This is a genomic window from Nitrosomonas mobilis, from assembly GCF_900103035.1.
Classification (GTDB): domain Bacteria; phylum Pseudomonadota; class Gammaproteobacteria; order Burkholderiales; family Nitrosomonadaceae; genus Nitrosomonas; species Nitrosomonas mobilis.
The window spans coordinates 57672-115144 of sequence record NZ_FMWO01000032.1 but is presented as its reverse complement, the minus strand read 5'-3'; the positions used below and the strand labels follow the sequence as shown (position 1 = coordinate 115144).

56 protein-coding genes, 2 tRNA genes, 1 pseudogene and 1 CRISPR repeat array (2 of these 60 cut by a window edge) are annotated in these 57473 nt (G+C 48.5%); of the genes and pseudogenes, 30 read left to right on the top strand and 29 right to left on the bottom strand.

The window, feature by feature from the left end; translation table 11 throughout:
• Positions 1–1426 carry the end of an efflux RND transporter permease subunit gene (locus NSMM_RS03350; protein ID WP_090284602.1) on the top strand. It extends 1778 nt beyond the left edge of the window, so only the last 1426 of its 3204 coding nucleotides appear in the window; its start codon lies beyond the left edge, outside the window; the stop codon is at positions 1424–1426.
• Between the two features lie 717 nt (positions 1427–2143).
• Here the strand turns inward: NSMM_RS03350 and NSMM_RS03340 are convergent.
• Complete coding sequence (locus NSMM_RS03340; protein WP_090284637.1) at positions 2144–2503, bottom strand: hypothetical protein; 360 nt, start codon at positions 2501–2503, stop codon at positions 2144–2146.
• A gap of 827 nt (positions 2504–3330) precedes the next feature.
• Positions 3331–3510 (bottom strand): annotated as a pseudogene (locus tag NSMM_RS15055) (transposase); the annotation flags it as partial.
• Between the two features lie 143 nt (positions 3511–3653).
• Here NSMM_RS15055 and pyk point away from each other — a divergent pair.
• Positions 3654–5093: a pyruvate kinase gene (gene pyk / locus NSMM_RS03335; RefSeq protein WP_090284599.1), complete on the top strand. Its 1440-nt coding sequence runs from the start codon at positions 3654–3656 to the stop codon at positions 5091–5093.
• A 143-nt stretch (positions 5094–5236) separates the two neighbouring features.
• A CRISPR array of direct repeats spans positions 5237–6983; the repeat unit is 37 nt; unit sequence GTTTCAATCCTCGCCCGGCTGGTTGGCCGGGCGCTGC.
• Between the two features lie 179 nt (positions 6984–7162).
• Here pyk and cas2 read toward each other — a convergent pair.
• From cas2 to cas4, 3 genes are read right to left on the bottom strand one after another with little or no spacing between them, the layout of a single operon-like run.
• A complete protein-coding gene (cas2, locus tag NSMM_RS03330; RefSeq protein WP_090284597.1) occupies positions 7163–7453 on the bottom strand; it encodes a CRISPR-associated endonuclease Cas2 in 291 nt (96 codons plus the stop codon).
• Positions 7454–7455: 2 nt separating this feature from the next.
• A complete protein-coding gene (gene cas1c / locus NSMM_RS03325) occupies positions 7456–8490 on the bottom strand; it encodes a type I-C CRISPR-associated endonuclease Cas1c (protein WP_090284595.1) in 1035 nt (344 codons plus the stop codon).
• A 1-nt stretch (position 8491) separates the two neighbouring features.
• Positions 8492–9157, bottom strand: coding sequence for a CRISPR-associated protein Cas4 (gene cas4 / locus NSMM_RS03320; protein WP_245654660.1), 666 nt, complete (start codon positions 9155–9157; stop codon positions 8492–8494).
• A 20-nt stretch (positions 9158–9177) separates the two neighbouring features.
• Here cas4 and NSMM_RS03315 point away from each other — a divergent pair, with 20 nt between their 5' ends.
• On the top strand, positions 9178–9369 hold the full coding sequence (locus NSMM_RS03315; RefSeq protein WP_090284593.1) for an addiction module protein: 192 nt from the start codon (positions 9178–9180) through the stop codon (positions 9367–9369).
• 49 nt (positions 9370–9418) lie between these two features.
• Here NSMM_RS03315 and NSMM_RS03310 read toward each other — a convergent pair whose 3' ends face one another.
• The 7 genes from NSMM_RS03310 to NSMM_RS03280 all read right to left on the bottom strand — a co-directional run bounded on the left by NSMM_RS03310 (position 9419) and on the right by NSMM_RS03280 (position 16423).
• The gene (locus NSMM_RS03310) at positions 9419–9616 is read right to left on the bottom strand and encodes a hypothetical protein (RefSeq protein ID WP_090284591.1); all 198 of its coding nucleotides are present in this window, start codon (positions 9614–9616) and stop codon (positions 9419–9421) included.
• Positions 9617–9775: 159 nt separating this feature from the next.
• The gene (gene cas7c / locus NSMM_RS03305; protein WP_090284589.1) at positions 9776–10657 is read right to left on the bottom strand and encodes a type I-C CRISPR-associated protein Cas7/Csd2; all 882 of its coding nucleotides are present in this window, start codon (positions 10655–10657) and stop codon (positions 9776–9778) included.
• A gap of 5 nt (positions 10658–10662) precedes the next feature.
• Positions 10663–12420 carry a type I-C CRISPR-associated protein Cas8c/Csd1 gene (cas8c, locus tag NSMM_RS03300; protein ID WP_090284587.1) on the bottom strand — a complete coding sequence of 586 codons (1758 nt, stop codon included), beginning with the start codon at positions 12418–12420 and terminating at the stop codon, positions 10663–10665.
• On the bottom strand, positions 12417–13142 hold the full coding sequence (gene cas5c / locus NSMM_RS03295; RefSeq protein ID WP_090284585.1) for a type I-C CRISPR-associated protein Cas5c: 726 nt from the start codon (positions 13140–13142) through the stop codon (positions 12417–12419). The genes cas8c and cas5c overlap by 4 nt, the downstream gene beginning before the upstream one ends.
• 148 nt (positions 13143–13290) lie before the next feature.
• Positions 13291–15525: a CRISPR-associated helicase/endonuclease Cas3 gene (locus NSMM_RS03290; protein ID WP_090284583.1), complete on the bottom strand. Its 2235-nt coding sequence runs from the start codon at positions 15523–15525 to the stop codon at positions 13291–13293.
• Positions 15526–15780: 255 nt separating this feature from the next.
• On the bottom strand, positions 15781–16170 hold the full coding sequence (gloA, locus tag NSMM_RS03285) for a lactoylglutathione lyase (protein ID WP_090284581.1): 390 nt from the start codon (positions 16168–16170) through the stop codon (positions 15781–15783).
• A 64-nt stretch (positions 16171–16234) separates the two neighbouring features.
• The gene (locus NSMM_RS03280) at positions 16235–16423 is read right to left on the bottom strand and encodes a rubredoxin (RefSeq protein ID WP_090284579.1); all 189 of its coding nucleotides are present in this window, start codon (positions 16421–16423) and stop codon (positions 16235–16237) included.
• Positions 16424–16480: 57 nt separating this feature from the next.
• On the opposite strand from NSMM_RS03280, the gene thiD reads away from it, so the two are divergent.
• The 4 genes from thiD (at position 16481) to NSMM_RS03260 (ending at position 20175) form a co-directional block, all read left to right on the top strand.
• On the top strand, positions 16481–17332 hold the full coding sequence (gene thiD / locus NSMM_RS03275; RefSeq protein ID WP_090284576.1) for a bifunctional hydroxymethylpyrimidine kinase/phosphomethylpyrimidine kinase: 852 nt from the start codon (positions 16481–16483) through the stop codon (positions 17330–17332).
• 9 nt (positions 17333–17341) lie between these two features.
• On the top strand, positions 17342–17971 hold the full coding sequence (thiE, locus tag NSMM_RS03270) for a thiamine phosphate synthase (RefSeq protein ID WP_176753840.1): 630 nt from the start codon (positions 17342–17344) through the stop codon (positions 17969–17971).
• A 14-nt stretch (positions 17972–17985) separates the two neighbouring features.
• Entirely contained in the window at positions 17986–19269 is a 1284-nt protein-coding gene (gene hemL / locus NSMM_RS03265) for a glutamate-1-semialdehyde 2,1-aminomutase (protein ID WP_090284562.1), read from the top strand.
• A 132-nt stretch (positions 19270–19401) separates the two neighbouring features.
• Positions 19402–20175, top strand: a complete 774-nt coding sequence (locus NSMM_RS03260; protein WP_090284560.1) for an MlaA family lipoprotein — start codon at positions 19402–19404, stop codon at positions 20173–20175.
• 85 nt (positions 20176–20260) lie between these two features.
• Here NSMM_RS03260 and htpX read toward each other — a convergent pair whose 3' ends face one another.
• Positions 20261–21142 (bottom strand): protease HtpX, encoded by an 882-nt coding sequence (htpX, locus tag NSMM_RS03255; protein WP_090284558.1) that lies wholly within the window; start codon positions 21140–21142, stop codon positions 20261–20263.
• 231 nt (positions 21143–21373) lie between these two features.
• Here htpX and NSMM_RS03250 point away from each other — a divergent pair, with 231 nt between their 5' ends.
• From NSMM_RS03250 to NSMM_RS03240, 3 genes are all read left to right on the top strand, one after another.
• Entirely contained in the window at positions 21374–22528 is a 1155-nt protein-coding gene (locus NSMM_RS03250; RefSeq protein ID WP_090284556.1) for an NAD(P)/FAD-dependent oxidoreductase, read from the top strand.
• A 52-nt stretch (positions 22529–22580) separates the two neighbouring features.
• Positions 22581–22883: a YciI family protein gene (locus NSMM_RS03245; protein WP_090284554.1), complete on the top strand. Its 303-nt coding sequence runs from the start codon at positions 22581–22583 to the stop codon at positions 22881–22883.
• A 266-nt stretch (positions 22884–23149) separates the two neighbouring features.
• The gene (locus tag NSMM_RS03240; RefSeq protein WP_090284552.1) at positions 23150–23941 is read left to right on the top strand and encodes a peptidylprolyl isomerase; all 792 of its coding nucleotides are present in this window, start codon (positions 23150–23152) and stop codon (positions 23939–23941) included.
• Between the two features lie 43 nt (positions 23942–23984).
• Here the strand turns inward: NSMM_RS03240 and alr are convergent, their stop codons facing one another.
• A complete protein-coding gene (gene alr / locus NSMM_RS03235; protein ID WP_090284549.1) occupies positions 23985–25070 on the bottom strand; it encodes an alanine racemase in 1086 nt (361 codons plus the stop codon).
• A gap of 97 nt (positions 25071–25167) precedes the next feature.
• A complete protein-coding gene (locus NSMM_RS03230) occupies positions 25168–26502 on the bottom strand; it encodes a M16 family metallopeptidase (RefSeq protein WP_090284635.1) in 1335 nt (444 codons plus the stop codon).
• 311 nt (positions 26503–26813) lie between these two features.
• Here NSMM_RS03230 and NSMM_RS03225 point away from each other — a divergent pair.
• The 9 genes from NSMM_RS03225 (at position 26814) to NSMM_RS03190 (ending at position 33700) form a co-directional block, all read left to right on the top strand.
• Positions 26814–26904, top strand: a tRNA-Ser gene (locus NSMM_RS03225).
• A 163-nt stretch (positions 26905–27067) separates the two neighbouring features.
• Entirely contained in the window at positions 27068–28255 is a 1188-nt protein-coding gene (locus NSMM_RS03220; protein ID WP_090284547.1) for a tyrosine-type recombinase/integrase, read from the top strand.
• Entirely contained in the window at positions 28245–28742 is a 498-nt protein-coding gene (locus NSMM_RS03215; RefSeq protein ID WP_090284545.1) for a hypothetical protein, read from the top strand. The genes NSMM_RS03220 and NSMM_RS03215 overlap by 11 nt, the downstream gene beginning before the upstream one ends.
• Before the next feature lie 119 nt (positions 28743–28861).
• The gene (locus tag NSMM_RS03210; protein ID WP_090284543.1) at positions 28862–29077 is read left to right on the top strand and encodes a helix-turn-helix transcriptional regulator; all 216 of its coding nucleotides are present in this window, start codon (positions 28862–28864) and stop codon (positions 29075–29077) included.
• Between the two features lie 5 nt (positions 29078–29082).
• Positions 29083–30027, top strand: a complete 945-nt coding sequence (locus NSMM_RS03205) for a toprim domain-containing protein (protein ID WP_090284541.1) — start codon at positions 29083–29085, stop codon at positions 30025–30027.
• Between the two features lie 8 nt (positions 30028–30035).
• Positions 30036–31397, top strand: coding sequence for an AAA family ATPase (locus NSMM_RS03200; RefSeq protein WP_176753839.1), 1362 nt, complete (start codon positions 30036–30038; stop codon positions 31395–31397).
• A 240-nt stretch (positions 31398–31637) separates the two neighbouring features.
• Positions 31638–31778 (top strand): hypothetical protein, encoded by a 141-nt coding sequence (locus NSMM_RS15515; protein ID WP_176753838.1) that lies wholly within the window; start codon positions 31638–31640, stop codon positions 31776–31778.
• 508 nt (positions 31779–32286) lie between these two features.
• A complete protein-coding gene (locus tag NSMM_RS03195) occupies positions 32287–33027 on the top strand; it encodes a hypothetical protein (protein WP_090284537.1) in 741 nt (246 codons plus the stop codon).
• Between the two features lie 100 nt (positions 33028–33127).
• A complete protein-coding gene (locus NSMM_RS03190; RefSeq protein WP_090284535.1) occupies positions 33128–33700 on the top strand; it encodes a hypothetical protein in 573 nt (190 codons plus the stop codon).
• Positions 33701–34565: 865 nt separating this feature from the next.
• Here NSMM_RS03190 and NSMM_RS03185 read toward each other — a convergent pair.
• The 4 genes from NSMM_RS03185 to NSMM_RS03175 all read right to left on the bottom strand — a co-directional run bounded on the left by NSMM_RS03185 (position 34566) and on the right by NSMM_RS03175 (position 36019).
• The gene (locus tag NSMM_RS03185; RefSeq protein ID WP_090284533.1) at positions 34566–34919 is read right to left on the bottom strand and encodes a hypothetical protein; all 354 of its coding nucleotides are present in this window, start codon (positions 34917–34919) and stop codon (positions 34566–34568) included.
• A gap of 2 nt (positions 34920–34921) precedes the next feature.
• Positions 34922–35311 carry a hypothetical protein gene (locus NSMM_RS15960; protein WP_090284531.1) on the bottom strand — a complete coding sequence of 130 codons (390 nt, stop codon included), beginning with the start codon at positions 35309–35311 and terminating at the stop codon, positions 34922–34924.
• 395 nt (positions 35312–35706) lie between these two features.
• Entirely contained in the window at positions 35707–35835 is a 129-nt protein-coding gene (locus NSMM_RS16730; protein ID WP_143001840.1) for a PIN domain-containing protein, read from the bottom strand.
• Between the two features lie 4 nt (positions 35836–35839).
• On the bottom strand, positions 35840–36019 hold the full coding sequence (locus tag NSMM_RS03175) for a PIN domain-containing protein (protein WP_090284529.1): 180 nt from the start codon (positions 36017–36019) through the stop codon (positions 35840–35842).
• 425 nt (positions 36020–36444) lie between these two features.
• Here NSMM_RS03175 and NSMM_RS03170 point away from each other — a divergent pair, with 425 nt between their 5' ends.
• A complete protein-coding gene (locus NSMM_RS03170) occupies positions 36445–38661 on the top strand; it encodes a hypothetical protein (RefSeq protein WP_090284528.1) in 2217 nt (738 codons plus the stop codon).
• Between the two features lie 233 nt (positions 38662–38894).
• On the opposite strand, the gene NSMM_RS03165 is transcribed toward NSMM_RS03170, so the two are convergent.
• Both NSMM_RS03165 and NSMM_RS03160 read right to left on the bottom strand, forming a co-directional pair.
• The gene (locus NSMM_RS03165) at positions 38895–39134 is read right to left on the bottom strand and encodes a hypothetical protein (RefSeq protein ID WP_090284526.1); all 240 of its coding nucleotides are present in this window, start codon (positions 39132–39134) and stop codon (positions 38895–38897) included.
• 121 nt (positions 39135–39255) lie between these two features.
• Positions 39256–39348, bottom strand: a tRNA-Ser gene (locus NSMM_RS03160).
• A gap of 96 nt (positions 39349–39444) precedes the next feature.
• Between NSMM_RS03160 and rfbC the strand changes: the two genes are divergently transcribed.
• The 6 genes from rfbC to NSMM_RS03130 all read left to right on the top strand — a co-directional run bounded on the left by rfbC (position 39445) and on the right by NSMM_RS03130 (position 44501).
• The gene (gene rfbC / locus NSMM_RS03155) at positions 39445–39999 is read left to right on the top strand and encodes a dTDP-4-dehydrorhamnose 3,5-epimerase (protein WP_090284523.1); all 555 of its coding nucleotides are present in this window, start codon (positions 39445–39447) and stop codon (positions 39997–39999) included.
• Between the two features lie 21 nt (positions 40000–40020).
• Positions 40021–41379, top strand: coding sequence for a DNA repair protein RadA (radA, locus tag NSMM_RS03150; protein WP_090284521.1), 1359 nt, complete (start codon positions 40021–40023; stop codon positions 41377–41379).
• A 237-nt stretch (positions 41380–41616) separates the two neighbouring features.
• Complete coding sequence (locus tag NSMM_RS03145; RefSeq protein ID WP_090284518.1) at positions 41617–42435, top strand: hypothetical protein; 819 nt, start codon at positions 41617–41619, stop codon at positions 42433–42435.
• A gap of 48 nt (positions 42436–42483) precedes the next feature.
• Positions 42484–43062, top strand: a complete 579-nt coding sequence (locus NSMM_RS03140; RefSeq protein WP_245654659.1) for a YceI family protein — start codon at positions 42484–42486, stop codon at positions 43060–43062.
• 60 nt (positions 43063–43122) lie between these two features.
• A complete protein-coding gene (locus NSMM_RS03135; protein WP_245654658.1) occupies positions 43123–44040 on the top strand; it encodes an alpha/beta fold hydrolase in 918 nt (305 codons plus the stop codon).
• A 170-nt stretch (positions 44041–44210) separates the two neighbouring features.
• On the top strand, positions 44211–44501 hold the full coding sequence (locus NSMM_RS03130; protein ID WP_090284516.1) for a helix-turn-helix domain-containing protein: 291 nt from the start codon (positions 44211–44213) through the stop codon (positions 44499–44501).
• Positions 44502–44516: 15 nt separating this feature from the next.
• Here the strand turns inward: NSMM_RS03130 and NSMM_RS03125 are convergent, their stop codons facing one another.
• Positions 44517–45377 carry a radical SAM protein gene (locus NSMM_RS03125; protein WP_090284514.1) on the bottom strand — a complete coding sequence of 287 codons (861 nt, stop codon included), beginning with the start codon at positions 45375–45377 and terminating at the stop codon, positions 44517–44519.
• A gap of 136 nt (positions 45378–45513) precedes the next feature.
• On the opposite strand from NSMM_RS03125, the gene queD reads away from it, so the two are divergent.
• From queD to NSMM_RS03110, 3 genes are read left to right on the top strand one after another with little or no spacing between them, the layout of a single operon-like run.
• Positions 45514–45969: a 6-carboxytetrahydropterin synthase QueD gene (gene queD, locus NSMM_RS03120; RefSeq protein ID WP_090284512.1), complete on the top strand. Its 456-nt coding sequence runs from the start codon at positions 45514–45516 to the stop codon at positions 45967–45969.
• 12 nt (positions 45970–45981) lie between these two features.
• Positions 45982–46779, top strand: coding sequence for a TatD family hydrolase (locus NSMM_RS03115; RefSeq protein ID WP_090284510.1), 798 nt, complete (start codon positions 45982–45984; stop codon positions 46777–46779).
• Positions 46757–47410, top strand: a complete 654-nt coding sequence (locus NSMM_RS03110) for an ankyrin repeat domain-containing protein (RefSeq protein ID WP_090284508.1) — start codon at positions 46757–46759, stop codon at positions 47408–47410. Before NSMM_RS03115 ends, NSMM_RS03110 begins: the two co-directional genes overlap by 23 nt.
• Before the next feature lie 39 nt (positions 47411–47449).
• Here NSMM_RS03110 and ygfZ read toward each other — a convergent pair whose 3' ends face one another.
• The 5 genes from ygfZ to NSMM_RS03085 form a co-directional block, all read right to left on the bottom strand.
• Positions 47450–48493, bottom strand: a complete 1044-nt coding sequence (gene ygfZ, locus NSMM_RS03105) for a CAF17-like 4Fe-4S cluster assembly/insertion protein YgfZ (protein ID WP_090284506.1) — start codon at positions 48491–48493, stop codon at positions 47450–47452.
• A 77-nt stretch (positions 48494–48570) separates the two neighbouring features.
• Positions 48571–49239 (bottom strand): tetratricopeptide repeat protein, encoded by a 669-nt coding sequence (locus NSMM_RS03100; RefSeq protein WP_090284504.1) that lies wholly within the window; start codon positions 49237–49239, stop codon positions 48571–48573.
• 98 nt (positions 49240–49337) lie between these two features.
• Positions 49338–50057, bottom strand: coding sequence for an ankyrin repeat domain-containing protein (locus NSMM_RS03095; RefSeq protein ID WP_218120989.1), 720 nt, complete (start codon positions 50055–50057; stop codon positions 49338–49340).
• Positions 50058–50133: 76 nt separating this feature from the next.
• On the bottom strand, positions 50134–51261 hold the full coding sequence (locus NSMM_RS03090) for a deoxyguanosinetriphosphate triphosphohydrolase (protein ID WP_090284498.1): 1128 nt from the start codon (positions 51259–51261) through the stop codon (positions 50134–50136).
• A 245-nt stretch (positions 51262–51506) separates the two neighbouring features.
• Complete coding sequence (locus NSMM_RS03085; protein ID WP_090284628.1) at positions 51507–53069, bottom strand: FAD synthase family protein; 1563 nt, start codon at positions 53067–53069, stop codon at positions 51507–51509.
• 177 nt (positions 53070–53246) lie between these two features.
• Here NSMM_RS03085 and NSMM_RS03080 point away from each other — a divergent pair, with 177 nt between their 5' ends.
• Positions 53247–53849 carry a calcium-binding protein gene (locus NSMM_RS03080; protein ID WP_090284496.1) on the top strand — a complete coding sequence of 201 codons (603 nt, stop codon included), beginning with the start codon at positions 53247–53249 and terminating at the stop codon, positions 53847–53849.
• A gap of 60 nt (positions 53850–53909) precedes the next feature.
• Here NSMM_RS03080 and NSMM_RS03075 read toward each other — a convergent pair whose 3' ends face one another.
• Positions 53910–54995 carry a multicopper oxidase domain-containing protein gene (locus NSMM_RS03075; protein WP_090284494.1) on the bottom strand — a complete coding sequence of 362 codons (1086 nt, stop codon included), beginning with the start codon at positions 54993–54995 and terminating at the stop codon, positions 53910–53912.
• Between the two features lie 366 nt (positions 54996–55361).
• On the bottom strand, positions 55362–57473 hold the 3' portion of the coding sequence (locus tag NSMM_RS03070; protein ID WP_090284492.1) for a hypothetical protein. The gene runs 147 nt beyond the window's last position; 2112 of the gene's 2259 nt are visible here — the last part of the coding sequence; its start codon lies beyond the right edge, outside the window; its stop codon occupies positions 55362–55364.

Here is a 57473-nt window from a genome sequence, read left to right as displayed (position 1 = left end):
AATTCTGATGACCTTTCCTGAAGTACATCATGTGTTCGGTAAAATTGGTCGCGCCGAGACCGCGACGGACCCTGCACCCCTGTCGATGATGGAAACGACCATACGCCTTAAACCCAAATCAGAATGGCCCGACCCAAACAAGACTGCGCAAGAATTAGTGGCCGAAATGGATCAAGCGATTAATTTTCCAGGTGTGGCCAACGCCTGGACCATGCCGATTAAAACCCGTATTGATATGTTATCGACCGGGATTAAAACACCGGTTGGCATCAAAATTTCCGGACCGGATCTGGACGAATTGCAGCGTTTATCCAAACAGATCGAAGAAACAATGAAAACCATGCCGGAAACACTATCCGCTTTTGGTGATCGGACCGCTGGGGGATATTATCTGGACTTTGATATCAAGCGTGATGAAGCGGCCCGTTATGGTTTAACAGTCGGTGACGTACAAGATGTCATTCAAAGTGCCATCGGCGGCATGAATATTACCGAAACCGTGGAAGGTCTGGAGCGCTACCCGGTCAACCTGCGTTATCCGCGAGAATTACGCGATAATCCGGAGAGCCTGAAGCGTACATTAATTCCTACCCCTACCGGCGCACAGATCCCGCTGTCATTAGTGGCTGATCTTATACTGAGACGTGGCCCTCCTGCTATTAAAAGTGAAAATGCGCGCCCGAATGCCTGGATTTATGTGGATCTTAAAACGTCTGACATTGGTGGTTTTGTAACCAAAGCAAAAACGTTAGTAGAAAACCAGGTAAAACTCCCTGCTGGCTATACCATTAGCTGGTCGGGTCAGTTTGAATATATGGAGCGCGCCGCAGAAAAATTGCGTGTTGTGGTGCCACTGACACTCATGCTGATCTTTTTCCTGCTGTATCTTACTTTTCGAAATGCGATGGAACCTGTCATTGTCATGCTAACGGTTCCTTTCGGTCTTATTGGTGGCATCTGGCTGGTTTATCTACTTGGATTTAACCTCTCTGTCGCGGTATATGTCGGTTTTATTGCGTTGGCCGGTACAGCAGCGGAAACTGGCGTCATGGTGTTAAATTTTATTGATATTGAAATCGCCAAATTACGCCGGCAAAAACAAGCTCTGCTATCTTCTACAGAAATTCGTGAAGCGGTCGAAGCAGCCACTGCCATGCGTGTGCGACCTGTTGCGATCACTGCGTTTTCTACCATGATAGGTTTAGTGCCCATTATGATGGCTACTGGCAGCGGTGCAGATGTTACCCATCGAATTGCGGCGCCGGTATTAGGTGGTATGTTTACAGTATTGCTGCTGACTCTGCTGGTTTTTCCAGTTATCTACAGTTTGGTTCTGCAATTTCAAGAAAAAAGAAAACAACAAAGTATTGATGCAAATCAATTACAACCAAATCAGATTGAACATAATGCAAAAGGAGATGAGTGATATGAAACTACGCTATAAAGGAAAAAGGAGGACATAAGACCTCTCTTTTTTAGTCTTGCTCCCGATTGCCGATTGTGCTCAGGATACGGGAACAGGTCAACAGAGTCATCAAGCCACAATCAAAAATATTGAGGGTAAGTATATTTATGAACGCAACTGCAGCCCCTACCATGGTAGTGATGGAATCGGTGCATTTGCCGGGGTGCCAGATTTAATCCGGATCAAAGGTTTCAGTTCTGAAGCAGATTCGAATGCTGCATTATTCGAGCATGTTTAACATGTCAAACAAGGGATAAAATCTCCCAGTAACTCCCTTTTAATGCCACCCAAAAGCGGCAATTCGAATTTAACTGTTATAGGCGGATAATTGTTCCAGTTTGCCATAATTATCGAGCAATTGATTCTTGCAGTGACGCCGAATGGGATATCGCAATGATGCATATGACATGGCGTTTTATTGGTTTTTAGCCACAATGAGGGAAACAGGCGGTTCTGTGATGGGTTTCAAGTCTCTTTCCGTCGCCAGCACTATGTTGGCAGGGATAGAATAGTACACATGATCAGCAAAGGTCAGATAATCATTTCAAAAAGAGATGAGATATCTTTCCTTTCGCCGAACAATTTTATGCGTTACAGTTCAGTTGCGTCTATACCGACCGTAGGTTTGATAAAGCTTACCAAAAATCCGTTCTTACTCAGTTAATGCAGCAAAACCAATTACTTAGCCTCTGCAGCCATTTTTCGATGCGAGTCAGCCATGATTTTATTTTCTTCTGCAGCTTGTTCGTAAATTTTAATCAACTTCTTGCAATGCGCTTGCAAATGTTGAGCCGACTTACCAAAGATATGGCTTTTTCTTTTATATGGTCCGAGCCTTTTCTTATATTCTTGTGCCATTAACTGCATATCCTTGGCGGCATCTTCATAATGATTGGCCAATTCTTCATGATCGGCGCTGGTTTTAGCATTCTGAATTGCTTCGGCCATGTCCATCGGATGAGGATTAACTATTTGAGCGAAGGAAGTGAAGGAAGCGAATAAACCGATAATTGCTAAAATTGCGATTCTTCTTTTCATGGTATATTCTTTATTTTTCAATAAATACAAGTGTTTGTGGCACATAGAAACCAGAATTTTATGAGCAAACAGTATGTATCTCCGTTGGATGATTGAAAGAGAAACTTAGTAAACTGTCCAGTTTTTGAATAATCTTAGCTAACTGATGCACTTTTTCTCGGCCCTAAAAGCCTTATACGGGCAAGTTATTCTATCACTACAATGAAAAAGGGTGGTGACATTTCAGCGTAAAATTCTAAATGAATTGTGGGCATATTGACTGATTCCGCTCATGTCAGCCGTATTGATCTGTGCGCTGGTTTCGTCTCGAATGAGAACATGGAGTCATGGGATCGCCGAGCATGGGTTTAAAGCAATAACCGGGGTCAGATACACATTAAATAACATCATTTTTTCTTACGCTATCCGACAGGTTGCCCCGCTTTTTTTTTTTTGGCGCCAGTCTTCTGCCAGTCAATACTTCAACCTCTTCCTTGAAACGATCATTACCGATAGCTACTATTTTCTAAACTAATGTAAAGATTTGCCCCTTACTCAGGAAAAGCGCAAACCACAAGGTATTGACGCAAATCAATTGCAGCCAAATTAATCTGAATGTAATACAAAAAAATAAGTAACGTGAAAACGCGTGACAAACCATGCTATTTCTGGATTTAACGAAGCTAGCACGCGCGACGTGAAGCTGACGCCCCGGCGGGGTTAATGAATGCTGTTTTCCCATATTTTCTGAATTCATTTAATTTGTATTACCGACTCCGGTTAACCTTTTTGCTGGTCTCGTCATTAGAGAATAAAACCTCAATTAAGTATGATGTCCTCAGAACGCTTAACTTTAAACGCCGAGTTTCCTCCTGTTCCGGTGTTAACTCTCCTTTACCTCGAAATGCCTGTCCATCACCATCCGCCCGGCATTCCTTGATCCAGCGCCTGAGCATCTGAGCATGTTGGTGTTGATCTCCAAGGCTACGTGCAGCCTCCGTAACTTGATAGCATTGATCCAGAGCCAGGCTTACTGCATCTAATTAAAATTTTTTTGTATATTGCTTTTTTATTACCATTTCTTCCTCCAGTTAAGTATATTTCCTCTTAACTGGGGTGTCCGAGTTTATCAGCCCATGTCAATATCAATAAACGGCGAGGAGCAGCGACCATGAGATTACCGACCCACAAAACCAAGATCGTGTGTACGATAGGTCCGGCCTCCCGTTCGGAGGCCGTCCTGGAGCAGCTGATGCAGCTGGACATGAATGTGGCGCGACTCAATTTCGCTCACGGTACCCAGCAGGGGCATCGGGAAGATATTCGGCGCATCCGAACTGTTGCAGCAAAGCTTCAGCGGCATTGCCTGATCATGGCGGATCTTCCCGGTCCTAAGATGCGCATCGGTCAACTCCTGGAAGAGCCGCTTCTGTTGAAAAAGGGGGATGAGGTCGTTTTGACGACCAAAAACTTTGCAGATGCCCCCAATCAAATACCGGTCGCCTTCAAACTACTACCGGAAAGCGTGACTGCGGGAGACCTGATTTTCCTCAATGACGGCTTCATACAACTCCGGGTGGAGAAGGTGTCGGGTGAGAATGTCTTCTGTCGGACGGTTATCGACGGCCCGCTCCTTTCCCACAAAGGGCTGAGCATCCCCGGAGTGAAAATTATGGCTGAAGCGGTGTCGCAAACCGACCTCGCGTTCGTCGACTTTGCCCTGCAGGATGGGGTGGATGCCTTCGGAGTTTCCTTCGTACAGGCCGCCACCGATATATTGAAGGTCAAGGAATTTGCGCAAAAAAAGGGGCACTCCGCGTATGTGGTTGCCAAGATAGAGCGCGCCGAAGCCGTTGAAAATATAGACGATATTCTCTCTGTGGCGGATGCGATTATGATTGCCCGCGGCGACCTGGGAGTACAGATCCCTTTGCAGGATGTGCCTACCGTGCAGAAAAGGCTGATTCACAAGGCGAATCTCCTGGGTAGACCAGTAATAACGGCGACCCAGATGTTGATGTCCATGACCGAGAACATTCGCCCGACCCGTGCCGAGGTTTCCGATGTGGCTAACGCCATTCTGGACGGTACAGACGCAGTGATGCTGTCCGAAGAGACAGCTATTGGACGTTACCCCGCCGAAACGGTTGAAATGATTGGCAAGATTGCTATATCCACCGAGCGAGAGGAGAAAGCCGCCCGAGCGCTGGCTGATTTACCTACCTACTTTCGCGTGGCGGCGAATTCCGGCAACACCACCGTGGAAGATATCGTCACACTGAACGCAGTTGAATCCGCCGATGCTTTGAATGTGCGTTACATTCTGACCCGTTCGCAGGGAAGAGCCGCGCCCTGTCTGATTTCCAGATTCAGACCTGAGAGCTGGATACTGTCGCATGGCGGCGATGAAAGAACGAACAACCTCCTATCCCTGTCTTACGGCGTCCATCCGATAAATCTCGATAATGTCGAAAACGGCGTTGTCGGCAAAGCCACCGGATGGCTGGTTGCAACCGGTATGGTTGCAAAAAATGAAAAACTGATATGGGTTGAGGATGAAGCGTCTGACAACAAGCTGGAGGCCTTGTCTATAAAAATTATCAAAACCTGAAGCTCTCAATGCAGAGCATTGGGAACAAAGCGCCTGTCCAATTGCTGGCACCTTAGTCGCAACACCTTTCATCTGTTAACAACATTAATTGGATGGCCGGGTGCTGCGGTTTTGATGTTGATTTGATTTCGGGGTTTTGATATGTTTCAATCCTCGCCCGGCTGGTTGGCCGGGCGCTGCAAGCTCTACACCATCAACATCAAACCCAATACGAGTTTCAATCCTCGCCCGGCTGGTTGGCCGGGCGCTGCGGGCTGAGTAGTGCCAGGGCTGCATAGTTTCGCGGGTTTCAATCCTCGCCCGGCTGGTTGGCCGGGCGCTGCTTATAAATTCCTTAAATTCACCCCTGGCTGTTATGTTTCAATCCTCGCCCGGCTGGTTGGCCGGGCGCTGCGGTCAACGTCGGAACATGCGTTGTTGCTGCGTTGTTTCAATCCTCGCCCGGCTGGTTGGCCGGGCGCTGCTATGTCGGAATGCAACAAATGCGTTTGCTGTGTCGTTTCAATCCTCGCCCGGCTGGTTGGCCGGGCGCTGCCCCGCAGCAGATAAAGCAGCGTCAAAAGTATTAAAGTTTCAATCCTCGCCCGGCTGGTTGGCCGGGCGCTGCAAACCTATTAAATCGTCAGAACCGAAAAGATTATGTTTCAATCCTCGCCCGGCTGGTTGGCCGGGCGCTGCTTGATGCTAATAATCAGCCTATTGGTTCGAAAGAGTTTCAATCCTCGCCCGGCTGGTTGGCCGGGCGCTGCTGGTGTTGATTTGTATCCTAATCTGCGCATGGTTGTTTCAATCCTCGCCCGGCTGGTTGGCCGGGCGCTGCTTTCTTTCACTTGTCAAAGTTAGCCCACTTCAGTGTTTCAATCCTCGCCCGGCTGGTTGGCCGGGCGCTGCCTACAACTACAACTGTAACAATTACAGATAATTCGTTTCAATCCTCGCCCGGCTGGTTGGCCGGGCGCTGCTCCAGAACGGACGCATCATGCAAAGCAGACAAATGTTTCAATCCTCGCCCGGCTGGTTGGCCGGGCGCTGCAGTTTTGGGCCGCATCCATGGCGGTTTGCATCATGGTTTCAATCCTCGCCCGGCTGGTTGGCCGGGCGCTGCTTAAAAAGTTTGTCCGTTATAACGGCAAAATACAGGTTTCAATCCTCGCCCGGCTGGTTGGCCGGGCGCTGCATTGACATAATTACCGGCCGTCATGCGATAGGTGTTTCAATCCTCGCCCGGCTGGTTGGCCGGGCGCTGCTACATGATGCGCAAAATAAATGTCGAAAAGGAGAGTTTCAATCCTCGCCCGGCTGGTTGGCCGGGCGCTGCACACCGCGCCCACCGCCAACTCATCAGATAACGGGTTTCAATCCTCGCCCGGCTGGTTGGCCGGGCGCTGCCGGCGTACACGAAGGAATTCTTTAACACAGCGTATGTTTCAATCCTCGCCCGGCTGGTTGGCCGGGCGCTGCTAATCTATTTTGCTCGGCGTTAACGCCACCTTGTGTTTCAATCCTCGCCCGGCTGGTTGGCCGGGCGCTGCAAATGGAAGACTGGGTACAAAGTGCACAGGAAAGGAGTTTCAATCCTCGCCCGGCTGGTTGGCCGGGCGCTGCACAGCAGTTATCAAAGTAATACTCATTATGCAGGTTTCAATCCTCGCCCGGCTGGTTGGCCGGGCGCTGCGTTTCAGAAGTGAGACTAACTTTACGTGTTACTGAGTTTCAATCCTCGCCCGGCTGGTTGGCCGGGCGCTGCTAACAATGCAGGAATTAAGATATACATTGTCTTTTGTTTCAATCCTCGCCCGGCTGGTTGGCCGGGCGCTGCCATGTTCGCAGAACCGACAGCGGCATTAGCGGGGGTTTCAATCCTCGCCCGGCTGGTTGGCCGGGCGCTGCAGTACCGCTACAACACTTGGATATAGCAGTACAAAAAGGTTGGTTTGCGCGAACCAGTAGTTTTCACAAACTCATTTTGCATAATAAGTCTATTTTTCAAAAAAATAGGATTTATTCTCATACTGTTAGGGCTTGCGCGGAACCATTGGGTTTTTCTCGCTGCTTTGGGTTCGCGTATTTTAGATAATAAGTGGTTCTTCGAAGTTGATTGCCTTGAATTTGCCGTATTCCCTGACATGGAGATCAACGGGTTCGGTCAAACGGTACAGGCGCAGATTATCCTCTTCTTCATCGATTTCGGCTAGCAGGCGGCGTTCAAGCTGTTCGAGCTGCATCAGATCGACACGGCATTCAAACACGGATTTTTGCACACGTTGTCCCATGCTTTCACACACTTTGGCCACGCGACGCAGCCGCCTGCGACCTGCACGGGTTTCAGTCGAGACATCATAGGTGACGATGATCAGCATGGTTACCTTACGAGGAATGGCAGATAGTGCGCCATTTCGCCACGGATGGTTCTGGCCAGAAACTTGGCCTGAAGCTGCGGCAGTAAACCAATGGGTACTTTGGTTTCCAGCAGTGAGTGAGTGATTTCTTCCTGTTTGCGCTCCTGGTAAGCAATGACGACGGTTTTTCGCGCCTTGTCATTCAATTCGACTGCACCGCCTTCACGCAACGTCAAATCATGCTCCGCGATCTGGCCACGATTGATCAGGGTCAATGCAAGACGGTCTGCAATGATTGACCGGAACTCTTCCATCAGATCCAGCGCCAGCGCGGCGCGCCCTGGGCGGATCGCGTGCAGCAGGCCGATTTGTGGATCAAGACCCACGCTTTCCACCGCAGAGCGGCAATCATTCATCAACATGGAATACAGGAAAGATAGCAGGGCGTTGAAGCGGTCGCGCGGTGGGCGGCGGGTGCGGCCATCCATCGTGAAATGTTCTCTGATGTCTGGTTTGACCAAATGGGGCAGTGCGGCAAAATAGAGTTTGGCTGCATCTCCCTCGATCCCGCGCACCTGATCGAGATCGCGGGTGTGCGGCAGGTTGCGCAGCGAGTTGGCGAGCATGTCGGCTGCATGGCTCAGACATTTTTGATCCGTTTCATCCTTGCTCTCCCGCGCGCCGCGTAGTAATACCTGACGGCAATTGCGCAGCTTACCAGCGATAAACGCCTGCGCCGTGGTCAGAACGAAAGTGGCATCTGCTATATTGCGGTGCTGCGCTTGCCGCAATAACACGTTACCGCTGACGGAGCCTTCCAGCCGCGCCTTGAAGCGGCCATTTGCATCTGTTAGCACCAGGCTGATGCCATCATCGGCGCAGCGGTGCATCAGTGCCGGAGAAAGCATGACATTACCAAGACATACTACTGATCCGAGATGATGCAGCGGCACCCGCAATTTTTTCTCGCGCTCCACGTCGATACGCACGGTATCGTTTTCCAGATGGACATAGGCATTGGGGGTCATGATATAGAGCGTATTCAGAATCTGCCGCATGTTATGTAACCTCCTGATCATTTGGCTGGAACAAAGTGTCGTAAATGATCTGTTGACGGTTTTTCCGGGATAAAGCAGCCGGCTGACAAATCTCCAACAGAGAGCATTCCTTGCAACGCTGGTCGTTAATCGGTGGCGGAATATTGCCTGACGTCTGCAACACGCGAATGGCATCAACCGCTGCTACCACTTGTGCACGCAGGATGTCGGTAATCGCCACTTCACGCCGCCTGCGCGAGGAATGATGATAAATTGCACCTTGCGTGACTGGTTTTCCAGTCATTTCTTCGAGACAGATCGCCTGTGCGGCGAGTTGCAGGTTGTCATGCAGTTTTGCCCGCTTTCTTCCGTGCTTGTATTCCACCGGATAAATCTGTCCGTCGGGATGAAATTCCACTACATCGCACTTGCCGATCAATCCGAGGCGCTCCGACCAGACCGGTAATGCCTGTTCGCTGCGTACCCCTTCAAATGTCTCGAAACCGGGTTCGTCTACGCGTTTATGAGCGGCATTGCCACGCAGGGTATGCACGTTGTCGTCGAATACCTGTTCGATATGAATCAACGCATATGCCGCGGACAATAGCTCCAGTGCTGTAGGGCAGAAAGCATGATGGGGTCGGCTGCTTCGTTCATAGTAGTGGTGCCACCATATTATTTGTGGCATTTGAATTGAAGGAGAGCATCATGTCAGCAATTTTAGAAGAACTGGAAAACCAGGCTTTACAACTGTCGCCCAAAGAGCGCGGCGAGTTGATCCATCGTTTGATCGTCAGCCTCGAAGGCGAGCCGGAAGCATCACCGGAAACCATTGCCAAAGCATGGAATGACGAAATTACCCGGCGCGTGCCGGACATGGAAGTCGGGCGCACAAAATAGATTCCCGCCGATGAAGTGATGGCAGAGCTCCGCGCAAAAATCCATGCCGCTAAAACCGGTTCAAGTCAGCCTTAGCACCGAGGCACAAGCCGACACCGATGCAGCGATCTACTGGTATATCGGCGAAGGCCCGCTCATCACGGCGGAAGATTTCACCGAAGAGCTTGGTCGTACACTCGACCTTCTCAACCAGTTCGCTGCATTGGGTGAAAGTGGTACGCACAACACGCGGTTGTTGCCTCTTCATGGTTTCCCCTTATTCCCTAATTTGCCAGCTTCGAGACGATGCTGTCCGCGTCATCACCGTTGCCCATCACAGCCGTCGGCCCGGGTATTGGGTTGGCCGACGTTGAGGTTACGGCATTTATTCTGATCATGATCGCGCACAACTTCACAATAATCGCAATTAACCGACTTTCCGCTGCAACGTGACTCCCGCGGGTATAGCCGCTTCTCTTACTGAAACGGTGTAATCGGCAAAGTCGCGCGCAGGTTCCTCGGAATTTTTCTTCACCTGAATCAGATCAAACAGATTGTGAGCCGGTGCGTTACCCAATTCACTGTCATGCTTGAACACATACAGCCCGCGCGTGGACATTTCGCCGCGTGCGGCAGAGCGGTCATGCTCGAACATTTGCGCCAGCGCTTGCCAGAGCAATTCCAGATCGTTTTCATCGAAACCTGTTTGTTTGGCGAGGAATGAAGACACGAAGCCGTGGGCGGCATACAGACCGTAAGGCACAGTGAATTTGCGCCCCATGGTGCGGTTATCGCCGGATTGTTTTTCGGCTTCGGCTTCGGTGGCTACCGCCATGCGGGTGATGGAATGCTCAAGCGCAACGACAGGATCAATAGACCGGGCAAAAGTTAGTTGGATCGGGCCGCGTACTTGGCCGCAATTGATCCCTGTGGACATGACCGCGCCAAATGCCCGAACGTCAAAGAAATTGCGGCACATCCACTGCCTTGCTTCATCAACGGCATCGCCGCCTTTGCGTTTTTTGTCGTCGCCTTCAAGTAACTCAGCTTTGCCGATACCCACATAAGCGCGCTTATGCTGGTTATTGAGAACAGCTTTTTCTTTGACGTAGATTTCAAATGGTGGTTGTTCGCTTTTCACCAATCCGACAAAGTTTCGTACCTTGCGTTTCAAGCTCACGTCAGTCACCAGACCACGCCCGGTTTCTGCATCTACCCGAGGCAAATTACCCGCATCCGGGTCACCATTGGGATTGCCATCTTTTACGTCAAACAGCAGAACGAAGTCGTAACGATTAATCAGTGCCATGATATTTATTCTCCTTTGGTGGTGGATTCGGATTTGGTGAAAAAAGCTTGCCGCTGGTGGTAATAGCCGATGGCGAAGCGCCCTTGGTCGGCAAGACTCAGATGCGCCGGAAAATCGTTGATGTCGGACATGAGCTGGCCGATGAGCTTCTCGAAGTAGCGTTTGCGTCCTTCTTCCAGTTTGGCGAGGTGGTGGTTTTTCAGTTTCATCAGGTTGGCGAATACCGTAACTGGTGTGCTGGACGCTGCACCGTAGAAACGGTCGCGGATGGTTGCATTCAGGCTGGGACTGGATTCCTCCTGAATTTTTTCCAGTGCAGCAAACAGGCGACCGATACGGTAACCAGGATTGGTATTGGAATCATCGAGCGACACGGTAATCTCCTTTTCATGTGATGGTGAATAACGCGCCTGCCGGTTAAGGCAGGCTTTGATGAGGGCGGCTCGAGGGTAATTCACTTCACGCTCGGCGCGAATACGGCGCACGGCAGCTTGCAACAGAGTTTGCGGATAAGGCAACCCGGCAAAAATGGCGCGCATAAATTCACCCGCCAGATTGGGTGGGATGTTTTCCGACTTGCCTTGTGTTGCGGTGGCTACCAGCAGGCGGAAAAGAGATAGGTACGACTTCTCATAACTGGCGTGATCGATTTCCAAATCTTCAAAATGCCAACGTATCCGCGCGTACATTTCGGCGACCGTGCCGACTTGCCAGAAACGCACGCTGATACGTGCGGCATTGGGCGCGAGGCCGAGCACGTAGAACGGGGTTTTACCACCATCATAGCTGAGTGCGCCTATCTGCGGCGCTTGGAATAATGCCTCAATGGCACGCGTTTGTTTTGCCGGGTCGTCCTTGGGCGGTTCGTCAAACAGATCAGCAAACGTGTTTTCGAGGTCGGTGTGTTTTTCTGACCAGAACACGGTAGAAGCATCGCCAACCTGAATGCGCTGTGTACTTTCCTTGCTTAGCAAGTAGTTGAGCGCTGTGGTGTAGGCAAAGGCGACGCGCTTGCCTACGGGCGCGTTGGCACCTTGTTCCTTCCCAAACGAATTAAAGGCAGCCTTATTGAAAGAGACAATATTTGCGCCGCTGGATTGTGCGCCCCATACGCCTTTGATTGACGTATGCAGGCGCTCGAAAACATCTATTTCTCCGCTTACCGAGCAAGTGATTTCTTCTGTGTCTGTTTCAACTTTTTCCAGCACAGCCCTGACAGCAGACCGTTGACAAACCAGTTCAAGATCACCATTAAGCCGAAAAGTTAACACAGGATTGGTTTCCAGAATTTCAAGCCAAAGTGGATCAGCCTTTAAACGCTTTCGATTAGCTTTCATGTGCTTAAAATCTGATACCAGAAAATTCAGCACAGCGGTTAACCCAGTATCTTCATACACACTTTCTGGCAGCGCCTTAATTTGTTCGATAAACGCACTGTGCATTTCACGTAAACGAAGACGGTATTTCATTCTTCTTTCCATCGACATTTTCGCCAACTTGTCAGTACCGCAAGCGCGAAGTACATACTCAGCGTTGTCCCATAACAAATTAGTGGCAACTCCAGAGGTTTTTTTCTCACCCTGCGGCACTAAAAAATTATGAGCAATTTTCTTTTTCCCTTCAATGGTTCGCGTGTCCTCAATCTGTACTAAATGCCCGGCAGCATTGATTTCAATTACGAATGGAATGGCCTTGGTTTCAAAACCAAGACGAGGCAAGTCCGACTTGCGTTTATAGTAATCGCATAGCGCCTGAAGAATCATCCCCGCACCTCCGCATTGGCTAAATCCAGCACGCCGTTTTTCAGTTCGGCACGGAAGAAGCGTGGACTGGGACTAATGATGTTCCTGTAGTCCATGTCGTGCAATATCCAGCCCAAATCGCGACTTTCTGCTATCGGTGCAGGTTCGGCGGCAACATCTTTAATCAGACGAAAGTTGGCGGCAAATTCACGGCAACCCAGATAGGGCTGGTTCACGCACTGGCCTTTGCTGGCACGGCGCTCGAACATGTTCAGAAATTTGGCGGGTGTGTTCGTTTCATCGGCGATGCGCTGTTCGCCGGCATCGTTGATGCGGTGTTTGGCGAGATGCGGGAAATTTTGTTTGTGTCGCGAGGCGTCGCACATTTCAAATCCTGCGTGGATGCGGTAAGCGACATCGCGCAGGAACAGTCCGGCGCGTTGCTGGCGTTCGTCTTCAATGTAAAGCCCGAGGTCGCCGCTGCCATTGTTCATGACGGCTTGCACGTTGCGTGATGAAATCACTGCGCCCACTTCGTTGCGCCGTAGCGTAATCCATTTGATCGGCTTCAGCACTTCGATCCTGGTCACTTGCCAGCGAATAGCAGGTTTCCACAAGATTGCCTCGAACACGGCGCGGGCAGCAGAGGGTGTCATCACGTCATAGCTGACGCGCTCCACTTTCATTTCAGGCCGGGTGAAGCAGGCGAAGTCGCCGGTTACTTCCAAGCAGAATATTTTCATGTTTTTCTTCCCTGACTTCAAACATTTCAGTTTTATCGTCCCCATGCAGAGGGGTAAGCAGGCAATCCACAAAACGGATGCTCGCAAAACGGAGGCCCAGTCAATCAAAACGCTGGATTCCCGCTTTCGCGGGAATGACGGGCTTGTTTTATCCAACCAAGTTTTCGGGTGCTATGTTGCTATCAATCATTACACCCAGAGATTTATCGTAAAGCTTGTCGCTTACCTGAGCATAGATACCTGGCCATATCCCGCGCACATCACCTTGTTTTTCGAGTTGTGTAAATAATCGCTTGGGGATGTTCACTGAGTAGCGTTGCAATTTGCGCATCAGCCAGCGTTGCGGCCCTTCTTTTTCCAACTTGCCGAGCAATATATCGTTGTCACCGTAACGCACCAATATGGTTTGGTAAGCGCTGTCATCTATCAGTCTGAATTTTTCCGCTACGGTGCGAAATTGAATTTGGCAATTACGTGCGTCTTGCGTAAGTAATTCGTGGATGCCGTGTTTGTCGAGCGATGGTGCGCGCACATAGAGGTGCTCGAAAAATTGCCTGGCAAGATCGCGTCCCAATATGTTGTCTGTGCTTCCCGTCAGCAGGCTTACCGAGATTTGCGCTGCCTGCCGCAACAGTCCAGGAGGCGCAGGTTTCGGTGGCACGAAAACGACAACATGTCCCAAACCATCCTGTTTGCCTTCCCGGTTGCAGCGTCCTGCCGCCTGCGCAATCGAATCCAGTCCGGCCAGTGCGCGATACACAACGGGAAAGTCTATGTCGACACCGGCTTCCACCAACTGCGTGCTGATAACGCGAAGCGATTTGTTTTTCTTAAGCCGCCACTTGATGTACCGAATGATTCTGGAGCGGTGCTCGCCGCACATCAGTGCGGATAAATGCAATGTGTCTTTTCCATTCTCCGAGGCGGTCATCAGGCGATGTAACTCGCGTGCGTCGTCGCGGCGGCTGACGATGCACAATACGGAAGGATGCTGGAGCAGTTCGTCGGCGATGCTTTGCCAGTCGCGCGGTGTTTGCAAATCGGCGGGGACGCTAACTTCCACGCGCTTTAACTGCTGATACAAGGCATCGGGGTCGTCCATGATTTCGCGCACGTTGTCCAATCCGCGAAAGGGTTTGCTGCCGAAAGGTTGGAACGAGCCGAGCGCGGGCTGGGTGGCGGTGGAAAGCACGAACGTTACGCCGTAATGGCTTGCCAATTGGTTCATCACATCGGCAATCGGTTGCAGGAATTCCGGCGGCAGCAACTGCGCCTCATCCAGTACCACCACGCTATTCACGATGTTGTGCAGCTTGCGGCAACGGCTGGTGCGCGCGGCAAACAGCGATTCAAAAAACTGGACGTTGGTGGTGACAACGATCGGTGCATCCCAGTTCTCGGTTGCCAGGCGGGAGTGCGCATCTTCCTTGTCTGGGTCCAGATTTGCGTGATGTTCGACGATGTTGTCACCAAATACCTCGCGGAATATGCCTGCTATCTGCTCGATAATACTGGTGTAAGGGATAACGTAAATGATGCGCTGTTTATTGTGCTGTAAGGCGTGATTCAAGGCGAATGCCATGCCGGACAGAGTCTTGCCGCCGCCGGTGGGTACGGTAAGTGAAAACAATCCTGGAGGTAGTGCGGCTCTTTTGAGGCACTGACGTAGGATATTGGCGCGAATCGTGTTAACCAGCGTGTTGTTTGCATTTGCCGCAAGAGCGGCCATGTGTTTATCGAAGCGATCTACCAGATCGGCTATATCAAGATAACCAGACCGGGCAGCCGCTTTGTCGCCGTCCATGAATGCTTCGGTATCGAGAAAGTCTGCGTCTACCAAACAGGAGAACAGCATCCGCAACCACAGGTGCAAACCCTCAGCACCGCCGCGCAACCTGGTAGTTGGCTTGGGCTGCGTGAGGATTTCTTGTGGAATGGCTTGTGCCGGTATGCGATCGAGCAAGTGGTTTTGTTCTGCCCCTAATCGGATGGAAAGTGCTTTGCCTCCTGTTTCTGCCGCGTGCCAGTCGGGCAATCCCGCATGATGCCCCGCGATCAGGTAGGCCAAAATCTGTCCATGTGCGCCGAACTGTCTAACTGCGTGTATCGCGCCAGCAGTGGAATGGTCAACGCGGCCTGGTTTTCCCTCGATATGCGCTTCTGAGTCGTAACCACTAACGGTTTTGATGTAATGTTGAAATTCTTGGCTGTATTTGCCCAAGTCGTGCCATAACCCGGCCAGACTCGCCCAGTCGCTACTGCCAAAGCATTCGGCAGCTTCGCCCGCGCGCCGGGAAACTTCTCGCAAATGCTCTTCGAGCGCGTGTTCGATCCAGTTTCCGCTGTCATTCTGCCGAACATGGGCAATTGGCGTTGCTGTCATGATGGACTCGGTTTGTCTCACGTTGAAGCAGGTCAGTGTCTCAGAAAAAAAAAGATTTTATTTCGAGAAAAGACATGGGTTTGTTGGACTACTTGATGGGTATAACTTTTTGTGTCTGCAATCGCTTGAATGATTCGAGGTCGATCTGTGTTGCGATTGATAGGGGAGTGGGGTAGAGCGGTGTGAGAAATAGATGGGTTTTGTCACTATTTCCGGTGGAGGTAGTCAATCCGCGGTAGCAGATTGACTGGGTACTCAGGCAGTTCTTTTCTGTATGAATTCGATTTGGTATCCGTCAGGATCGGTTATGAAGGCAATGACGGTGGTGCCGTGTTTCATCGGGCCGGCTTCGCGGGTGACCTGGCCGCCAAGTTGCTTGACTTTTGCGCAGGCTGCATACGCATCATCGACTTCGATGGCGATATGGCCGAAGCCGGTTCCAAGATCATAATGATCGGTATCCCAGTTATGCGTGAGCTCAAGAACCGTTCCTTCGGATTCATCCTGATAGCCGACAAAGGCTAGGGTAAATTTACCTTCAGGGTAGTCTTTGCGGCGCAGCTCGCGCATGCCAAGTACTTGGGTGTAAAACTGGATGGACCGGTCGAGATTGCCGACGCGCAGCATGGTGTGCAAGATGCGCATTTTTTGTTCCTTTAGTTAAATGTGAACGAAGTAGCCGCCGTAACAGCATGTCCCTGCTTTTATTCTATACCTTGACCATTTCAAAATCTTCCTTGCGAGCGCCGCATTCCGGGCAGGTCCAGTTGATGGGGACATCCTCCCAGCGTGTGCCTGCAGGGATGCCATCCTGTGGCCAACCTTCGGCTTCGTCATAGATAAAGCCGCAGATCATGCACATGTAGCGGTTGTAGGTATTCTTGTTCTCGGAGGTCATGATGGATAAGCGTGTCCTGTTAAGTTAGAATGAGGCGACATTTTACGACATTATTACATGCCACTACCACCTCCCATTGTTTTGACCTTTGCCGCAAGTGATCCTAGCGGTGGGGCAGGCGTTCAAGCTGACATTATGACGATTACTGGTTTGGGGTGCTATCCCGCTTCAGTTCTCACAGCCGTGACGGTACAGGATACGATCGGGGTGGAGGATTTTTTTGTACTGGATGCGGAATGGATCATCGATCAGGCGCGTGCGCTACTTCAGGATATGCCGGTTCAGGCTTTCAAGGTCGGGATGGTTGGCAGTGTTGAAATTGTCGCGGCGATTACTGAAATTGTCTCGGATTATCCTGATATTCCATTGGTACTGGATACGGTTCTTGGCTCAGGGAGAGGAGATCTATTTGCGAATAACCAGGTTATTATGGCAATGCGTGAAATGTTGTTTCCGCAGGCAACCATTATTACGCCGAATAGTATCGAAGCGAGGCGTATTGCGCTTGAATATGAGGATGATGAAGAAACGGATGGTTTAAGTGAGTGCGCGAATAAACTACTGCAGTGGGGATGTGGTTATGTATTGATCAAGGGCAGCCACGAGAATACGCCGAAGGTGGTCAATACGCTTTATGGGCCTGGTGGTGTTTTACGCTCGGATGCATGGGAACGTTTGCCTGGATCGTATCACGGCTCTGGCTGTACTTTGTCTTCCGCTATGGCCGCATTGCTGGCGCAGGGTGTTTCCATCAATGATAGCGTTTCTGAGGCGCAGGAATACACTTGGCAGACCCTAAAAAAGGGGTTTCGTCCGGGGATGGGACAATATATACCAGATCGATTTTTTTGGATGGATGATGAAAATCTGAGCAAGCATGATAGGCCAGATGGCGAGGATGAAGCGTGAGAACGGATAGTGTATAAATCCTTCCCAGCCGGTTTATATGCGATAACACCAGACACGAATTGTACGGTTCGTTTATGCGAAATGGTCGAGCAGGTGTTGATGGGCGGAGCAACGTGCGTACAGTATCGAAACAAAGCTGCAGATCAATCCCTGCGGCTTTTGCAGGCAACAGAAATTCATCGTCTATGCCAAAAACATAATGTTCCGCTAATCATCAATGATGACATCGATCTTACTCTGGAAATCGATGCGGAGGGTTTGCACGTGGGAGAGAACGATACTGCAGTTCCGGTGGCCAAAAAATATCTGGCAGACGATAAAATTATTGGTGTTTCTTGCTACAATCAATTGGATCGGGCAGTAGCAGCACAGGCACAGGGCGCAAGCTATGTTGCATTTGGTGCTTTTTTCCCTTCTGTAACTAAAAGTGATGCCACCCAGGCAGGAATTGAGCTTTTACAGGCAGCGAAGAGTTTAATACGCATACCAGTAGTGGCAATTGGTGGCATCAATCAGCATAATGCCAGTATTTTGCTTCACTCCGGTTGCTTTGCCATTGCAGTTTGTCAGGGTTTGTTTACTGGCGATGATATCTGCGTAACTACCCGGGAATTTTCCCGTTTGTTCAACAAATTTTAGACGCATATTTTCAAATGACCATAACCAATCAGCAATTATTTGAACGATCCCAGCAATTTATCCCGGGTGGCGTGAATTCGCCGGTGAGAGCTTTTAAATCGGTCGGAGGAACGCCAGTTTTTTTTCAGCGTGGCCAGGGCGCCTATTTTTGGGATGTGGAAGGGAAATCCTACATTGATTATGTCGGTTCCTGGGGGCCGTTAATTTTGGGGCATGCCCATCCCGCAGTGGTTAAGGTGGTGCAGGAAGCAGTACAGAATGGCATGTCTTTCGGTGCGCCTACTGCGGCCGAACTGGAAATGGCTGAATTGTTGTGCACCTTGTTGCCATCCATTGAGCAGGTCAGGCTCGTGAGTTCTGGTACAGAAGCGGGCATGAGCGCCATCCGGCTGGCGCGTGGTTTTACTGGCAGAAGTCGCATCATCAAATTTGAAGGTTGTTATCATGGGCATGACGATGCGTTGCTGGTCAAGGCTGGGTCGGGTGCTTTGACTTTTGGCAATCCCAGTTCGGCCGGTGTTCCTGCGGAAACAGTCAGTCATACGCTGGTGCTGGACTACAACGATGTTGCAGGGCTGGAAAAGGCTTTCAGCGAGTTGGGCAATGAAATTGCTGCCGTGATTGTTGAGCCAATTGCCGGCAACATGAATCTGATCAAGGCTGATCCGGAATTTTTGGCAGTTTTGCGGAAGCTGTGTACACAACACGGTAGTCTGCTGGTTCTCGATGAAGTGATGACCGGGTTTCGTGTTGGCTTGCAATGCGCACAAGGAATTTATGGCATCCAGCCAGATTTGACAATTTTAGGTAAAGTCATTGGTGGGGGAATGCCGATGGCTGCTTTTGGTGGGCGACGTGATGTGATGCAATGTTTGGCGCCACTAGGTCCGGTTTATCAGGCGGGTACACTTTCTGGCAATCCAGTTGCTGTGGCTGCTGGTCTGGAAACATTACGTCAGATTCAGACGGAAGGATTCTTTGAGAAATTGTCGACTAGAACGCGGCAATTGACCGATGGTTTGGTCGCTGTCGCCAGAAAGTATGGCGTGAGGTTCAGCGCCCAGTCTGAAGGAGGGATGTTCGGAATTTATTTCGGTGAGAATCCACCTAAAACATTTACTGAAGTGATGGCTTGTGATCGAGAGGCATTTAACCGTTTTTTTCATGCGATGTTAGCTGAAGGGATATATTTTGCGCCATCGAGTTTTGAGGCGGGATTTGTTTCATCTACCCATGGTGATGCAGAGATTGAAAAAACATTGAATGCTGCTGAGCGCGTATTCGAACAGGGTTTGTAGTATTATCCATAGCTTATATGACTTATGTGGATACTTCTGAAATTGGAATAAACTGACCGGTTGTTCTTATTGTGGTGCGGGTACTCTGCCACGACGTAATATAGTATTGCCACTATTTAAAAATCAAGAAAAATGATGACTTCTTATTCGCAAAAAGTACTGCTGCTGGCAATATCGACTTGCTTGATCCCTGGTTGCGCTTCGATGAATAATCGGCAAGATCCTTTGGAGCCGATGAATCGCGCTATATTTTCGTTTAATGAAAAGTTCGATGAGTTTGTTCTTGAGCCTGCTGCGCGAGGTTACCATGCCGTTGTCCCAGATCCCATCGAGATGATAGTCGGTAATTTTTTTTCGAATATCGGGGATGTGGCCATCACCGCCAACTCATTGCTACAGCTTAAATTTGCCGATGCAGCGGCGAGCTCGAGCAGAGTACTGATCAATACGACCTTTGGATTGCTGGGTGCAGTCGATCTGGCCAGTCACATCAGTCAGGTTAGCGACATTGATATCAGCAAGCGTAACGAAGATTTTGGCCAAACTCTTGGGTATTACGGTGTGGGCGCGGGTCCTTATATTGTTCTGCCTATTCTTGGTCCAAGTACAGTAAGGGATACCGTGGGGACAGGGGTAGATGGTGTGATTTTTGATCCACTACGATCTTCAGTTTATAACAAGTTTGATTTTCTGACCGTGCGTTTGCCCGTTACAACTGTGCAGATTATAGATATTCGTGCGCAAAATCTGGATCTTGATAAAACGCTGGAGGAAGCGGCATTGGATAAATATGAATTTGTACGCGATGCTTATTTACAGCGTCGCGAGAGTCTGGTTAGAGATGGCGATGTTCCTAAGGAGGAAGGTTTCGAGGAATTTGAAGATCTTAATGATGACCTGTTTTGAGGAAATAGTTTTAGAGTGACAATTTCTTGAGAAGTTTACTGGACAGTAAGACTGCCCAGTAAACAGAATTAAACACTTTATATCATCAACGAGCATCACGGAGCGCTTCAATACGTTCTTGAAGTGGCGGGTGGGACATAAACAATTGACCAAACTTGCTTTTTTGTCCTGAAATCCCAAATGCCGCAATTTTCTCTGGCAAATGGGAAGGCTCATATTCCTTTTGCAGTTTTTGTAGCGCAGCAATCATTTTATCGCGGCCTGAGAGTTTCGCGCTGCCTGCATCTGCACGAAATTCACGCTGACGGCTGAACCACATGACAATGATGCTGGCCAATATTCCCAATACCAGTTGCGCAATAATGCTGGTAATAAAATAAGCCGGGCCGTGGCCTTCTTCTGTTTTGAAAACAATACGGTCGATCATATGACCCACGATCCGTGACAGAAAGATGACAAAAGTATTGACCACACCTTGAATCAACGCAAGGGTGACCATATCGCCGTTGGCTACGTGACTGACTTCATGAGCGAGCACTGCTTCTGCTTCATCTTGTGTCATTTTTTGTAATAAACCTGTGCTCACCGCGACTAAGGCACTGTTTTTATTCATGCCAGTCGCAAAAGCATTGATGTCGGGAGAGTCGTAAATGGCTACTTCTGGCATACCAATCTTCGCCATACGAGCCTGACGTCTGACAGTGTCCACCAGCCATCCTTCTGTCGCATTGGAGGGAATATCGATTACTACTGCGCCAGTCATGCGCTTTGCGCTCCACTTGGACATGGCGAGCGAAATAAGCGATCCACCAAATCCAATGACCGCCGAAAAAATAAGTAGTGCATTGAAGTCCAATCCACTACCATCTTCATCCAGTATCCGATCAACACCCAGAAGACGTAGCGTGATACTCAACACAACCAATATGGCAAGGTTGGTTACAATAAATAGAAAAATTCGTTTCATCTTTATTTCCTTTATAGCTTAATAAACGTTATTGAATTGGGTAAACGCTAATCGTTCACTGCATCAAATCATATGATGACATATTTTGCTTTTTCAAGCGCCGATATAGCTTGCTCGTATCTACAGATTATAAATTGGTAGGGTACAATTGCCCATTTTTCAGATATGGAAGTTGTCTTGAAATGACCAAGCCTCTTGCCAGATAAAATCATTTAAAAAGGATCCAGTATTATGGCTGAGCGTTCTGTTCTGATTGTCGGTAGTGGGTTAGCCGGCTATGCGGTTGCGCGCGAACTCAGGAAGTTGAATGATGCGGTTCAAATTACGATGTTATCAGCCGATCATGGTGGTTTTTATTCAAAACCGATGTTGTCCAACGCATTGGCAACCGGTAAAACTCCTGATTCCATTCTGAGCATGAATGCCGCCCAGATGTCTTCACAGTTGAATGCTGTTATTTACCCTCATACGAGAGTGGCATCTATCGACGCAGAGGGTAATAGCGTTTTGCTTGAGAATGGTGAAAAACTGTCTTTTGAGCAACTGGTGTTAGCTTTGGGTGCTGATCCCATTCGCTTGCCACTTGCTGGAGATGGAGCAGAAGCAGTATTGTCAATTAATGATCTTGATGATTATCGCTATTTTCGTGAAACTCTGGCAGGGAAAAAACGTATCGCTATACTTGGTGCTGGTTTAATCGGTTGCGAGTTTGCTAATGATCTCATTGCACAGGACTATCACGTGACCGTGTTTGATCTTAGCCCTCAGCCGTTGGGACGGTTGCTTCCCCCACAAGCTGGTCAGTTTCTGCGTGATAAACTAGCTGCAGTCGGAATTGATTTCAAATTTAATTGTAGTATCAGTAGAATAGATAAGTATGGCGAGCAATATCGGCTTTTCTTCGGTGAAAATGAATCTATTGAAGCGGAACTGATTTTGTCTGCCATCGGTCTGAGATCTCGTATTGCACTGGCAGAGGCTGCTGGTATCGATATTAATCGAGGTATTAAAGTGAATCAGTATTTGCAAACCAATTTTCCAGATATTTATGCATTGGGTGATTGCGCGGAAGTGGAAGGAAAAGTATTACCTTTCATCATGCCTATTGCGCATGCAGGGCGTGCCTTGTCAGCTACGCTTGCGGGAACACCTACCTTGCTGCGTTATCCGGCAATGCCAGTGCTGGTAAAAACACCTGCCTGTCCAACTGTCGTGTCACCTCCCGATCCGGCAGCCAGCGGAGAATGGGAGGTCGAGATTGGTACAGATGGAGTAAAAGCCTTATACCGATCAGAGACAGGCAATTTGCTGGGGTTTGCTTTGCTGGGAACGGCAACTGCAGAGCGGGGGACGTTGACAGGCCAGTTACCGCCGATTATGCCATAATAGCCGTTTACTTCCTGATAAATCAGCTGCTGTTTTAATGAAATAGGGATATATGCTTTACTTGATTTACGCCGAAGATGTCATTGATAGCCTACCGTTACGACTGGCCAATCGACCTGCGCATCTGGCGCGCCTCCGGCATTTGCAGGAAGAAGGCAGGTTGATCCTGGCTGGACCATGTCCGGTGATAGATAGTGAGAGTTCAGCAGATGCCGGTTTTTCTGGTAGTGTGATTGTGGCTGAATTCGTATCATTAGATGCTGCCCGGGATTGGGCGAATCAGGACCCTTATGTGTTGGCTGGCGTTTATGCAAAGGTCAGCGTTAAACCTTTTAAAAAAGTTTTGCCAGCTTGATAAGCTGTTTGATAACTACTTAGCAACATAAATTTTGACAGAATGATATTCAATCGTTGCATCTTGCGAATTATTTTTTGATCAATCATTCAGTTGCTTGTAGTATCTGGAGGTTGTAAGCAGGGTTACTCCATGGGTAGGCTTTAGAAGAGAACTAACTGCAAGCGCACTTGACTATCTGGGGTTTAATTGTTTGTTGGCTGGTTTTTGTATTTATTGTTTTTATATTCATTTAACTTGATTTACTTAGAAAGAGAAGGAATTTTATGCGCTTAACTAAATTAGTAGCTTATATGTTCGTGCTTGCTATGGCTGTGTCTACTGCAGTAAATGCCCAAAGTGGTGGCGAAGTTGCCAAGGTAAATGGCGTCGCTATTCCGCAAGCACGTCTTGATTTGATGATTAAAGCAGCGGTAGCACAAGGGCAGCCAGATTCAGCTGAGATGAGAAATACATTGCGGGAAAATTTGATTGCCGAAGAGATCCTGGCTCAGGAAGCGATCAAAAAAGGGCTGGATCGTGATCCCGATGTGAAAACCCAAATTGATCTGGCGCGCCAAGCAGTACTGATTCGAGCATATCAGGCAGATTATATTCGTAACAATCAGGTTAGTGAAGCAGAGCTTCGCAAGGAATATGAAACTGTTAAGGCGCAGATGGGTGATCAGGAATATAATGCGCGCCATATTTTAGTAGAAACAGAAAAAGAAGCAAAAGATATCATCGCTCAAATCAAGAATAAAGTCCCTTTTGCAAAACTTGCCAAAGATCGTTCTATAGATAGTGGCAGCAAGGAAAATGGTGGCGAATTGGGATGGACTTCTTCGGCCGTTTATGTAAAGCCATTTGCTGATGCGCTACAAAACCTTAAGAAAGGGCAGATGACGCCACAGCCAGTTCAAACATCTTTTGGTTGGCATGTGATTCAACTGGATGATGTCAGAAAAGCTACACCGCCATCCTTTGAGGAAGTTAAGCAAAATATGGAGCAAAGAATACTGCAACGAAATTTTGCCGCAACTGTGGAAACTCTACGTAAAACCGCAAAGATTCAATAGGGTTTCTAGAAAAATCTTTGCTCAGTAGTGGCAGCAGTACTCTTCAAGGTGTAGCGCAACGCGGTACTCTTGGGGAGATTGCTGCCAGCAGTTCATAACTGATCGTTTGCGCCGCTGTAGCAACCTGCTCGACTGGCAGTCCTCTTCCCCAGAGTGTTACTGTGCTGCCGATGTTTGCATGGTCTATCCCTTGTAAATCAATACTGAGCATATCCATGGAAATTCTTCCCACAATCCGTGTGCGCTGGCCATTTACCAATACTGGTGTACCGGTGGGCGCATGACGCGGATAGCCGTCAGCATAACCAGCTGCTACAATACCAATTCGCATGGCTTGACTCGCGGTGAATTGTGCGCCGTAACCCAGCCGATCTCCCGGACTGAGCTTCTGAATGGCGATAATCTGGCTTGTCAGTGTCATGGCGGGTCGTAATCCCATTTCTATGCCGGTTTTTTCTGGTAATGGAGATACACCGTAAAGCAGTAGGCCTGGGCGTACCCAGTCCGCATGTGTTTGTGGATAACGTAAAATGGCGGCAGAATTCGCAAGAGAACAGGGTAGATGAATACCACATTCTGCCCTAAGTACTGAGAATTCATTAAGTTGTTGGATAACCAATTGCTGTTCTGCCGCATCATCCGCACAGGCAAAATGCGTCATCAAAGTAATTTCTCCGATGAATTCTTGTTGTTTTAACGCATGTAATGCTGAGTTTCCCGGTTTTGGTTTGAAACCGAGGCGGTTCATGCCCGTATTAATTTTTAGAAAAATGGCTAACTTGTTGCTTCCCCGGTAGGCTGAGAGCATGGAGAGCTGCTCATGATGATGAATAACCGTACTCAGGCGATATTGGTTAATGGCATCAAGTTCGTGAGATGAAAAAAAACCTTCCAGTAAGATAATAGGTTGCTGAAATCCGGCATCTCTTAACTTTACAGCGGCTTCCAGCTCAAGTACTGCAAAGGCATTTGCTGCGCTGAGGGCGCGCGCAGAATGTAATAATCCGTGGCCATATGCATCTGCCTTAATGACGGCGATTGTGCGCGCATGACCAACTTTTTGTCGAACCACCGCAAGATTGTGCTGCAATGCAGTGGTGTCGATGATGGTTTGTATCGGACGGAACATCAGGTCAGATGAAAGATAGGTATTTATCCAAAGTGTTGCGGAAACTCAAAGTAAGTACCACCCAAGGCGGAATGCCTGCGACCATCTCAATATGGCATCAGTGCCTCAAATTGATCGATTTATTGGCAGGTGAATTTTTGTCGAGTGGTTGTGGATCCAGGACAGCGACCGTCAGCACGTCATCCGTTAGATATTTTTTGGCAACTTCTCTGACCTGTTCAGTTTCAACCGCTTTTATTTTTTCTAAAATGACTGCTTCATCCTGTTGCGAGAAACCAGCACTTTCCAGGCGACCAATCTGCATCGCCTGTGCCGATATTGAGTCCAGTTGATAAACATGACTGGCAATAACCTGCGCTTTTACACGGCTTAATTCTTGTTCTGTAATACCAGATTGAATGATCTTGTCGATTTCCAGCCGAATGGATTGCTCCAATTCCTCGATGGTTTTGCCCTGACTGGGTGTGGCGTCCAGATAGAACATGCCGGGTCCGCGTGCGATTGCGTTATAACCTGCACCTGCTGAAACAGCCATATGTGTTTCGCGTACCAGTGTTTTATTAAGTCTGGCCGAAGCATTACCATCCAGAACTCCTTCCAGAATTTCAAGTGCATAAGGCTCCCAGTCATTTTGGGAGTCTTTCAGGGTTGGTACCTTGTACCCCATCAGTAAATAGGGGAGCTCAGCGGGTGCTTTGACCCACAAACGTTTTATGCCGACTTGCGGTGGTTCGGTTTGCGGGTTACGTTCGGCCAGATCCGGTACCGATGATGGTTTGATATTACCGTAATATTTTTGGGCGAATGCAAGCACTTCTGCTGGTTTGACATCGCCAACAATAACCAGCACGGCATTGCTGGGTGCATACCACTTGTCATACCATTCCTGGTGATCACTGACTCGCATCTGTTCCAAATCATTCATCCAGCCAATAATCGGGCGGCGATAGGGATGAGTCTGAAAAGCGGTTGCCATCATTTTTTCAAATAACAGTGAATGTGCCTGATCATCCGTGCGTAACCGTCGCTCTTCCATCACCACCTGGATTTCCTTGGAAAATTCCTCTTCCGTGAGAACCAGGTTTCGCATACGATCCGATTCCAGTTCCATCGCCATTGGCAGGTGCTGCTTATGCAGTTGCTGGAAGTAAGCTGTGTAATCTGTGCCAGTAAAAGCATTTTCCACGCCACCAGCTGCTGCTATTCTGCGAGAGAATTCACCGGCAGGTACTTTGACTGTCCCTTTGAACATCATGTGTTCGAGCGCATGCGCCACGCCAGTTTTGCCGTTGACTTCATCCATGCTGCCAACCTTATACCATATCTGCTGGATCACTACCGGCGAGCGATGATCTTGCTTTACGATAAGCTTGAGACCATTATCCAGAAAATATTCATGTGTTGTTGTATTCGCTAACAGCGAACAAGGCATGAAAAACAAACATACCAGAACAAATAACGCAGAGTTAAAACTGGCAAGGGAAAAAGGGTTGTTTCTTTGCAAAATATGACCTCGCTTATAGGACGGTTATTTCAAGCCGCGTGTAACATAATCAGTGAGATATTTCAGTGTCTTTGGTTGTTGCTCGTATTGTACAGACAGTAAATTATTACAGCAATTCTCTGACGAAACCCGTGACATGTTTAATCGGATGTAATACGGTTCTCTATATATAGGTTGCTCCTTAGAAAATTCTAGTTTATGCTTGGCGCCCGCGCTGCTGATGTTGTTGTAATGTAAGTGGAGAAGTGACCGAGTGGCTGAAGGTGCACGCCTGGAAAGCGTGTGTACGGTTTTACCGTACCGCGGGTTCGAATCCCGCCTTCTCCGCCACCTACACGCCAAACGTTACCCACAGATGCCAAGCATAACAGCACCGACGCTAGGCTGCAAGCATTTCATGCCAACTATGGGCAATCATGGGAAACATGGGTAACAGTGGCAAAATACGGGTAATATTACGGGTAAGACTAATTACCCGGAAGAACTTACCCGCATGTATCTTACAGATGCAAAAATCAAGGCAGCCAAGCCCAGAGACAAAGCCTACAAGTTATCTGACGGTGACGGCCTTACACTACTAATTCAGCCGAACGGTTCCAAGTGGTGGCGCTATCGATACCGATATAACGGCAAGGAAAAGATGCTGTCCGTTGGCACATACCCAGACGTTACCCTCAAATCAGCCCGACTGCTACGGGTAGTTTTCCGCGACCTGCTCAAGCAAGGAATCGATCCATCACAGCACCGGAAACAGCAAAAGTATGTCGCAATGGCAGCGGCTGAGAACAGCTTTGAATCGGTTGCTCGTCAGTGGTGGGAGCACTGGAGACATGCCAGGACAGAACGACATGCCGCCTATACGCTGCGAAGGCTTGAAGCTGATGTTTTCCCTACGATCGGTGACAAGCAGATTAGCAGCATTACGGCCATGGATCTATTGGCGACAATCAAAAAAATTGAATCACGTGGCGCTACCGATATTGCGAAGCGTGCGCTAAGCACTTGCGGACAAATATTCCGTTATGCGGTTGGTCACGGATTAGCAGAGCGTAACCCTGCAGCAGATATCAAGCCAGCCGACGTGCTGAAGCCATCCCAAAAAACAAATTACGCCCGCCTTGATCACAAGGATTTGCCGGAGCTTTTGCGGCGTATCGATCAATACGACGGACACCCGCTAACCAGGTTCGCGCTGAAATTGATAGCCTTAACGTTTGTCAGGACTGCCGAATTAATCGGCGCACGGTGGGAAGAAATCGATATTGAATCCCGGCAATGGCGGATACCAGCTGAGCGGATGAAAATGCGCGCTCCGCATATTGTTCCGCTGGCAGATCAGGCTATAGAGGTGTTGCAGGACATTCGCAAGCTAAGGGCTGATGACATATTGCTGTTCCCCAGTGAGCGGCGTAACGGGAAGACAATGAGCAATAACACATTGCTGTATGCCCTTTATCGCATGGGCTACCACAGCAGAATGACAGGTCATGGTTTCCGTGGGATCGCTTCAACCATCCTGCATGAACAAGGTTATGCCCATGAGCATATTGAATTGCAGCTCGCACATTCTCCACGCGATGAAGTTTCAGCTTCATACAATCACGCCCTGCACCTTGAACCACGCGCCAGGATGATGAATGACTGGGCGAGTTATTTGGACAGGGTGAAAAATGGCAGATAACCATAACCATGACGCAGCGGCCATATTCCGTACACAAGCCGAGCACGAGCAGCGCGTTGCCGACATGCTGGAAGATGCGCGCATACGCTTTGAAGCTGGTGATGCGTGGAGCCTTGCCCGTGCTATAGCGATCTGTGGGCAATATAAAGTTGTGATGCCTAAGTGGGTATCATCGGCCTATATGAACAAGTTCGAGGCTGTTCATTATGGTCAGGAGCGGGTTTTAACCTTGGGCAGCCCGTACCGTAAGGATGCAAAAATTACCGCAGTAGCCAGGCAAATGAATGAAGGCTGGGAGGTTTACAGAGCCGTGACAGAGTATTTGCAAACGCATCCGCTGGAGGGGTTAGCAGGTGCTTATATTGAAGTGTCCAGGGCACTGAATGCCAAGGGTGCAAAGATCGGTAAAGGGGCTGTCGCCAAGTATTACAAAGACGCGCTACAGGCTATCGAAGAGCAGAGAGAAAATATTTTAAAAAAACTTTAAAGCAAGGAACCTAGACAGGCAGCAGCTTTGCCGGGAACTTTGAAAGTACCCGGGAACAAGGAATAAATATCTCTGTTTTAATTGCCCTCGTTACATACAAACAGCGAGGATAAAACAGAATGAACAACCATCAGGAAACATTGCCGCTTATAGGCAAAAGCAGATTTTCCGCAATCAAAAAATTCCTTCCAGTCAGCAAGGAGACATTCCGAAAAATGGGCATGGCAGGCAAAGCTCCGAAACCCGAACGCCTAGGCATACGCTGCACTTTTTACGATAACGCGGAAATCCATAAATGGCTGAAAGATCCCGCTAACTATCGCGCTGGGGAGTAATTGATATGACCAACAGAGGAAATACTGAAGGCAAAAAAATACCAGCCGGGCAAGCTGGTATTAATCTGGAGCAATCTAATTTTAGAGGAAATACTGTTAACGCAATTATACAGGCTTTCCAAGATTCCATGAGGCAATCAGGCATCGCTTTAGATAGCGAAATCATTGCGGATGGTCTGCTGCATCGGGCGCACATCGTCGGGCAAAAAAGCGGATCGGTTAATTGTGCATACGTGCTGCATTTGGATAATAGACCAGCGGGCTATTGGCAAGATATGAGCAATCCAGGCAGCAAGCAGACATGGCGCTATCAGGGCGAGATCAGCGGACAAACCAAGGTCAAACCCAGCATGCTGCGCATGCATCGCCAAAAGAAAATAGATGACCTAGCACAGCAGCAACATGATGCAGCGCTCAAGGCTCAACGGACTTGGGAAGCAGCCAAGTCAGCACCGGCAACCCACCCGTACCTTGTGAAGAAAGATATCAAGCCGCACGGTCTGCGCGTCCTTAACGGTGATCTTGTCGTGCCATTAATCAATGCTGATCTTAGGCTGTCCAGCCTGCAATTTATCAGGCCCGATGGTCAAAAAAGATTCCTTGCTGGCGGGAAGAAGCAGGGCAATTTCTACGCTATTGAAGACGGCAGTAAATCCACGGTCAGCCCGCTTGTCATTGCGGAAGGATTTGCGACTGCTGCCAGCGTCCATGAATACACAGGCTATACAGTTCTGGTGGCCTTTGATTCCGGGAATCTGATACATGTTGCCAGGGCTATTCAGTGGGCGGCTGTCGGTCGGAAAATAATCATCGCTGGCGATAACGACGAGAGCGGCGTAGGCCAGGCTGCTGCCCGTGCGGCTGCTGAAGCGGTTGGCGCTCAGGTGATCATCCCAAGGTTACCGGGCGATTGGTGCGACTGGAAGGAAAGCATACGGGGGGCGCTATGATTATTTCAATGGCGGACTTCAAGCGCTTTATGACCGAGGAAGGCTTCAAGCCCGCGGAAGATACAAGCACAGAGGAAGATTTTGACGCACTGCCGGAATCGGGGAAGGTTATCACTTTGCTGGTAAAACATTCAGCCGATGCGGGAAGCGTGGATGAAGCTGTCACGGCTGATGCTGCGACCTATGACAGGCATGAGGAGGAAGCATTCTGGAATGCTCAACTACAACAGCCGAGCACCCCGGCTATCGCTGATGATGCCGCCAATGATCGACAGGAAGCCGAGGGCGCGCTCTTCACGGTGGCAGGTGAGCCAGCGCCAAAAGGGAAGGAAATATTCAGACTTACAGCATTCAACATTACAAGGGACGCTACAGCGATGAGGGAAAAAATGCTCGACGATGTTTTTATCATGGATGGAATCGCATTACGCGGACAGCTGACTGCGCTATACGCTGCACCGAATACCGGAAAAACTTTGCTCACTATTCGTATGCTGGCGGATAGCGTGACCGCCGGGCGCATACGTGGAGAGAACGTGTATTACATCAACGCCGACGATAACGACCGGGGGCTGGTAGATAAGGCGGATATCTTCGCAAAGTATGGCATGAACCTGATAGCACCTGAGCACAGAGATTTTAAGGTACGGGATTTTGTGGGCATGTTGCGATTGATGGTGGAACAGGATACCGCCAGAGGGGAAATCATTGTGCTGGATACACTGAAAAAGTTTACCAGCCTGATGGATAAGAAAATCTCAAGCGCGTTCATGTCCGTAGCACGAACCTTTGCCAGTCACGGTGGCAGTATGATTCTGCTGGCACACACCAATAAACGCCGCGATGTTGACGGTAGCCTGATACACGGGGGCACGTCTGACGTTGTTGACGATTCCGATTGTGTTTACATCATAGACGGCGGCAAGCCCGCACTAGGTGATACCACGCGGACAGTCATATTCGAAAATACCAAGTCACGCGGGAATGTCGAGCGCGAAGTCTGTTTCAGCTACTCGATAGGGGAGCACTGCGGTTACGGTCAACTGGTCGAGTCTGTTAAGCGTCTATCACAGGGCGACTTGGTGACAGCTAAGGCCAAAGCTGAAGCCGCCGAACTACTTGAAAAAGATAGTTACTTAATCGGGATCATTCAGGAAGTGATCCCACAGGGCGCTAGAGAAAAAACCAATCTCATCAAAGCCGCGTCCGCTGCTGGTGGCGGGAGCGTGCATAAAATCCGGGCTGTACTTGACCGGTATACAGGTAAATTCTGGGGGGCGACGATCGGCGCAAGGAATTCTCATTCATATCATTTAATTGGTGAGCAGGCGACCGAGGAAGCATACAAACACCAGACTAACGGGAACTGATATTCGGCGGTTTTTACACTTTACCCCCCCCTATCTGAAAAACTGAATAAACTGAATAACTGGATTTTTGGGGGGGCGGGTTCATGTGAAAAACTGGATATCTGGCTGCGGTATGGCTGGCATACCCATTTTAACCAATTGATTGTTATTAGTTATTCAGTTTATCTAGTTATTCAGTTTATCTAGTTATTCAGTTTATCTAGTTATTCAGTTATTCAGTTTATATACAGGGAGGGTGGCATGCAGTCAGTTATTCAGTTTTACAGTGAAAAACTGGAAGCCAAAAAAATCGTCGTATCCATGATCGAGATTTCCGCCCTGATGATTGCTTACCCCACATGGTCGGCAAATAACATTCACAATCTTCACACATTCACATGACTGCTTCAAGTAGTTGAATTAAAAGGATATTAACTCTTGGATGGTGTGAACTTGGGTGAAGATGGCTGCGGCAGGCGTGAAGATTGGGCAGAGTTGGAAATTGAGCATTAGGAATTCCGGGTTGCGACCATTGGCGGCGTGTGTGAAGATTGGATTCAGCCCGGAATTTGCAGATAACATACTGAATATTAATTGTATTTTTCACATTGTGGCCGGGTTACATAGGTATAGGCCGTGATGTTGTGTGAAGATTGGAATATAGAATTTTCGCCTAAGTCATTGATTTATATATGGGCGTGAATATTGTGAAGATTGTGAATGTTGTGCGCGACCGGCGGGGGTAAGGGCACAGAGAAATACGGTTCGGCGTGGATCGGGGCAAGGGTGGCTGCTGTGGTTAAACCCTTTTCCGTTTATTTGGAGGCGGCGAAGCCGGGGGTTGGTCTTGGACTTTGCTTTTGATGCTCGCGTTACAACAATTTGAAAGACTACTTATAAGGATGGAATCATGCTTTATCTCACAGCAAAACAACACAAGATTTTCGAGGCTTGCTATATGGAACTTTCACCACGCGAGCCATGGAAACTCATAGAGCTGTTCAATCGACGCGGTGAAGCCCACAGGATCGCCCGTGACGGCCTGTCGAGCGTATTCAATACCATGTTCAAGGCCACAGGGAAAAAGCCGCGCAGGCTCGATGTTGCAGCGCATGAAGCCGGGCATGCGATAGTGATGTCGGCTATAGGCTATCCGGTCAAATCAGCTTTGATCGGCGGATCATCTGGCAGGGTATCTACTGGTGAGAGCAACATTGATGATGAAGACGACGACGGCGCTATTGAGCCGGTTAACGCGATGGTGCCAATTCCATTGGCGGTTATGGAGATCCTCACCAATTGTTCCGGATATGTTGGGGAAAGCTTTTTACGTGATCGCAGGATAAACAGCGACTATCACGAGAGATTTTTGTCTTATGCTCAATGTCGCTTTCTGGACGATCAAGCAGGCAGCCAGCCAATGACACACTGGAACCTACATATGAACTCAGCCCGTGAAATCATCCGCAAGAATGACCGCTTATTCTGGGCAGTTGCGGTGGATCTTCTGGAAAATGGTGCGCTGTCAGATCCGGCCAAGCACCGATTAAATACGCAGATCATCAAACCGCCAGTGAGTTTATTTTTCGAGCGCATCGATATCAGCAAATCAGATGCATGGCGATATCCGGCTGAAGCTGTTGCGGCGTGATTGTGGCTTGCCGGGTATGGGGGAAATGGTTTTGTTGGGCAGTAGTGAAGCAGTGACGTATTATTTTAAGTAGTCTTTTTTAACGTGAGAGGAAATAGGAATGACAACAGTAAAACTTGATACAGTGCAGTTGAAAAGAATTGAGGATAACCGGGAGCGCATTGTCACGGCAAGGATGTTGCAGAGTAAGCACGATGACGCGAACGACAAACTAAGGAATTTGCTCGATAAGGCAAATAATGCCGCTGATGCCGCGAGCAAAGGCTTGACGGAAAATCTTCTCAACAAGATCAGCGACGCTGAGTTGGAAAAATTAAGAATTGCTGCGAAGAAGGCGGAAGCCGATTTTGAGTATGCCAAAGACATCAAAGAAAAGCTGTGGTATTTGGTGAGGCAGCACGAAGAGAGCGATATTCATGCTGATACCAAACACGCGCGGGAACTTCTATTACGACAGATGTTTGATGCTTGGCTCATTGAGTTTAAAAAGGATAATGCTTTGCGGGAAAGACTGGCTGCTGGCTTCGAGCTGTACGGAAATGTTTTCTCACGATTCGGCCACGTGGGTTGGCAGCGTTTCCTCGCTGAAATATTCGGCGCTGAGCATAACGAACAAATTGCTGAACCGGCTAGAGCTGCATTGATCGCCAAGCATAAGTTCTTGCAGGATTAGGTAGGGCTGACGGGGTGGCTGGTCTTTCGGCTGCCCTGTCGATATCGTTGGAAGGCATGGGCTGATGATCCGGTGGTGGTGTTCATCCTCAAGGCTGCATACCCAGGATGATGGAGTGACAGATTACTAACGACACAACAAAATCAACAACACAAGCAAACCAGTGCGCTGACGCGCCCTATCGCCATAAAAGGAATAGATGGGGCAGGCAAGCACCGTGCTGCTGGTCGGGCTGTGGTGGAGTATGGCGCTGTCCTGCTTGCTGTGCTCGGTGGGCTGGACCTGCTGCCGATAATTATTACGGGTCCTTCCAAAGGGGGGGTGGGGCGTGGGGAAATGCTGCCCGCGGTAAAAGCCTAGAAATCCAAAATCCTGATTTGAAGCCAGACAAGGCACCACGATTCACGCAGGCGAGCGATTGAGCCGTGGTTGATAGGCAGGTAGCCTGAAGGATTGCAGCGCGCTACACGGGCACTATGCCAGCTCATGGTCTGAGCGATTGCCTTGGCCGACCTGCTGAATTTCCACCGGCAGCATTTATCGACTACTCGCTGCTGAGACATGCACAGGATCGGAGCGCATTCATACCTTAGCAAGAACCGTGCCAACATTTCGGATATTCTGAGGTCAATATAAAATATATTTTTTCTGCAAATCATTTCTAATTATTTGCAACAGATAGCCAGTTATTTACAGAATTCCAGACAATTCCAGCCAGCAACTAGCAAACACACGCCGCCAGACCACACACAAGCCGCCCAGACGCATCAGAATCAATTTCTGAAGGCTTTCCCCACCTTGGGCATATACCGGGAAGGGAAGGCAACCGATCGTCGATCCTGAGCGTTCCTGAGGGCTGGTTATTTCACGACGCGCAGATCAGATCCGTTTTCACATGCCATTCCCAAGCGACAGAATCAATAATGCCTTGAGCATCTATATCCGTTGAGTAAAAGAAATCATCCACAAGCCGGAAATTAAATTTCACGTAAGGCTCTTTGGCAATTTCAAATCCTTTGCCGTCGTATTGAACAAAATCGAATTCCATCAGCAGCTCTTCGCCGTGACAGTCCGCTGACAGTGTTACGGTTCCACGATCCCATGATGTCATGGTGCCATCTGCGTTTTCATCGATGCCACTGTCGGCGATTTCGGAAGACTTGAACCCGAAGGCTATAGCGTCGAACTGTGCCCGGTTGAGTGTGTAAAGTATTTTCATGGCTAGTAGACCAAGCAAGCAGTATTGATACCAGCACTAGCATAAAGGTCTTTAGCGAGCCGACTATGCTCGAAGAATCCCATCACTTCAGAAACTGACCTGCAAACTTCCGCTTCTCTACTGTCGGGTTCGCTCTCCCATTGGGTTAAGCATGAGCGCTGGCAGATATATTGGCCGCCTATCGTTCGATAGAGCCGTAACTCTTGCCATCTTCCGTAGGTGATGCAGCTGCGAGCCGATGCTAAAAGCTCGCCCTTGAAAGCCAGTGGCCTTTTGTTGTCACGTTCGACCGTGAACTGTCGGTTTATCCACCGTGCTGAGTCTGATTCAATGCCTGATTCATTGCCTGCATGACGGCCATCTATTGCGCTATTATTCCTGATTGTTTCCATTGTTGAATCCTCATAAGAAAACCCGGTAGCCGGGTACATAAATAAATGTGGGTAAGTTCACGGGTAACTTTTAATCCTCGAAACCCTAGATCATTTATTCATGCGGCGTTGGCAAGGGAATATGAACGACGCCTTCTCCGCCAAGCCTGCCAGCCCGAGCCGATCGGCTCTACTATTTATCCGTCGCGCGGTCGTTCATTTTGCGTCCGCCGCTTTCTCAGCCAATGCAGCAACCCAGTTACATAAAGAGCAAGCAAAACCAGCCTGGTTAAACAAACCAGAATACGGCCCGACAAGCCTAAGGTCTCTCCGTTGCGCATAGGATAAACATTAAATTGAGGGATATATCGCCCGCAGTAAGACCACTCGGGCTCTCCACCTTGAGAATTTTTCCGCTACACTAACGCAGTTGCCGCAATAAGAACGTCGCGTTCGGTGCGTGGGTCGGGCACATGAAGTTTCGTACAACGCTGTGCGACGATAGTATCGATTGCCAATACCCGACCGGCAAAAGTCGGCAGCACGTGGTCATCCAACCAAGCTTAGAGTATCGCCCCCTGAGCTGAGTCTCGGCACTCCACTCAACAGCAGTACGCCGGTTTCCAACTCCAGTACGCTGATCGCCGGTAGAAACATGAGATTACCCGGAAAACCGGCTGCCCAGGCCGTGACATTAGGATCGGCTTTTCCGGATTCTGCCTTGCGCAATTCTGAAACGACGTTGATATTTGGCGTGATTTGAAAGCTCGACTGGAGACCTTAACGATGGGATACACTGGACGTTGAAGTGACGACAGAAACTCTAACACGACAGCCCGTTCGGTCACCAACCGACCATGAAAGCGGGACATTGTGACCAATAAAACTATCAGCAACCATCAAAGACGAAGCCAGTTAAACATGTTTGGGTTCGTTGCCTTATCCGACCTACGCAAACAACGCGGCGATTCAGGATTGCGGGTGTAGCAGTGTCAGCATTACCCATCTTTGAGTCACCGTTCGGGCAATACAAGGATGACGGCTAGATGTTTAAAGCTGAGAATTTGTTATATTTTTGTAATAAATCCATACTTCGGTAAGCTGATATGATGAGAATCAAATGGTTGTTCTTTTTGACACTTGGGAGCCTACTCATGTTGACAGGCAGTTTTGCACTAGCTGATCCCTGTCGGACTGATCCAGCCTGTCATAAGGTAGACCATGCTGTTTTTGATCATCCGCATCATTTCGTGTTCGTAGGTACTGCGCCGGGAGACGAGCTACCGTTTTACCCGTTGCTGAAAGATCATTGCTCTGAAGAAGATAATTACTGTGCGCTGATCTTTGCAACTCATGGGGAAACCAAGTGTGAATCGGAGGCGGCGATGGAGTGTGCACAGCTACGCGCTGCGGAACTGCGCGAGTCTGCAGCATACATCAATGCTGATGCGTGGTTGCACCCGCTTCCGTCCGGTGACACGCTTCATCCTTCGGCACCTGCACAAATCAAGCGTGTTTATGATGATCTGGCCAGATCAGCTGGTTTCGAAGGTGTTACTGGTTATCTCAAACGTGCTTTCAGAAATTTACAGCCGCTTGCACTACGCCCCCTCATGGTGATCAGCCCCTATCCTTATCCAGAAACAATACCGTTTGACCCGATCTTGCTGGCATTGGATGAATTCATCAACCGTGCAGTAGAAGATTTACAGGCGGAAGGTATGAATATTCTTCATATTTACGTTGATTCCCAAATAAAACGGGCAGAAGAAGCTTTCGTTAGCAGGCAGGACGATTGGTTCCTGGAATGCAGGCCAGGTCCGCAAAATTTACTTAAAACCCATACACAGTTAACACAATTTGATGTATTTCGGCACGGCGCTGACGACATATACCGTTCACAGATATATCGTTTTGGGGAATTCAGCAACAGCCCACAAAGGTATGAATTCTGCTATGACCTGACAAGGCGTTATTTCGATACTCAACGTAGCGAAAAATTATTGGGTTTTCAGCTGACAAGTCCAGAGCAGCTGGATGAAGTCAGTATTTTTTCGAATGCCTTTTCCTTCTCCTCCGGAAATATCGAGGAAATCACACATTATCTGAATCGTAATGCCAATCGTTTGATCCCGGTCGTAGTTATTAACCAATTTATTTTCGATATTGCGCGGCATTCCGTTACCCAGCAGGATGCCTATCCTTTGATCGAAGCCATCAGATCATCCAGTCATCGAGGCCCCATTCTGTTTCTGCTGGACGAACCGTTCTGGCATATTCGCTTGGGGTGCCTGAACGGAGTCGAATCTGCTTGTAATGAAATTGCGCAAAACTATGCTAGCACACTGACAACACTTAGAAAGATTAGTCGTGATCTAAGAAAAGCTTTTCCACAAGCTGGTATGGCGCATATTGAAGCGTACATGGAATTACTGTTACAGAAATCAGATAATCCGTCAGCCAACATTATTATGTTTGACGAAGCAGAATACCTGGGTTATGACTGCTATGGCGCGTTCAGTAATTGTGGAGTGACGGATGCTTCAGCTACTCTAACTAATATTGAAGGTGGCAATATTTCTGCAAATTTCAGTGGAAAAAACTTCATCGGCTCCCTCTCTCTCTTCGCAATCGATGATCCCCAGATCAAGTCGATGCTGATCGATACTGGACTACCCGATCCACTGCCCAATTATAAGCATCTGGGTATAATCTGTGGCCAATTGCAGGTGAATTGCACTGGGATCAATCTCGCCAATAGTGCCACCAGCCGATCACAATCTGACTATATCCAGTGGGTGCTGGACACACTATTGGCAATGGAACAGCACAACCCAATAGGTCGCAAGATGATACTGGTACCCGGACTAATGCAGGATTTCAATTTTTTTCCTGACGAAACCAAAGCAATTGATCAGATGAATGCTTTTCTGGAAGTACTGGATTCCTCCTCCCTCTTTGGTGCCATGGGAGGCTTCATCTGGGGTGATCTGCAGGAAGGTATTTTTCCTTATATTGGCGCCCGCTCGCTCGCAAGCACCAGGTTACTAACGGCGCAAGCTTTTCGGGCGAGATTATCAGTAAATTCCACAGCTCCATTGCCTCCATCCATGAGTCTGGTTGGTGGCACGGGTCAACGAGGAAATTTTAGACAGCTAAAACTATCGGGAGCACGGCAGGGCGATGTGTATCTGCAGAACGCCGGAATGGATGTCTGTTCCGTTCAGATTGGTGATACTCCTGAGCAAATGATGTCACTCAATCAGCTCAACCATATTCACATTCCTAATCTGGAACCTCCATTGCATGTCAAGGCGAATTGTTTTTCCCGGGATCAGCGTTTCGAGGAAGCGGTTGATTTTATAGATTAGATTGATCCGGTGAGATCGGGAATGACCAGGCAAACGTTGCTCATTTCCGCCACGGCAACGAACAGGTTTGCCAGTGCCGTCGTGGTCACGACGCCAAGATCGGCATTGCCCACAGGAACGGCAACAGCATAGGCCAGATTGCGCCAGTAAACCCAGTGCGATCATGCTGTGCGTCTTGCCACCACCCATTGCCTGCGACAGCTGGGATACAGAAGAACCAGTGCTTGAGTTGCTCAGGTGATGGAATGTCCGTTCGACCAATATGAGCATGCTGTGTTAGTGAAGAAATTTTCCTCGAAAAACGCAACACCATCGACTTGGTCTTTGAGAAAGGTATCAAGATTCAGAACGGTGGCACGGCGATCGGTAGCAAAGACAGACTGGCGAGGCTTGCAAAACGAATGGATGCTCATGGTGAGTTCGAAGTTGGCAAAGTTGATGGTTTTTGCTGAGGTTGTACGCTGTTTTTCCACGTGGTTTAAACCTGTAACGGGTTTCGCTGGCTGTGGGTTTAGGCTTTATGCAGCTAACTCGCGCTGCTGTCTGAATGACAACAACAGAAACTGGGAAAGAAAATGTAGCAGGTATAATGACTGGCGGAGAGGGTGGGATTCGAACCCACGTGCCGGGAAAACCCGACCATCTGATTTCGAGTCAGCGCCGTTATGGCCACTTCGGTACCTCTCCCTGGCTGCAAATAAACAACGAAAGCACGGGCATTTTACCAGTTTTCAGCTGGATTGAATCATCGGACGAAACTGCGAACGAACTTGGAGCTTGCTAATGAGGATTGTGGCATTAAAAATCCCTGAAGTTTATCTGATTGAACCGAGTGTATTTGGTGATGAGCGTGGTTTCTTTTTTGAAAGTTATAACCAGCGCGAATTTACGGCTGGAATCAAGCGGTCTGTGAATTTTGTACAGGCCAATCATTCACGTTCAATCAAGAACGTATTGCGTGGATTGCATTACCAGATCAAACAGCCGCAGGGCAAGCTGGTACGGGTGGTGGCAGGAAAAGTGTTTGACGTAGCAGTGGATCTGCGCCGCCATTCACCCACCTTCGGGCAATGGGTGGGGGATATTCTGAGTGCAGATAACAAAAAGCAACTTTGGGTTCCGGAAGGATTTGCCCATGGTTTTGTGGTGCTTTCGGAGTTTGCGGAATTTTTATACCAGACCACTGACTACTGGGCGCCTGAACATGAGCGCTGCATCCTGTGGAATGATCCGACGCTGGCGATAAATTGGCCTGTTGAATCTGAACCGGTACTTTCCATGAAAGATATGCAGGGCAAGTTATTTGAGGAAGCGGATGTGTATGAAGATGCAGTCTGAGTTGCTGCAAGCGAACAGGTAATGGCCAAAGCCAAGGTATGTTATACCTGTAATGACTGTGGGGGTCAGACATCCAAATGGCAGGGACAGTGCCCACATTGTCAGGCATGGAATACGCTGATAGAGGAGGTGGCTAATCGAAATATATCCCGATTTGTCATAGATGCGGCAGCAGGGAAAATACTTAATCTGGGTAAAGTAGAAACTGAAGATACACCCCGTTTTTCCACTGGCATGGCCGAGTTTGATCGTGTGCTAGGCGGTGGGCTGGTACGAGGAGGTGTGGTGTTGCTGGGTGGTGATCCCGGTATTGGTAAATCCACATTATTGTTGCAAGCCTTGTCACGCATGTCGATGCATCAGTCAGTGTTATATGTCAGCGGTGAGGAATCCGCTCAGCAGGTTGCGCTGCGTGCGCGGCGTCTGGTGCTGGATGTGGCTGCCGTCAATTTGCTGGCTGAAATCCAGCTTGAAGTCATTCTTACCACGTTGACCCGGCATCCAGCAAAGATTGCGGTGATCGATTCGATTCAGACGATCTATACCGACAGCTTGCAGGCCGCACCCGGTTCGGTATCACAAGTGCGGGAGTGCGCTGCTGGTTTGACCCGCTTTGCTAAGGCCAATGGTATGTGCATCATCCTGGTTGGTCATGTCACCAAAGAGGGCGCACTGGCGGGACCGCGTGTGCTGGAACATATGGTGGATACCGTCCTCTACTTCGAAGGGGATACACATTCCACTTTTCGTATGATCCGCGCTTTCAAGAATCGTTTTGGTGCCGTCAATGAGCTGGGTGTGTTTGCCATGACGGAAAAAGGCTTGCGCGAGGTTGGCAATCCTTCTGCGCTTTTCCTGTCTCATCACAGTAGCGCGGTGCCGGGTATTTGCGTGATGGTGACACAGGAAGGTACCCGCCCGTTATTGGTAGAAATCCAGGCATTGGTGGACGAAGCGCATGCGCCCAATCCCCGGCGTTTAAGTGTCGGTCTGGAACAAAATCGGCTTGCCATGTTACTGGCCGTATTGCATCGTCATACCGGTATGGCTTGTTTTGATCAGGATATTTTTATCAATGCAGTAGGTGGGGTGAAAATCAGTGAGCCGGGTGCGGACCTTGCCGTATTGCTGGCAATTGTTTCCTCTCTAAAAAATCGGGCATTACCGGATAAACTGGTAGTGTTTGGTGAAATAGGACTAGCCGGAGAAGTGCGACCAGTGCAACGCGGGCAGGATCGACTCAAGGAAGCGGCCAAATTAGGATTTACTCGTGCGATTATTCCAAAAGCAAACCAGTCCAAATTGGCAATTGAAGGAATTGAGATTATCGCGGTGGAGCGAATTGAAGAAGCAGTTAATCATGCGCTCGGCCTTTCATAATCTTCCGTATTATTTTTGACCAGCGTTGTTAACGATTAAAGGGCCTCTCTAAAAATTCAGCGTTCCAAACAAGATTAGGCGTGAATAAAAAATGTTGACGCAGCATAAATTGATATGTAAGGAAATATTTTTTATAAGTAACGCAGTATTGTGACGAGACGGGGTAAGCAGGCAATCCCCGTAGGGAATGCTCGCAAATGTGGATTTTTAGAGGTGCCCTAAATAAGGGAGCAGGTGATGGAGTGGTGGAATCACCCCGCTGTACAAAGCGCTCTTGCGCCATTTCTGGTGGCGCTGATGGTTGCGTTTCTGCTTGATCGTATTCGTTTGTCCGGGTTGGCGATATTGGCCGGGTTTTGTACCGTCGTTTATCTGGTGGCAGATTTTAATTTTGAATCGTTGACAGTCACCAGGAAAATCATCCTGACCGGAATCGTTACCGGAGCAATTGCACCGGTCCTTGCTAGTTTTCCCTCACCTTGGCGTATGGTACGTTATTTGCTGGGGGCTGGCGCCGCGGTAGCAGCACTCTGGATATTCTGGCCGATTCTGATACAGAAGCAGCTTATGGAAAGCCTGATGCTGGGGACAGGGCTGGTTCTATTTGTTACGTGGCAAGTAGTGGTAACGGATGGTCTGTATTCACAGCCGATACGCGCAGGTGCTGCCGGAATGGGAATGGGGATAGGCGTGGGGTTCTCTGCACTTTTAGGAGCTTCCGCATCACTTAGCCAGTTAGGATTGGCTATTGGCGCGGCAAGTGGTGCTTATTTGTGTTTGCAGTTTATTCAAAACAAGCCTTTGTCATGTGGACGAACATTTACCCTGCCAGTTTCGTTACTACCAGCTTTACTGGCCAGTGCGGCATTGGTGTTGGCAAAGCTGCCCTGGTATTGCCTGCCAGCACTGGCGCTGATTCCGTTGGCAGCATACTTGCCAATTATGCGAACCAGATCATGCCGGATACAAATTATTGTATTTTCGCTAATGACCATGCTGGTTGCAGTAGCTGCGACAAGTCTGGCATGGTATGCTGAAGGAGTTGTCCTATGGTAGGGGGCGAAGTGTTATGAGATTTTGATATATTTAAAAGGTGAAAATACCATGATATCTCGATTGATCGTTTATCTATTTGTACTGCCGATGACGTTGCTGAGTTTAAAAACGTTTGCAGCAGTGGAAAATTATGATATTGATCCTGCCCATACGCACCCAAATTTTGCGGTCAGTCATCTGGGGTTTTCCACGATGTATGGACGATTTGACAAAACCAGTGGAAAATTTGCAATCGACCGGGCAAGTCGACAAGGCGCTGTTGAAATTACGATTGAAACTACATCCATCAACACCGGACAGGAAAAACGCGATGATCACCTACGCTCTCCTGATTTCTTCAATACGGTTGAATTCCCTGTGGCAACATATAAGTCAGATAACGTGAAATTTGAAGGTGATGCACCGAAAAGCATTGAAGGGAAGCTAACATTGCTGGGTGTCACCAAACCAGTGACTCTGACCATTACCGCGTTTAAATGCGGCCAGAATCCGATGAACAATAAAGCAATGTGCGGGATAGATGCGGTTGGCAGCCTGAAGCGTTCAGACTTTGGCATGAAATATGCTCTACCCGGTGTAGGTGATGATATTCGATTGATGATTAGTGCCGAAGGATACAAGAAGTAAAGAAATGTATTTAGATACACTTGTTTGTCTGTATTTTTCATAGATAGCAGCTCGCGTGCCGTGCTTCGAAATACGCAATACCGTTATTTGCGCGTACCAACGCTCAGTGATGACAAGGACAAACCACGTGAGTATCACCAAATTGCTTATACCGATTGGGGAGACCAAGATAATCCCCACATTGTTTTATGTGCGCATGGATTAACCCGTAACTGCCGTGATTTTGATTTTCTGGCAGCCGCACTGGAACATGATTTCAGGGTAATCAGTGTGGATATGGTCGGTCGTGGCCGAAGCGACTGGCTGTCGGATGCCATGGGTTACAGCAGTCCTCTGGTTTATCTGTCTGATTTTGAGAACTTGCTCAGACATGTCTGTGTGCGACATGGCCGTGCTGCCAAACTCTATTGGGTAGGTGTTTCCATGGGGGGGCTACTTGGCTTGTTACTGGCATCACGTGCACATTTGCCCATCCCTGTCCAGGCGCTGGTGATCAGCGATATCGGCCCTTACATACCCGCTACAATATTAAAAGCGTTTGCTGATTATGTTGGAAAATCACCGCAATTCAAAAACCTGAATGAGCTGGAAAGTTATCTGCGGCTTTTATCTGCCGCATCTGGTGAAATGACAGATGCACAGTGGCGCCATATAGCGAAATATAGCGCGCGGGAAAATGCTGATGGTACTGTTGGTTTACGCTATGACCCAGCAATTTCGATTTCTTTTCGACCAGATGTCGTAAAGAACATCGATCTGTGGACACACTGGGATCGTCTTGATATCTCGGTTCTGGTGCTAAGAGGAAAAGAATCGGACATATTGCCAGCGCAACTGGCCGCTAGGATGAAAGAGAGACATGCTGATACAGAAATTATTGAGCTGGAGCGTGTGGGCCATGCACCCTTGTTGATTGATTTCCAGCAAATTCAGATTGTCAGGAATTTTTTACTACAATGCAAATCCCATAGTAGGTAAGAGCGTTATTCTACATATTGCCATATTCTAATCTGGATTTAGATTAGAAGATAAAACAGTCTGCTATTGCAAAAATGGGAAGCTTAAGTTAAGTGGATTTATGACGTTTACAAAAACTGGTATCACATATTGAATATGAATCTCATAACCCTTTATTAAGCGAAGATAATATGAAACTTTTTAAAAATATCCCAAATCCACGAGAAATTCGTATAAAGCTTGGATTGAATCAACAGGAATTTTGGAGCAAGGTCGGTGTTACACAAAGCGGTGGATCCCGTTATGAGAGCGGACGTGAAATGCCCAGGGCGGTTAGAGAATTAGTTAGGCTGGTGCATATTGACGGTATTGATCTGACTAAAGTGAAACGTGATGATCTAACTGTTGCCGCTATGCTTAAAGCGCAATATCCTGATCTCTATAAAAGCCTGAAGAAATCAGCCAAGCAATTAGACCAATAAGTCACCGTATCATTATCAGACACTAACTTGCACCGTAACGCCTAGCTCACTGATGCTGTTTGCAAATTGCCCCATCCAGTCTCTGCTGGCGCTGGATAAACTGTCTGCTTCGGCTTGTAATGAAGGGCGTGCCAGGCTGTATAGCAGCACGCCTTTTATGTCGATACCTTCTTGCAGCATGGTGCGCACAAAATGCAAATAGGCCTGTATTTCATTGTCATCAGGTGCGAGCCCGTTCCAGTTAAAAACACAAGTCTGTAACCAGGTTGGGCAAAGTGATGCACTCAATTGCAGGTTTTGGCGCATTTGTTGCAGGCTGGAGCGGGTACGGTTGATCCTTAAGCGACCAATTTTGGTTACGCTATCTACCTTGAACCAAACCTCGCCATTGAGTTGAGCCATTTGGCGTAGTCCTGTCTGAACTGCAGCACGATGAATCAGGCTGCCATTGGTGATCAGTCTAAGTTTGAGTGTAGCAGGTAGCGGGAAACGCCGAATTACTTCACCAATCAAGTTGATAATCTCGGCAAATTCGCTAGCACTGGTGGGCTCGCCGTTTCCAGACAAGGCAATGTCATGAATGATTCTGGCTGTCGGTGGTACATGCTGCTGCATAAAATCTCCAAACAATAACTGTTCAAGGAAACCGCATAACTCTCTTTCCAGTTTGCTCAGATTAATTGCTGGTGCAGTGCCACGTTTAAGGTCAGGTACCTGACAATATACGCAGCGCCAGTTACAGGCGTTGTTCGGGTTTAGATTGATGCCGATCGACAGTCCACCGGCGCGGCGCGAGATGACGGGATAAACGTAGGTAAGCCCGGCACTATCGCGGTTGTGATTATCAGTACCTAAGATTTTGCTATCAGTTGGCAATGGTATAATCTGGTTTTCGTTTGTTGACTGTGAGTATAAAGATACTTCTTAAGAGTACTTCTAAAAACCGATTCCCGCAATTATTATCCAGATAACCACCAGAATCTGATCTTGTACTCGACCCCCATTATCTTACATGTTGATAACCCGCAAGTTTGAATTTGATGCCGGACACAGAATTTCGACGCACGCCAGTCAATGTAGGAATCTACATGGACATCGCTACGTGCTGGAAGTTACCCTGTCTGGTAAGATTGTCAATGACGAAGGCGTACCGGAGCAGGGCATGGTCATGGATTTTTCAGAAGTTAAATCCATTGTTCATACGGCACTCGTCGATCAATGGGACCATGCTTTCCTGGTTTATATCCAGGATAAGCCAGTAATAGATTTTTTATTGTCAATTCCCGATCATAAAACGGTTGTGCTTGATCTGCAGCCAACAGCCGAGAATCTTGCGCTGATTGCGTTCGACATACTGGATAATGCCTTTCGAGAGCACTATAAAGAACAATTGCAGCTTGATCACGTGCGATTGTTTGAAACGCCCAACTGTTGGGCAGATGTTGCCCGCACCGATACAGGATCATAAATATCACTTACCATGTTTGTAGACTCACACTGCCATCTTGATTTTCCCGATCTAGCTGATCATCTTGACGAACTGTTGCAGAACATGCGGACCAGTCAGGTATCACATGCATTGTGTGTCGGTGTTGATCTTGAGCACTTTCCCCGCGTGCTGGCCCTGGCACAGGCATATCCACATCTTTTTGCGTCCGTTGGTGTGCATCCTGACTACGAACTGCCCACAGAGCCTGATGTTGCCTGTCTGACCAAACTGGCGGATCACCCCAAGGTTATTGCCATTGGTGAGACCGGGCTGGATTATTTTCGGTTGAAAGGTAACTTGGAATGGCAGCGTGAGCGTTTTCGAAAACATATTCGTGCCGCCAGTCAGTGTGGTAAGCCCTTGATCATCCATACGCGCGCTGCAGCCGAGGATACGTTACGTATTATGGCAGAAGAAAATGCCCAGTCTGTCGGTGGAGTAATGCATTGCTTTACGGAAAATTGGGAAGTCGCCAAACGTGCGCTGGATATGAATTTTTACATTTCCTTTTCTGGAATTGTTACTTTCAAGAATGCGAGCCTTGTCAGGGAAGTGGCGATGAAAGTACCTGCTGATCGGATGCTGATTGAAACTGATTCTCCCTACCTTGCTCCTGTGCCACATCGTGGCAAAACCAATCAACCAGCTTATGTATGTCATGTTGCTGAAGAAATTGCGCGTTTACGGAATATGGCTCTATCCGAAGTCGCTAAAGTAACAACCAGCAATTTTTTTAATCTATTCAAGATCAAGGGGGTCGGTGATAATGCGACGGCAAGATTTTCTTAACATAAGTTCAGGCGTGGTACTGGTGTGCATGCTGGTTTTGAGTATGCAGACTCAGGCGGGTGTGGATGAAGATTTGATCCGTGCGGTAGAGGATAATAATGCACATCGGGTAGAAAATTTACTCGCCAAAGGGGCGAATCCAGATGCGCGCAATTCACGCAGCTATACCGCGCTGATGCTGGCAGCCCGTCATAAAATAACTAGGCTGGATGAGCTGTTGCTGGCGGCAGGTGCTGATGTCAATCTGCGCAACAAATATGGAGAAACTGCCATAATGCTAGCGAGCTATCATGGTCAGGTGGATATGGTTAAGCGGCTCCACAAGCAAGATGTGGACTTCGATCATGCAGGCTGGAATCCACTGATTTATGCTGCAACCAATGGTTATCACGAGATTGTTACATTCTTACTGGATTCCGGTGCGAACATTAATGCAGCTACCGACAATGGTACGACAGCCTTGATGATGGCAGTACGCGGTAATCATTATGAAACTGCCAAACTTTTGCTCGCACGAGGTGCAAATCTACAGGCTAGTAATGAAGCAGGGGAAACCGCGCTTGATTGGGCAGATAAAAAGGGGCGCAGTAATATAGTGCAACTATTGCTGGAAAATAACCGTATGGACTGATTCCGATGATATGGTTTTTCAGTTATGAGCACTTTTCATTTACTGAATAGCATAGGGGAGGGGCATTAGCGTCAAGACAGGTCCTGTTGGTGTTTTCCAGTGAATTTCGTAATTTTCTACACTACTGATTTGAATCACGGCCAATACATCATAACCGCCGATGGGAGAAATCGCGGCGTTGACGATCATGCCGCTTGCCTGTAGTCCCATTTCCTGACTGAATAATGGATCACTCGCTGCAGCGATATCAGAGCATGCTATGTGCGCTCGATACATGCGTCGTTTCAGTTTTCCCAGATACTGAGTTCGCGCGACAATTTCCTGCCCGGGATAACAACCTTTCTGAAAACTAACACCGCCAATCTTGTCGAGATTGATCATCTGGGGAATAAATTCTTCTTGTGTTTCTGGCTGGATGCTGGGAATGCCTTCGCAGATTTCCTGCCATTGCCAGCAATGTGATCCAGCAGGTATTAGCTCATGCCTCAATCGCTTCCAGATTCTGGTGGCTTCAGCCAACGTGGTGATAATTTCAATGCGCTGTTCGCTATGGCGGATTACTTGGCCCTCACTTGTATCAGAGAAGGATAACGGTTCAAATCTGGGTAAAATTTCTGTGAAGCAGTTATTTAGCACGGCCGTGGTATTTTTATCGATGATGCCGATACGTACTAGATTGTCGGTCTCATCGTGTAAAGTAACCTTTGTTCGCAATACAAACATGCTAAAGCGTTTGATTGTGGATTGCACCAGGCTGGCTGGCAATTGCAGCCAGTAGTCCGCACTTTCGACCCTCTTCCAAATCAGGAAATTACTTAATAATCGCCCTTTTGGCGTGCAATAACCTCCATAAGTTGCGGTGTGCCCATTGAGCATGCTGATATCGCAAGTCAACTGTCCTTGTAAAAAGCTTTGAGCGTCTGGTCCGGAAATACGGATCAGCCCGAGATAGGAGAGGTCTACCAGCACAGGCGACGCCTGCACTTGCTGTAATTCTGCAGCGGGATCGCCAAAATGTTCGATCTGATTTAAGTTGATTCGGGCATTCCCCTCCCGGAGAAAATCGAGCCAGGCAGCATTCATATGCAACTCACAACAAAGTTTAGTTTGATAATAATTATGCTGACAATAACCATGATTATCGATTCTAGAGATGCCCTCTATTGCGCCTGGATTGCTTCAAGATTTTGTTTGGCTTCTTCATTGCCTTGTTTCGCTGCTTTTCTGAACCATTCAATAGCTAAATCCTTATCTTGAGTTGCCCCACCTTCACCAGTGAGATAAATGACTCCTAAATTATTCTGCGCATCGACATTTCCCTGTTCGGCAGATCGGGTAAACCATTTAACTGCCGTTGACGTGTTCTGAGCAACCCCTTCCCCATTGAGATAGAGTAGCCCAAGATTAAATTGGGCATCAGCATGCCCCTGTTCTGCTGCACGAGAGAACCAGCCTGCAGCTGTTACAGGATCAGACTCCATAATGTTACCTGCAGCATCGCGTGAGACCGCCTCGCCCAGATAAAACATGGTACCCAGACCATTTTGAGCATCCGGATCACCCGCTTCTGCATCCATGCGCAGTTTTTTGAAACGCTCTTCTGGTGTCATGCCGTCATCCAACGTTGGTATGATTTCTTTCTTCAGTGCATCTTGTTCTTCGGCAGATAATCCCTGTTTTAAAAAAGAAGGTAGTTCACCAAGGGGGGTAATTTCATTGAGCGTTGATTGCTGTGTTCCTTTTGATGTATCAGGAGTGCTGGCATTCTCCGAATTTCCACAAGCAGTCATCATCAGTGCAATGAGTATGGTCGGTATAAGATATGGCATGTTGTTGGACCCTCCTGGTTGAATATGAATATGAATATGAATATGAATAAGGATTTGGTTTATTGAATATTGATCGGCCGGTCACGGCAAAAGACGGACTATTGCCTGGCACCAGCATCACGTAGAATTTTGATGACATCGCGATGATTGTACCTTTGTGCCAGAAAGAGCGCAGTTGCATCATTCCCGGCTTTGATGTTGGGGTCGGCTCCCGCAGCGAGCAGGGCTTTGGTGATGTTCTGGTAACCGTTCTGCGCTGCCAGCATCAGAGATGTTGCGCCATTATTGGCTGATTTGTTGACATTGGCACCAGCCCGAAGCAAATCCTGAACCCCGTTTTGGAAATTCAATCGTGCAGCATACATCAGTGCGGTTATTCCTTCCTGATTGCCAGCATCGATATCGGCGCCAGCCTGAATCAGCAGACGCAGAATTTCGATTCGGCTATACTGTGCGGCAATCATCAACGCAGTTGTTCCATCGGAAGATACCGCATCTTTCTTTGCGCCCTTCGCTAGCAATACACGTACCACATCAATTCTGTCATCGCGTGCCGCCAGGTGCAGAAGAGAGCGATTTTCCTCAATAAGAACATTAATATCAGCACCATTATTCAGCAGGAATTCAACGATTTTATCCTGTCCGTTTACAGTGGCCTGGATGAGCGCCTGATTTAGGGTGGATTGATCAAAGGAATGTGATTCGGTTAATAAAGATTGGATGCGAGACAGTTGTCCACGGCCTGCTGCATTGATCAGTTCATCTTCCGTCTGGCTGATCGCCTGCTCGGTTAAGGCTGCAACTGGTAGCAATAGCATGATCAACCCAAGAAAATAAACGTAAAACCGCAGTCTGCTGATTAATTTTATGAGCATGGTCAGATCGAGTAATTGGTTAATGTTCAGTGATAGAAAACATGCGCTGGTATTCCCTGATCGCATAACGGTCCGTCATTCCTGCAATGTAATCGGCAATAGCCTGATGCCCGTATTGATTAAATTTCTGTTGATATTTTTCCGGTAGCAGTGCGGGGTCGGCAGAAAAAGCGGTGAATAATCTTTCAATTGTATGCCGCGCCTTGTTGCTCATGCGCATCACCTGATAATGTCTGTAAAGATTCTGGTATAAGAAACGTTTCAAATCACGTTGCTGGCGCCTGATAGTATCGCTGAAGCCAATCAGGACGGGCAATCCGCGAACTTGATCGAGACTTTCCGGTTTTGCCTGTTCGATGTTGGCCTTGCTTTGCGCAGTCAAGTCAGAAGCCAGTGTATTGATCATGCCACGAATCGTTTCATGGATTAGACGCCTTTCACTCAGGTCGGGATAGCATTTTTGTACGGTGTACATATGCCCGGCGAAAATGTCCACCTCTGCAAGCTGTTTCAGGCTGATGAACCCTGACCGCAGACCATCATCGACATCATGGTTATTATAAGCGATTTCATCCGTCAAATTCGCTAGCTGTGCTTCCAGGGATGGACTGTAATTATTCGTGAAGCGTTCACCCAATTCACCTAAAGTCGGTATTCTGGACTTGGGCACTTTCTTCAATATCCCTTCACGGGTTTCAAAGCAGAGATTCAGCCCATCGAATTGGGCGTAACGTTCCTCAAGCACGTCAACTACCCGTAATGACTGCAGGTTATGCTCGAACCCACCATATTCACGCATGCATTCATTCAGCGCATCCTGACCGGCATGACCGAAAGGCGTATGCCCTAGATCATGTGCTAATGAAATCGCTTCCACCAGGTCTTCATTGAGTGCCAGGTTGCGCGCAATTGATCGTCCGATCTGGGCAACCTCCAGACTATGAGTGAGGCGTGTGCGAAACAGATCCCCTTCATGATTGACAAATACTTGGGTTTTGTATTCGAGCCGCCGGAATGCCTTAGAGTGAATGATTCTGTCCCGGTCTCGCTGAAATTCACTGCGTCCGGAAGGCGAAGATTCGTGAATTCGACGCCCGCGCGAATTCCGATCGGATACGGCATAATGTGCCAGCTCAATTAAAGTCATGAGGAATCTGAAACTGGTGGAACGACATCGTGCCAGAGTGTAAATTTCATAAAAGTACCTCTAAAAATTCAGAGTTTTAAGCAAGACTGGGCGCGAATAAAAAATATTGGCGTAGTATATTACTGATGTGTAAGAAGGCAACTTTTGTGAGTAACGAAGTATTGTGGTGAAACCTGAATTTCTAGAGGTGCTCATAAGTATTAGTATTAACTTTAACTTGCCCTCGATTGTATTTGATTGTATTTCTACGCGCTACCCTTGCGATTTGCTTTCTTACTTCCCACACCATCCAATATACGCATGACGAGGTCAGATGTCGAAATACCGGATGTATACGTAAGCTCCTGAATCATTTCTGCTGGCAATGACTCGCATAGCTTGTATTTATCCAAACGTTCCTGCTCCGATGCGCAGGCAAAGGTGTAAATATCAAAGCCATGTTGTTGCATAAATTCCAGCGTGACACTCGCCGGGGTTTCCGTTATTACGGCATTGGCGTATTTGCACGCGGCGACGACGGCGGCGCGTTCGGTCTGTTTCATGACCGGCAGCTTACCTTTGTTTTCCACCACGCGCTCATCCGAAACCACGCACACTGTCAAATGTGTTCCCAATGCACGCGCTGTTTGCAGGAAATTCACATGGCCTTCATGAAATAGATCGGCCACCATGCGGGTATACACGCGTATTTGCCGTTGATTTATTGGCCACGCGGGGATTTCCCGCTTCAAGCGTATAAGCGCCCGTTCCAGCCATTGGCGGCTGCGCAGCGCGAGTACGTCATCAGGGTCTTTTAACGCGATCTGATGCGCATAACACCATGCTTTGGACAAATCACCCACCAGCCAGCGCTGTATCAGCCGGTGATACGCATAGCAGCGCACCAGCAAGGTAAAACTCTCCAGATTGAGCGCGGATACCACGGTATCCCAATGAGGATTTGGCGTGCGCCAGTCGCCGTAAAATGCAGTAAGAATTTTTTCCGGCTGGCGCGGAAACCAGACCATGCCATAATCTGTTTCGCGTGGGGTCAGATCAAATTTGGGAAAAACTGATACCCGCTGATACTCATCGGGATAACCGGGCAGCGCGAAACCGCCTACGATCTGCTTGCCTCTCGCCTGCAGGCCGCAGATATCGAGCGTAATCCCCAATTCCGGGTGCACGTAATCGCGGTAATTGGCGTATTCAATCCGCATCGGCGAGCGCGCCCACCCGGCTTGCTCCAACGCAGCACAACAGGCATCCCACGATTCCATGCGCACGGCGATGTCGAGATCCTTGTCGAAATCCAGCAGGCATCCGTTACGAACCAAGCCCAGCAAAGTGCCGGCAAAAGGAAATGCTGGAATATCCAGCCTGGCCAGTTGCGCGCACGTCGTCCATAGCAATTGCTCGGCTTTGCCCGAGACAAAGACATTTTCCTCGGTTTGCAGCAGTTTCACCGGCTCTTTCTGCGGCGGGATTTTTCCCGTTCTGGCCAGCGCCATCAAGTGATTCAGCGCATCAGTGAAATGTGCTTGGGCGGAGGGTAAATCCAGTAAAACAAAACTCGCGGTCCCCAGCACATGCGCCCAATGTGCCTTGTGAAAATCTCCTTGCACATGCGCATAAATTTTTGCGGCATACGCAGGCACATCGGTCGCCCGACCGGTACGCATCGCCAGCGAGCACCATAATCTGGCCACATCCTGCGACAGCGGATTCTCAATTTTCAGTGGATCGAGTATTGCATCAGCATCATTGAACTTACCGGCGGCGATTAAGCTCTTCGCTTTCAATAATAATTCTTCGTGTTTTGTAGTCATATTTGGTAATCCATTAGTCGCATCCGCTCCAATATCTAGCACAATTAATGATTGCATTTTAACCATTGTTCAATATAATAGGAATTATTCTCATTATTGTTTAAAGGTTTTAGTGAGACGGAGCGGAACATAATTTTATCGATTGGTGGATGAACACATTTAATTAGGAGGCAAAATATGGCAGTCAGCACAACACCACGCCCCAATCTGGGCTCAGGCTCTATCAAGTTTATCGATGGTCTTCCTTTTGAAGGAATTGGATCCGCCGGGTTTACCGAAAATGATTTGCTCATCATTGGAGATGATCTGGATAATTTTCTGGAAGGTGGTGACGGTCACGATGAAATCGAAGGTGGCGGCGGTAATGACATCATCAAAGGCGGTGCCGGCAATGGCATACTGAAAGGTGGTGATGGTGACGACGACCTTGATGGCCAATCCGGAACCGAAAAGCTGTTTGGCGGTGCCGGCAACGATATATTACGCGCCGGTGACGGCTATGACCGCCTAATCGGTGGCGACGGCAATGACACGTTTGGTTTTTATGGCACCGGACATTTCCAGGTTGCCGATTTTAAAGTGGGCGAGGATCGCCTGTTCTTTGATTCAGATGTTCTAGGAATCCAATCATTTGATGAATTGGTGTCATTTATAACTGGCGTTACCGATAATGGCGATGACGGGTTTACCGTTGAATTTATCGGAGGTGCGGCCACCATTGAACTGGTTGGTGTCAACATAAACTCGATTACCCCGGATATGATCGTGTTTGATCTGTAAATGAAGATGTTGCTTACTTCCAGCCCAGGCTGGAAGTAACGGTTAACGGTTTTAAAGTTATTATTTCACGGTATACAGGGTCATCATACCGGCACTGATATGGTCATTGACATGACAGTGATACATCCACGCACCTTCCACATCGGGTTGCATATCCAGTGTTTTGGTGGCCGCCGGCAGTACTTCGGTTACATCCAGGCGGTTGCCGTTGTGCAGAAGCGTCGCGCCGTGCCAATGCGGCGTATGCAGATCCACCTCGGTTCCCATGCCCAGGATATACCAGCGCACACGCTCTCCCTTATGCATCAGATAGCCTTGATTGTTGCTATAAACCAGCCCATTGATGCCGTGCATCAAATTACTTTCCGCGAAGACTTCATCCTCCGGGTCGCAGGAATCCGCGCAGGCGGATAGATTGGTTGCCAGATGCAGGCTGGCATTTTCATCGAACACCGTAAATAATGAGATGAATTCACGATCGACATCTCGCGGCGCACCATCCGGTTTTGCTCGTCCTCTGCGGGTGATGATGATCGGACCGATCAATCCGGCATTGGTGTCGGCAGGTTCATTCACGTGGCCGTGGTAAATCCAGGCAATCGACGATGGATCATTCTTACCCGGCCCGGCACGTTCCGGAACACTCCAGACATAAGTGTGTTCCCCGCCTGGCGCGACTATGCCATCTTGTTGATGGGCACCGCCCGTAACCTGGGCGTGTGGAGCACCCTCATGCGCCTGGGTATATTGAACGCCATGCGGATGGATGCTTGCCGGGAAACGCGTATTGTTTTTGAAGTGAACGATGATCCGGTCCCCGACAGCCGCGCGAATGACCGGCCCGAGTATGCCCAGATGCTCTTCTGCGGCACTACGCGGTTTGATGGCACCAAACCCTTCGGTATATTGCCGGTAAACGGATTTCAAGTAACGCCGCCCGATCCCATGTTCCACGAAGATGCGCTGATCCGCGTCAAATTCATTGCCGGTCATCGGGTCGATAGGAAAAGAAGGCGCATAATCCCACCGTACCTCATCGGCTGCTATCCAGTAAACTCGTTCCACCGACTTGGCAAGAACCGGACTGCCGCTCAATACAATCCACATCAAAACCACGGCGAAACCAAAAATTTTATTTTGCAGCATGTAAAAATTTCTCCTGATTAAAGGAAATCCTGAACAAGTGCTATTCCGGACTAGAGTGAGAAATCTATTGCATTGATTAAAAATTTTTAACTGAATTCGGAATGACAAATATGAGTTATTCAGGGTTTCATGAAATAAGTGCAGACGTAATGACTAGACTAACGTTGGCGATTCCTTTCATGCGTCCGCGTTCCTCATTCAAACGTGCACGTTATTGCCATTGGTCGGCTACTGGTGAAACAAACACGGTAGCTGGCTATGATGGTTTCGCGAATAGTAGAACCGGCCTTGAAGTACCGGAAGCGTGCCCTCAAACACGGCTTCCCCTCGCAGGAAGGCTAGGACTGCGAGGAGAAAACTATGGTTTTAAAGTAGGCTGCTTTCGTATTCCACAATGATCGCGGTCAATATCGATCGCAGTGCAACAGCTCTGTCAGCATTTCCGGTATTAATTGCGTCTTTCAGATCCCGTATTGCATTTTCCAGATTGGAACGCTTGGACACGCTTAGACGTTGACTTAGATCAGATGAGAAAATTCCAGAATAGAGCGACAATCTTTCCAAGGCCAATAAAGCTTGGTTTTTATCGTTTATGTAATTGACTTCGATTTGCTGGATGCTTCTCCTAATCTGCCCCAGAATACCTCTACTGATTTCACTGACGATCTGGTCGGCAACTACACTCGACAAGTCACCGGTGAGCTGGGCTTTGATTTGACTACTGCCAGACGGATTATCCTGCGCGATGAAATTTTCCACGATGCGATAAAAATATTCGCCTTCGATTTGTTTTTCCCTGGCTTCGTCAACTTCGTCAGTTCTGTTCTCGATAATGCCTTCCACTTCACGCAGCACACCGACCAGGAAACTTCTAGCCAGCGGAATGACGATATTTTCGCGCGCCAAAGCCAATGACAATGCATCTCCCGTATCAGTCTTATCAAGTGCTCGCTTGCCTAAGGCAAAGGCAGCGGTGATTTGATAATCGAGATCCGGGTCGCTGCCTGACACAATCGATTGCTTATCAGCAGACAGCACTTTGTCTTCTTTATTCGCTGTTTTGGCAATAGCAGAGTAAGCGGTATATGCTCTATCCCACTCGAGGGTGAGCTCATCCGTTGTGAAGTTATCGAATTGCGCCAATGCGAGTGTGGCACGATCGTAAACTACCAACGCAAATGTCTTTTGCAGCGATTTATCGATCACCTGCAATGCCAGTGCGACTTGATCGCCGGCCTTAATCTGTGCAATCGCTGCCGATACATTCTGATCAACCGTTTGCCCATAGATTTGGTCGACCAATTGCGTCAATTGCTGTAAATCCCCTGCATATTTTGCGGCGATAGCATCCGCATCGATCGGTGCCTGATTCCGTAGCGCATCGATTGCCTGATAGTTGGCAAGTGCATTCTCAACGATAGCGGTATGCTGGGTTATTTCATAGTTAGCTCGGTTAAGCGTATTTTCATACTCCGTTAAAATCGCCGAGATGGCATCACGCGCTTGCTCGGATTTCGACGCGCTTAATTCGTTGCTGGCAGTAAGTAAATTCTCCAGTTCATTTTCCAGATTGCTCCGATCAGCGGCTCCCAGCCGCACTTCAAGATCTGGCAGCAGGATTCTGGCATAATATTTGGCGCCCGCTGCTTCCGCCACGGCATGTGGACGATCTTTCTCGGTAATTGCGCGAGCTTGACCGTTCATCTCGCCAACCACCCGACCGATAAAGCCTTTGCCTAACTCACTGACAATCTCATCGGCGACAACTTTCGATGGATCTCCCGTCAATTGCGCTTTTATTCTCAAGCTGCCGGCAGGATTTCCTCTGGCCACTAGCGATTCAATAGTGCGATAAAAAATTTCCCCTTCCTTCTGCAAAACACTCGTTTCATCGGGGTCGAAACCTCTCTGCTCAATAACGCCGGCGACTTCGCGCAACACCCCAATATAATAGGCCCGCGTAAGCGACATCCGGATCCCATATCGTGCGATTTGCACCGTGATGAAATCTTCCTCCGGATTGCTTTTATTTAAAGCCGTCCTGACTCTGGAAAAGTGATCGTTCACTTCGGCATCAAGCCCGGGATTGCTGCCCGCTTCCAGCGCTTGTCGGTCGGCTGTCAAAATTTGATTCTCTCTGGCGACAGTACCGGAAATGGCCTGGAAGGCCGCCACTGATTCATCCAGCATGGCTGTTAAAACATCTGATGTGCCGGTTTCAAATTGGTCGCGGATAGCAGCAATGCGATTCCAAATGCTTTGATAGAAAACACGTTGCAGCGTCTTGTCGATAACTTGTGCCGCAAGCCTTGGCGCATAGTCGTTTTTGATGTCGTCGATAGCTGCCAGCACATCGCTATCCAACGTCAAGGAATTCGCAGTATCGACCTCCTGCGTCAATGTTTGCAAAGCGCCAGCATATTCTGCTGCGATTGCATCTCCATTGATCGGAAATTCTTTACGCAATGTTCCTATGGT

Bases quoted from the DNA above. Each gene is read 5' to 3' on its own strand.
- NSMM_RS03340 (WP_090284637.1), bottom strand. From the start codon at position 2,503: ATGAAAAGAAGAATCGCAATTTTAGCAATTATCGGTTTATTCGCTTCC.
- pyk (WP_090284599.1), top strand. From the start codon at position 3,654: ATGAGATTACCGACCCACAAAACCAAGATCGTGTGTACGATAGGTCCG.
- cas2 (WP_090284597.1), bottom strand. From the start codon at position 7,453: ATGCTGATCATCGTCACCTATGATGTCTCGACTGAAACCCGTGCAGGT.
- cas1c (WP_090284595.1), bottom strand. From the start codon at position 8,490: ATGCGGCAGATTCTGAATACGCTCTATATCATGACCCCCAATGCCTAT.
- cas4 (WP_245654660.1), bottom strand. From the start codon at position 9,157: ATGCCACAAATAATATGGTGGCACCACTACTATGAACGAAGCAGCCGA.
- NSMM_RS03315 (WP_090284593.1), top strand. From the start codon at position 9,178: ATGTCAGCAATTTTAGAAGAACTGGAAAACCAGGCTTTACAACTGTCG.
- NSMM_RS03310 (WP_090284591.1), bottom strand. From the start codon at position 9,616: ATGAAGAGGCAACAACCGCGTGTTGTGCGTACCACTTTCACCCAATGC.
- cas7c (WP_090284589.1), bottom strand. From the start codon at position 10,657: ATGGCACTGATTAATCGTTACGACTTCGTTCTGCTGTTTGACGTAAAA.
- cas8c (WP_090284587.1), bottom strand. From the start codon at position 12,420: ATGATTCTTCAGGCGCTATGCGATTACTATAAACGCAAGTCGGACTTG.
- cas5c (WP_090284585.1), bottom strand. From the start codon at position 13,142: ATGAAAATATTCTGCTTGGAAGTAACCGGCGACTTCGCCTGCTTCACC.
- NSMM_RS03290 (WP_090284583.1), bottom strand. From the start codon at position 15,525: ATGACAGCAACGCCAATTGCCCATGTTCGGCAGAATGACAGCGGAAAC.
- gloA (WP_090284581.1), bottom strand. From the start codon at position 16,170: ATGCGCATCTTGCACACCATGCTGCGCGTCGGCAATCTCGACCGGTCC.
- NSMM_RS03280 (WP_090284579.1), bottom strand. From the start codon at position 16,423: ATGACCTCCGAGAACAAGAATACCTACAACCGCTACATGTGCATGATC.
- thiD (WP_090284576.1), top strand. From the start codon at position 16,481: ATGCCACTACCACCTCCCATTGTTTTGACCTTTGCCGCAAGTGATCCT.
- hemL (WP_090284562.1), top strand. From the start codon at position 17,986: ATGACCATAACCAATCAGCAATTATTTGAACGATCCCAGCAATTTATC.
- NSMM_RS03260 (WP_090284560.1), top strand. From the start codon at position 19,402: ATGATGACTTCTTATTCGCAAAAAGTACTGCTGCTGGCAATATCGACT.
- htpX (WP_090284558.1), bottom strand. From the start codon at position 21,142: ATGAAACGAATTTTTCTATTTATTGTAACCAACCTTGCCATATTGGTT.
- NSMM_RS03250 (WP_090284556.1), top strand. From the start codon at position 21,374: ATGGCTGAGCGTTCTGTTCTGATTGTCGGTAGTGGGTTAGCCGGCTAT.
- NSMM_RS03245 (WP_090284554.1), top strand. From the start codon at position 22,581: ATGCTTTACTTGATTTACGCCGAAGATGTCATTGATAGCCTACCGTTA.
- NSMM_RS03240 (WP_090284552.1), top strand. From the start codon at position 23,150: ATGCGCTTAACTAAATTAGTAGCTTATATGTTCGTGCTTGCTATGGCT.
- alr (WP_090284549.1), bottom strand. From the start codon at position 25,070: ATGTTCCGTCCGATACAAACCATCATCGACACCACTGCATTGCAGCAC.
- NSMM_RS03230 (WP_090284635.1), bottom strand. From the start codon at position 26,502: ATGCCTTGTTCGCTGTTAGCGAATACAACAACACATGAATATTTTCTG.
- NSMM_RS03220 (WP_090284547.1), top strand. From the start codon at position 27,068: ATGTATCTTACAGATGCAAAAATCAAGGCAGCCAAGCCCAGAGACAAA.
- NSMM_RS03215 (WP_090284545.1), top strand. From the start codon at position 28,245: ATGGCAGATAACCATAACCATGACGCAGCGGCCATATTCCGTACACAA.
- NSMM_RS03210 (WP_090284543.1), top strand. From the start codon at position 28,862: ATGAACAACCATCAGGAAACATTGCCGCTTATAGGCAAAAGCAGATTT.
- NSMM_RS03205 (WP_090284541.1), top strand. From the start codon at position 29,083: ATGACCAACAGAGGAAATACTGAAGGCAAAAAAATACCAGCCGGGCAA.
- NSMM_RS03200 (WP_176753839.1), top strand. From the start codon at position 30,036: ATGGCGGACTTCAAGCGCTTTATGACCGAGGAAGGCTTCAAGCCCGCG.
- NSMM_RS15515 (WP_176753838.1), top strand. From the start codon at position 31,638: ATGCAGTCAGTTATTCAGTTTTACAGTGAAAAACTGGAAGCCAAAAAA.
- NSMM_RS03195 (WP_090284537.1), top strand. From the start codon at position 32,287: ATGCTTTATCTCACAGCAAAACAACACAAGATTTTCGAGGCTTGCTAT.
- NSMM_RS03190 (WP_090284535.1), top strand. From the start codon at position 33,128: ATGACAACAGTAAAACTTGATACAGTGCAGTTGAAAAGAATTGAGGAT.
- NSMM_RS03185 (WP_090284533.1), bottom strand. From the start codon at position 34,919: ATGAAAATACTTTACACACTCAACCGGGCACAGTTCGACGCTATAGCC.
- NSMM_RS15960 (WP_090284531.1), bottom strand. From the start codon at position 35,311: ATGGAAACAATCAGGAATAATAGCGCAATAGATGGCCGTCATGCAGGC.
- NSMM_RS03170 (WP_090284528.1), top strand. From the start codon at position 36,445: ATGTTGACAGGCAGTTTTGCACTAGCTGATCCCTGTCGGACTGATCCA.
- rfbC (WP_090284523.1), top strand. From the start codon at position 39,445: ATGAGGATTGTGGCATTAAAAATCCCTGAAGTTTATCTGATTGAACCG.
- radA (WP_090284521.1), top strand. From the start codon at position 40,021: ATGGCCAAAGCCAAGGTATGTTATACCTGTAATGACTGTGGGGGTCAG.
- NSMM_RS03145 (WP_090284518.1), top strand. From the start codon at position 41,617: ATGGAGTGGTGGAATCACCCCGCTGTACAAAGCGCTCTTGCGCCATTT.
- NSMM_RS03140 (WP_245654659.1), top strand. From the start codon at position 42,484: ATGATATCTCGATTGATCGTTTATCTATTTGTACTGCCGATGACGTTG.
- NSMM_RS03130 (WP_090284516.1), top strand. From the start codon at position 44,211: ATGAAACTTTTTAAAAATATCCCAAATCCACGAGAAATTCGTATAAAG.
- queD (WP_090284512.1), top strand. From the start codon at position 45,514: ATGTTGATAACCCGCAAGTTTGAATTTGATGCCGGACACAGAATTTCG.
- NSMM_RS03115 (WP_090284510.1), top strand. From the start codon at position 45,982: ATGTTTGTAGACTCACACTGCCATCTTGATTTTCCCGATCTAGCTGAT.
- NSMM_RS03110 (WP_090284508.1), top strand. From the start codon at position 46,757: ATGCGACGGCAAGATTTTCTTAACATAAGTTCAGGCGTGGTACTGGTG.
- ygfZ (WP_090284506.1), bottom strand. From the start codon at position 48,493: ATGAATGCTGCCTGGCTCGATTTTCTCCGGGAGGGGAATGCCCGAATC.
- NSMM_RS03100 (WP_090284504.1), bottom strand. From the start codon at position 49,239: ATGCCATATCTTATACCGACCATACTCATTGCACTGATGATGACTGCT.
- NSMM_RS03095 (WP_218120989.1), bottom strand. From the start codon at position 50,057: ATGCTATTGCTACCAGTTGCAGCCTTAACCGAGCAGGCGATCAGCCAG.
- NSMM_RS03090 (WP_090284498.1), bottom strand. From the start codon at position 51,261: ATGACTTTAATTGAGCTGGCACATTATGCCGTATCCGATCGGAATTCG.
- NSMM_RS03085 (WP_090284628.1), bottom strand. From the start codon at position 53,069: ATGACTACAAAACACGAAGAATTATTATTGAAAGCGAAGAGCTTAATC.
- NSMM_RS03080 (WP_090284496.1), top strand. From the start codon at position 53,247: ATGGCAGTCAGCACAACACCACGCCCCAATCTGGGCTCAGGCTCTATC.
- NSMM_RS03075 (WP_090284494.1), bottom strand. From the start codon at position 54,995: ATGCTGCAAAATAAAATTTTTGGTTTCGCCGTGGTTTTGATGTGGATT.